Consider the following 57,671-nt stretch of genomic DNA (forward strand, 5'->3'; position numbering starts at 1 on the left):
CTTCCCTTCGTTCTTGCGTTTCCGACTCTATCAGACTCTTTCGTGTCCGATTCCCGGTCGAAGCGGGTTACTGCTTGTTTCGCTTTCCAGTTCTTCGCTTTCGCGTTTCCCTTTCCGGCGAGTCCGACTCTATCAGATCCTTTCGGGCCTGATTCCCAGTCAGCGGGGTTCGTCTTCCCGGCCCTTGGGCCGTTCCGACGAGTGAGACTTTAGCGGAATCCCCGGCCCCGACGCTAATCGGGCCACCTTCGAACGCTGATTCCTCATTTCGCACGTGCGCACACAGAAACGGCACGACAGATGTCGTTCGTTTTTCGTGGTTACTGCGGAATGGCTGTCCGGGGACCGACCGGGGTCGGCGCTCACGTCGGACAACTCGGAGCACACTACGGATCCGTATCGGGCGTGTCAACCCCCGCCCGACGTGTCCCTGTCGTGGAACGCCAGCCTGTAGTCGCGTGGGCTCGTGGACAGGTGTGCCGCGAAGTGCTGACGCATCGTGACCTCACTGCCGAAGCCCGCGCGGCGGGCCACCTCCGGGACGGCCAGGTCGGTCCTCTCCAGCAGCTTCTGGGCTGCGGCGATGCGCTGGGTGATCAGCCAGCGCATCGGGGTCGTACCGGTGGTGGCCTGGAAGCGGCGGGCGAAGGTGCGGGCGGACATGCCGGCCAGGGCGGCGAGGCTCGCCACCGTGTGGGGTTCGGCCAGACGGGTCAGCGCATGAGTCCGCGCCTCGGCCAGCGCATCCGCGTCGCGGTCGGCGCGTGGTGTGGGGTGCTCGATGAACTGGGCCTGTGTGCCGGTGCGGAACGGGGCCGTGACCATCGAACGCGCGATCGTCGCCGCCGCCTCCGCCCCATGGGTCGTCCGCACCAGATGCAGGCAGAGGTCGATGCCGGCAGCGGTGCCCGCGGAGGTCCAGATGTTGTCCTCGTGGAGGAAGAGGGCGTCCCGCATCACGGTGACACGTGGATGCCTCGCCTTGAGCAGCTCCGTGAGGTTCCAGTGGGTGACGGCCCTGCGGCCGTCCAGGAGTCCGGCCTGGGCCAGGGTGAAGGCCCCACCGCAGAGTGCGGCGAGGGGCGTGCCCCGGTCGTGGGCGCGGCGCAGGGCGTCGAGCACCGGCTCGGGCGCGGGCGTCTCGTGGTCGTCGAGTCCGGGAACCACGACGAGGTCCGCACGGGCGAGCCAGGCGAGTGTCCGGTCGGGTGTGAGGGAGAGACCGCCCCGGAGCTGGACCGGATCCGGGGCGGTCGCCACCCGTCGCAGCTCGAAGGCGGGTACGCCCCGGTCGGTGCGGTCCACTCCCCATACCTCCGTGATGACGGAGACGTCGAAGGCGCGGACCCCGGGGAAGGCGACCAGGGCCACGCGGCCGGGACGGGGCTTCGGTGGCACGGTCATGGTGGCAGTAAAACATCGGTCGATGACTTTCACGCCTCTGGGGACGGGCCGGCGTCCGGGGGAGGGTGGGGCCATGGAAATCGCGGAGAACGCTGCACTGGTGGTCGTCGACGTGCAACAGGGGTTCGAGGAGGAGGCGTACTGGGGACCGCGTGACAATCCGGAGGCGGACCGGAACATCGCACGGCTGATCGACGTCTGGCAGGCGAGCGGCCGGCCCGTCGTGTTCGTGCGGCACGACTCACCCAAGCCGGACTCGCCGCTGCGGGAGGGGTACGCGGGCAACGCGTTCAAGGAGTACGTCGAGGAGCGGCGGGGAAAGGGTTCGGGGCCGGAGCTCTTCCTGACGAAGTCGGTGAACTCCGCCTTCTACGGCACGCCCGACCTGGACGCCTGGCTGCGGGCGGCCGGGGTGGGGCAGATCGTGGTGGCGGGGATCCAGACCAACATGTGCGCGGAGACGACGGCCCGCATGGGCGGCAATCTCGGCTACGAGGTGTTCTTCGCGCTCGACGCGACGTACACCTTCGACGCGGTCGGCCCCTGGGGCTGGACGCTGAGCGCGCGGGAGCTGTCGCGGGCCACCGCCGTGACCCTGCACGGCGGTGGGTTCGCGCGTGTCGTGCGCAGCGAGGAGCTGGTCGCCGCCGCGGAGTAGCGGGTCAGCCGTTGCCGGTGGCCAGCTCGCGGCTGCGGTCACGGGCGGCTTCGAGGGCCGCGATGAGGGCGGCCCTCACCCCGTGGTTCTCCAGCTCACGGATGGCGCTGATGGTCGTGCCGGCGGGGCTGGTGACGGCCTCGCGGAGCTTGACCGGGTGTTCGCCGCTGTCCCGCAGCATCACGGCGGCCCCGATCGCGGCCTGGACGATCAGCTCGTGGGCCTGGGCGCGGGGCAGGCCGAGCAGGATGCCGGCGTCGGTCATCGCCTCGACGAGGAAGTAGAAGTACGCGGGGCCCGAGCCGGAGAGCGCGGTGGCCGCGTCCTGCTGGGACTCGGGGACCCTGAGCGTCTTGCCCACTCCGCCGAAGATCGACTCGGCGTGGTCGAGGTGTTCGGCGGTCGCGTGGCTGCCCGCAGAGATCACGGACATGCCCTCGTCCACCAGGACGGGGGTGTTCGGCATGACGCGCACGACCGGGATCCCCGCGGTCAGGTTGTCCTCGATGAAGGCGGTGGTGATGCCGGCGGCAGCGCTGATGACGAGGCGGTCGGTGGTGACGTGGGGGGCGAGCTCGTCGAGCAGCTTGCCCATGTCCTGGGGCTTGACCGCGAGGATGAGGATGTCGGCGCTCTTGGCGGCCTCCGCGTTGGTGACGGCCTCGACGCCGTAGCGGGTGCGGAGCTTCTCGGCGCGCTCGGGGCGCCGGGTGGTCACCAGCAGGTCGCCCGCCCGCCAGCCGGCCCTGATCATGCCGCTGAGCAGGGCCTCGCCGATCTTTCCTGTACCGAGGACTGCGACGGTCTGGGTCATGCGGTTCATCCTCCGGGGGCGGTGCGGTCGGTGGTTCGCCATCCTCGCACCGTGCTGTCAGGTGGTGCGGCGGCGGAGGGTGGCGGCGCCCAGGCAGAGGACGAGCAGCGCGCAGCCCGCGACGACCAGGACGTCGCGGTGGAAGTCGGCGGTGACGTCGGTGTGCGCGAGGACCTGGTTCATCCCGTCGACGGCGTACGACATCGGCAGGACGTCGGAGAGGGTCTCGAGGACGGGGTGCATCCGGTCGCGCGGTGTGAACAGTCCGCACAGCAGCAGCTGCGGGAAGATCACGGCCGGCATGAACTGGACCGCCTGGAACTCCGAGGCGGCGAAGGCCGAGACGAACAGGCCGAGCGCCGTGCCGAGGAGTGCGTCGAGCAGGGCGACCAGGAGCAGCAGCCAGGGGGATCCGACGACGTCGAGCCCGAGGACCCAGACGGACATCGCGGTGGCCAGGAGGGACTGGGCGACGGCGACGGCGCCGAAGGCCAGCGCGTATCCCGCGATCAGGTCTCCCTTGCCGAGGGGCAGGGCGAGGAGGCGTTCCAGCGTTCCGGAGGTGCGCTCGCGGAGCGTGGCGATCGAGGTCACCAGGAACATCGTGATCAGCGGGAAGATGCCGAGCAGCGAGGCGCCGATCGCGTCGAAGGTGGCCGGATCGGAGTCGAAGACGTAGCGCAGCAGCGTGATCATCAGGACCGGGACGATCAGCAGCAGCGCGACGGTGCGGGGGTCGTGGCGGAGCTGGCGCAGGACGCGTCCGGCGGTGGCGAGGGCCCGGGCGGGGGAGAGTACGGGGGTGTCGGTGCTCATCGGGGTGTCTCCTGGCCGGCGGGGGTGGCTTCGTCCGTGGTGGCTCGGGGTGCGGTCGCCCCGGCCGTGGCGGCTTCGTCGACGAGGCGCAGGAAGGCTTCCTCCACGGTGGCGGAGCCGGTGCGGGTGCGGAGGGCGTCGGGCGTGTCGTCGGCGAGGATCTCTCCCTCGCGCATGAGCAGCAGCCGGTGGCAGCGTTCGGCCTCGTCCATGACGTGCGAGGAGACGAGGATCGTGGTGCCTCGGTCGGCGGCGAGGGAGTGGAAGAGGTTCCAGAGGTCGCGGCGCAGCACGGGGTCGAGGCCGACGGTCGGCTCGTCGAGTACCAGGAGTTCGGGGGTGCCGAGCAGGGCCACGGCGAGGGAGACGCGGCTGAGCTGTCCTCCGGAGAGAGTGCCGGCGAGGGCGTCGGCGCGGCGGGTCAGGTCGACGTCGCCGATGGCCCGGGTGACGGCCTCCTCGCGGGCCGCGCGGTGGTTGCGCCCCGGCCGGAGGACCGCCGCGAAGTAGTCGAGGTTCTGCCGCACGGTGAGGTCCGTGTAGACCGACGGTGCCTGGGTGACGTAGCCGACGCGCGCCCTCAGGGAGGGGTGGCCGGCGGGGCGTCCGAGGACGTCGAGCGTTCCCGAGACATTGGCCTGGGTGCCGACGACGGCACGCATCAGCGTGGACTTCCCGCAGCCGGACGGTCCGAGGAGGCCGGTGATCCTGCCCGGCTCGACGGTGAAGCCGAGGTCGTGCAGGACGGTGCGGTCTCCTCGTACGACGGTGAGGGCGCGCGCTTCGACGGCCCCCGCGTTCGCAGCACGCAGAGAATTCATCATGTGATGAATATGAGCGCGCCGGAGGACCGCGTCAAGGGATGCGGTGTGCCCGGCGCGGGCGGTCAGCTCGTCAGCAGGGCGAGTTCGACGACGTAACGCTCCTCGACCATGTCGTCGGGGAACACGGCGGCCAGATGTCCTCGCTCCTCGTCCAGGAACCGGCGGGTGGGTTCCGCGTCCGGCCCGCCGCGCACCAGGAAGGCGGAGTGGCTGGAGAGGTTGGCGAGGTGGGTGGCGACCGGCACGGTCCGGGACCAGGGCAGCAGCCGCTGCGCGAACGCGCCGCCGGACAGCTGCCGAAGGTTGCGCGAGCCCGTGGCGCCCGGGGTGCCGTGCGCGCTCTCCTCCGCGCCGAAGTGGCGTCGCAGCCGGGCGTCCTGGTCGGCGATCCACGGCACGGAGTGGTCGGCGACGTTCCACCAGAGCGCCAGGGCACCGCCCGGACGCAGCACACGGAGCGCCTCGGGGAGCGCAAGCGCGGGGTCGGTCCAGTGCCAGGACTGGGCGTAGGTGATCAGGTCGGCGGAGCCGTCGGCCAGGGGGAGGCGGTTGCCGTCACCCCGGACGACCGGCACGGACGGCAGCGTCCGGTGCAGCTCGGCCGCCATGCCGGGTCCGGGTTCCACGGCGGTGACACGACAGCCGCGTCGGTGCAGCAGCCGGGTGGCGATGCCGGTGCCGGCTCCGACGTCGACGGCACGGGCACCGTCGAGGGGGCGGGCGGCCAGTTCCTCGACGGTGTCGAGGAGTACGGGCGGGTATCCGGGACGGGCCGCCGCGTACAGGGCGGCGGAGTCGTCGAAGGAGAGGGCGCGGGGCGTGGATGCGGACATGGGGTCATCGTGCCCTCGGCCCGAGGTCCGCGAGCCGCGCTTGCGCCCGTTCTACCTCCGGCCCGGGCGCTTCCCCTTGGTGCCCTTGCGGGCCGCCGGGTTGCCGGTCCGGGACGAGCGGCGCTTCTGGTAGCGGGCCAGCGCCGTCTCGTACTCCGTGCGCCGCAGTGTCTCGCCGGGTGCCTCGCGGAAGGAGCGGACGAAGTAGGCGAGGAGCGAGCCGATGAAGCCGATCGACTTGAGACCGCGCAGCCTGTCCTCCTGGGACGGGTCGGCGGGACGGCGGGTGAAGCCCTCCCAGGTCTTGCGGAAGGCGATGGCGCTGCACACCGCGAACATCAGCACGACGAGCATGCCGACCAGGCCGCCGACCTCGGCGATCTCCAGTCCCTGATAGGCGAAGCGCAGGACGAAGCAGGCGGCGACGGCCGCGACGAGCGAGCCGACGGTGACCCCCACGCGCCGCAGCCCGTACCCCCCGTCGTGGTCGACCCAGGTCGTACCGAAGAAACGGAGGGGTTCGGGCCGCGGCCCCGGCGTGGTGCCGCCCGCAGGCAGGTCCGAGGGCGTTCCGGGGGCTTCGCTGTTCTCGCTCACGGAATCGATTATCCCCGGACGCGCGACGGTCCGGTCAGTCGCAGCGCGTGGCGATGTAGCCGTCACTGCCCGTCTTGACGTAGGCGTCCGACACGAACTGCCCGTTGGCGATGTTGTCCCACAGGTTCGACGTGCCGTACGGGCCGGTCACCCGCTCCCCCGGCTTCTGGCAGTACACGGGGACGCTCATCCCGTACGGCAGCGTCCGGACGATCCCGTACTGGGTGCCGGGACCTCTGCGGACGTTGACGCGGTAGCCGGGCGCGATCGGGTAGACGACCGTGTCCGCGGCGAGCGTCGCCACCCCCTCGGCCGTGGCCTCCGCGGTGTCCGTGCCGGCCGGGCCGACGGTGTTCTCCTCAACGCCCATGAGGGCCTCCCCCGTTGAAAGTGACGCGTGTGACGCGCAGGCTAACAAGCCCCCCGGTCCTCGCACGCACCATCGACTAGGCTCCGTGCGTCGCGCTTGCGCACGGACACACGGGGGTGGGCGATGCCGCCGCTGCAGGGGACCGGATCACATCCGGAAGCGGAGCATCCTGAGTACGCGGGGAAGTACCGGCTGGAGGCATGCCTCGGAGCGGGCGGCATGGGTGTCGTACACCTCGCACGCTCCCCCTCCGGGCTGCAGCTCGCGGTGAAGGTGGTGCACCGCCAGCACGCGGCGGACCCCGAGTTCAGGGCACGTTTCCGGCAGGAGGTGGCTGCCGCCCGACGGGTCAGCGGGGCGTTCACCGCGCCCGTCGTGGATGCCGATCCGGCGGCGGAACTGCCCTGGATGGCCACCCTGTACGTCCCCGGCCCGACGCTCTCCGCGCAGGTGAAGCGGAACGGGCCGATGAGCCCCGCCGAGCTGCGCAGACTCACGGCGGGACTGGCCGAGGCGCTGCGCGACATCCACCGGGCCGGTGTCATCCACCGCGATCTCAAGCCGAGCAACGTGCTGCTCCCCGACTCCGGGCCCAAGGTCATCGACTTCGGGATCTCCCGGCCGTACGACAGCGATGTCCGCACGGAGACGGGCAAGCTGATCGGCTCGCCGCCGTACATGGCGCCCGAGCAGTTCCAGCGGCCCCGCGAGGTGGGTCCGGCCGCCGACGTGTTCGCGCTCGGGGCGGTGCTGGTCCACGCGGCGACGGGCCGGGGCCCGTTCGACTCCGACAGCCCCTACCTGGTGGCCTACCAGGTGGTGCACGACGAGGCCGATCTGACCGGAGTGCCCACGGATCTCGCGCCCCTGATCGGGCGCTGCCTGGCCAAGGACCCCGCGGAGCGTCCCACCCCGGACGAGATCATGACCGCGCTGCACCCGCCGTCGTACGAGGCCGCCGCCTTCATACCCGTCCAGCGCAGGCCGCTCGCCGCCGAGACGGGTGAGGCGTCCGAGGGGACGACGCACGTCCGGGCCCCCGACGGGCTGCCGTCGGGGGCGGTGAAGGGCCGCCGCACCCGGCGCCGGCTCGCGGTCGTCGTCACCACGGCGGTGCTGCTGGTGGCAGGAGGGCTCTGGGCGGCCGCCGGCCGGGACGGCTCCGGGGCGCCACGGCCGGAGCCCGGCACGGAGGCGGCACCCACGGCCGCCTTCACACCGTGGCGGACACCGCTGCGCTCCCCGGACGGGGCCGCCCCCTCGTGTGCGGCGGGCACGGACGGCACCGGCGCCGCGCTGTACTGCGTCACCCCCGGTCTCGGCACGTCCCGGCTGGACCCGTCCGACGGCACGGTGCTCTGGTCGCACCGGAGCGCGTCGCCGGGGGCCTCCGGGGGAGCGGTGTCCGGGAGCGTGCCCCACACCGTCGGCGAGGGCGGGGAACTCAGGGCGTACTCCCCCGACGGAGGGGCGGAGCTCTGGCACACGGACCTCTCCGCGTACCTCGACACCCCCGTCCCGGCCGGCGACCTCCTGCTGACGGTCCGCCAGGACGGTTCGCTCCAGGCGCTCGACGCGCGGACCGGCAGATCCCTGTGGCGGCACACCGTCCCGGGCCACGCACAGCCGGGCTTCGCGCTGTACGAGGCCGGGACCGGTCTGGCGTACGCCTACGAGAGCTCGGCCCGGGGGACCTCCACCCTGGTCACGGCCGTCGAGGCGAGGACCGGCGACACGGCCTGGCAGCGCAGGCTGGACGGGCTGCTCACCCCGGCGGGGGCGTCCGACGGCACGCTCCTGCTGACCTCGATGAACGAGAAGGCCCAGACCACCGGACTCGTCCGCCACGACCCCGCCGCACATGCCACGAGCCGCATCGCGCTGCCCTTCCGGATGAACGGACCGGAGACCGTGGTGGACGGGGACATCGCGCTGCTGCTGGAGCGTGGCGGGACGCTGCTGGCCCTCGACATCCGGCCGGGCGCCGCACGGGTGGAGCGCTGGCGGCTGGAGACGGCCGTCGGGACGACCTCGGCACCGGTCCTCGGAACGGGCGGCCGGCTGTACTTCTCGGCTGCCGACGGGCGGCTGCTCGCCGTCGACACCGAGCGCGGGAAGCTGCTGGGCCAGACGCGCCCACGGCTGAGGGAGGGCAGGCTCAGCCATGCCTCCTCCCTGCCGGCCCCCGTCGTCCTGGGCCGCGGCGTCGTCGGCACCGCCCCGGACGGGACCGTCTTCGCCGTGGACGCGGACGACCCCGCCGCCTGGTGAGACCAGGGGCGGGGCCGGACGGGACGGAGGGCGGTCAGCCCAGCTTGGAGATGTCGCGGACGGCGCCGCGGTCGGCGCTCGTGGCCATCGCGGCGTAGGCGCGCAGGGCCGCGGAGACCTTGCGGTCACGGTTCTTCGGCGCGTACACGCCGTTCAGCGCCTCGCGTCGGGCGGCGAGCTCCTCGTCGGAGACGAGCAACTCGATCGAACGGTTCGGGATGTCGATCCGGATCCGGTCGCCGTCCTCGACCAGCGCGATCGTGCCGCCGGACGCCGCCTCGGGCGAGGCGTGCCCGATGGAGAGGCCGGAGGTGCCGCCGGAGAACCGGCCGTCCGTGACGAGCGCGCAGGTCTTGCCGAGACCGCGGCCCTTCAGGAAGGACGTCGGGTAGAGCATCTCCTGCATGCCGGGGCCGCCGCGCGGGCCCTCGTAGCGGATGACGACGACGTCGCCGTGCTCGATCTCCTTGCGGAGGATCTTGTCGACGGCGTCCTCCTGCGACTCGCAGACGACGGCCGGTCCCTCGAAGGTCCAGATCGACTCGTCGACGCCCGCCGTCTTCACGACGCAGCCGTCCACGGCGAGGTTCCCCTTGAGGACCGCCAGACCGCCGTCCTTGGAGTACGCGTGCGCCACGTCGCGGATGCAGCCGCCGGCCGCGTCCAGGTCGAGGGTGTCCCAGCGCTCGGACTGCGAGAAGGCGGTCGCGCTGCGGACGCAGCCGGGGGCCGCGTGCCAGAGCTCGACGGCCTCGGGGGACGCGGTGCCACCGCGGACGTCCCAGGCCTTGAGCCACTCGGCGAGGGTGTCGGAGTGGACCGAGTGCACGTCCTCGTTGAGCAGCCCGCCGCGGTGCAGCTCCCCCAGGAGGGCGGGGATGCCGCCCGCCCGGTGGACGTCCTCCATGTAGTACGTGCCCCCGGGTGCCACGTTGGGGGCGACCTTCGACAGGCACGGCACGCGGCGCGAGACCTCGTTGATGTCGTCGAGGTCGTAGGCGAGCTCGGCCTCCTCGGCCGCCGCCAGCAGGTGCAGGATCGTGTTGGTCGAGCCGCCCATGGCGATGTCGAGCGCCATGGCGTTGTCGAACGCGGCGCGGGTGCCGATGGAGCGCGGCAGGACGGTCTCGTCGTCCTGCTCGTAGTAGCGCTTGGTGATCTCGACGACCGTCCGGCCCGCGTTCTCGTACAGCGCCTTGCGGGCGGTGTGCGTGGCGAGGACGGAGCCGTTGCCCGGGAGGGAGAGGCCGAGGACCTCGGTCAGGCAGTTCATCGAGTTGGCGGTGAACATGCCGGAACAGCTGCCGCACGTGGGACAGGCGTTCTCCTCGATGCGGAGGATGTCCTCGTCGGAGATGCTCTCGTCGACCGCGTCGCTGATCGCGTTGACCAGGTCGAGCTTGCGGACCGTGCCGTCGACGAGGGTGGCCTTGCCGGCCTCCATCGGACCGCCGGAGACGAACACCGTGGGGATGTTGAGGCGCATCGCGGCCATCAGCATGCCGGGGGTGATCTTGTCGCAGTTGGAGATGCAGATCAGGGCGTCGGCGCAGTGCGCCTCGACCATGTACTCGACGCTGTCCGCGATGAGGTCGCGGGAGGGCAGGCTGTAGAGCATGCCGCCGTGGCCCATGGCGATGCCGTCGTCCACCGCGATCGTGTTGAACTCGCGGGGCACCGCGCCCGCCGCCTTGATCGCCTCGGAGACGATCCGGCCGACGGGGGCGAGGTGGGTGTGGCCCGGCACGAACTCGGTGAAGGAGTTGGCCACCGCGATGATCGGCTTGCCGATGTCCTCGCTCGCTACCCCGGACGCACGCATAAGGGCGCGCGCGCCCGCCATGTTGCGGCCGTGTGTGACAGTGCGGGACCTCAGCTGGGGCATCGTCTCTCGCTCCTTCGACAGAAAAGACTGCCTTTGAGCGTACGCCTCCTGTGCCAAGATCTGGACATCCTGTCCGGAATGCGGGATGCCGTGCTCACTGGGCGGGCAGGGAGGGAGGCCCCTCCCCCTCCCCGCGGGCCGGTCACACGGCCGGGAGCGCCATCAGACGGCGGCCGTGGAGTGCGACCAGCCGCTTGCCACCGGAGACGACGTACCACGGGTCGATCGCCCCCGTGCCGTCGTTGTAGGTCCAGCGCAGCTTCCCGTCCCGGGCGTCGTACGCCTGGACGCCGCCGTTCTCGTCGAACTCCGTCGCCCCGTAGAGGGTGTCCCCCACCTTGGTGAACTGCCGCGGGACCGAGACGTCACGGAGCTCGGGGTTGTGCCAGCGCCGCTTGCCGGTGGCCGGATCGACGGCCCACAGCGCGTGGGCGCTGTCCGAGGCGTAGAGCACCCCTTCGAGGACGGCCGGCCCGTTGAAGGTGTCGAACTCCTCGGTCTCCAGCGCCCAGCGCTCGGCACCGTCGTCCAGGGCGAACGCGCGCAGGTGCCGGCCGTCGGCGACGAAGACCGCCCCGTCGTGGACCGCGATCCTCTCGAAGTTGGACCGGCTGATCTTCTTCGACCACAGCTGCCGTCCGGTCGTGGTGTCACGGACGGTCAGGTTCTCGCGGTGGTCGGTGTAGACGAGGCGCTCGCCGGACACCGCGGAGGTCAGGCCGGACTCCTCGGTCCCGGTGTCCCGCTTCTCGTTCCAGACGGCCTTGCCGGTACGGATGTCGACGGCGGCGATCACATTGGTCCGGGAGCTGAGGTCCTTCTCCAGGATGCCCGCGATCACGTACACGCGTTCGGCGTCGGCGCCGATGGGCCGGGGCTGGGCGTAGCCCCCGCCCAGGCGGCTGCGCCAGGTCTCCTTGCCGGTGGCCGGGTCGAGCCCCACGAGATCGCCGTCGTACTCGCCGCTGGCCAGGTAGAGCGTGTCGCCGCCCATGATCAGCCGTGCGCCCGGCTGGGCGGCGCCCGGCAGGGACCACAGCTTCTTGCCGGTGGCGAGGTCCCGTGCCGTCAGGGGGTCGTCGGCGATGAGGACCACGTTCCCCACGACGCCGAGCACCTCGTCGCTGCCGAGGGAGCCCACCCCGGTCGGCTCCTGCCACAGGGCGCGCGGGGCGCTGCCGGCCGGCGGGGTCGTGAACGCGTCCCCGCCGGCCGTCCCGCCGCCGGGCTTCGGCTCGCCGGTACCGCCGGAGGCGCCGTCCTCCTCGGGGCCGCACGCCGTCGTCACCGCACCGGCGACGACGAGGCCCAGCCCCACGCCGGCCATCCGCAGCAGCCGGCGGCGGGACAGGACTCCGTCCGCCGCGCTCGCGTCCGGTACGCGCACATTCCGAGTCGCCACGGTCCGTCTCCCCCATCTGTCGTCCGCCACGTACGTCCGGCACGTGATCACGGACAGCCAACCATCGGAATTCGGCCATGCCGTCGGCTGATACCGATTCGGGACACCGTTGTGCAGTCATCGGCACAGCGGTCACACAGGCAGGACGCCCCGGTCACCCGTCGGCGAGGTACCGCTGGAGCGTGGGAGCCACCATCGCGATGATCCGCTCCGGGTCGGCCGACGCCAGCGGCTCCGCCTGGATGACGTAGCGCAGGATCGCGATGCCGATCATGTGGGAGGCGGCGAGTTCCGCGCGGAAGGCCGGCTCCGGCACGTCGAGGTCCGCCGCGATCCGCTCCAGCAGCCGCCGCAGCACGAACTCGCGCAACACCTTGGCGGCCGCCTCGTGCGTGAGCGCGGAACGGAGCATGGCCAGCAGCGGTGCCCGTGACGCCGGGTTCTCCCAGACGCCGATGAAGAACCGGGCCAGCCGCTCACCGACGTCCGCGGAGGGCCCGCCCAGGATCGAGGGGATGACCAGCGCGGGCTCGAAGGAGACCTCGACGGCCGCCGCGAAGACCTCGTCCTTCGTACCGAAGTAGTGGTGGACCAGGGCCGCGTCCACACCCGCCGCCTTCGCGATGCCGCGCATCGACGTCTTGTCGTAGCCGCGCACGGCGAACTCCGCGCGGGCCGCCTCCAGGATCCGGGTCCGGGCGTCGGGGCCCTCGGCGTGGGCGGCGCGGGAGGGGCGGCCCCTGCGCCGTGGGGCCGGGCCGTCGGCGCCCGGGGTCACGGCCGGGGTGCCTGGGCCGACGACGCCAGGTGCAGCCGGGTGAAGGCGAGCGCCTCCGCGAGATCGGCCTCGCGCTCGGCCGACGACATGGCGCGGCGGGTGTTGACCTCGATGACCACATGGCCGTCGAAGCCCGTGCGGGCCAGCCGCTCCAGGAGTTCCGCGCACGGCTGGTCCCCCCGGCCGGGCACCAGGTGCTCGTCCTTGCCGGATCCCTTGCCGTCGGCGAGGTGCACATGGGCGAGCCGGTCAGCCATCCGGTCCACCATGGCCATGCCGTCGGTGCGCGCGGTCGCCGTGTGCGAGAGGTCCACGGTGAAGTGCCGGTAGTCGTCGTTGCTGACGTCCCAGGCGGGGGCGTACGCGAGCATCTCGCGGTCGCGGTAGCGCCACGGGTACATGTTCTCCACCGCGAAACGCACATCGGTCTCGTCCGCCATGCGCCAGATTCCGTTCACGAAGTCACGGGCGTAGGTGCGCTGCCACCGGAAGGGCGGATGAACGACCACCGTCGAGGCACCGAGCGTCTCCGCCGCGGCCCTGGCCCGCTGGAGCTTGACCCACGGGTCCGTGGACCAGACCCGCTGCGTGATCAGCAGACAGGGCGCGTGCACGGCCAGGATCGGCACCTGGTGGTAGTCGGAGAGGCGTTTCAGCGCCTCGACGTCCTGGCTGACGGGGTCGGTCCAGACCATGACCTCGACACCGTCGTAGCCCAGGCGCGCAGCGATCTCGAAGGCCGTCGCCGTCGACTCCGGATAGACGGAGGCCGTAGACAGGGCGACCTTCGCATCCGGGATGCGCACCACTGGTTCTGCCACGTTGACAGGGTACGGGCAGCGGTGTGCGAGGCCGAGGGAGCCCGGCTGAAAGTGAGAAGGACCATGACGGGCCGTGAGGTCAGGCCAGGGCGACCGCCCGCTGCGCCGGCAGGTGGTCGAGACGGCGCAGGATGACTCCCTCCCGCAGCGCCCAGGGACAGATCTCCAGCTCCTCGACTCCGAACAGGTCCATCGCCCCCTCGGCCACGAGCGCCCCCGCCAGCAGCTGGCCGGCGCGCCCCTCGGTGACCCCGGGCAGACTCCCCCGCCGCTCCACGGTCATCGCCGACAGCTTCGGGACCCACTCCTCCAGGGCCTTGCGGCTGAGGACGCGCTGCACGTAGAGCCCCTCGGCGGAGCGGGCGGCCCCCGTGATCCTGGCGAGCTGCCGGAACGTCTTGGAGGTCCCGACGACGTGGTCGGGCGGCCCGAGCCTGGTGAACTCGCCGACCGTGCGGGCGATGCCCGCGCGGACGTGGCGGCGCAGCGCGCGCACGTCCGTCGGGTCCGGCGGATCGCCCGGGAGCCAGGCGGCGGTGAGGCGGCCCGCGCCGAAGGGCAGCGACACGGCGGCGTCGGGCTCCTCGTCCATGCCGTAGCCGACCTCCAGCGAACCGCCGCCGATGTCCAGGACCAGCAGCTTGCCCGCGGACCAGCCGAACCAGCGGCGGGCGGCCAGGAAGGTCAGCCGCGCCTCCTCCTCGCCGCTGAGGACGGCGAGGGCGACTCCGGTCTCGTCCCGCACCCGCGCCAGCACCTCGTCCGCGTTGCCCGCGTCGCGGACGGCGGAGGTGGCGAACGCCAGCACGTCCTCGCAGCCCTTGTCCTCGGCCGCCTGGAGCGCGTCACCGACCGTGGCGACGAGCCGGTCCACGCCCTCGGGACCGATCGACCCCTCCGGGTCGAGGAGTTCGGCGAGCCGCAATTCCGCCTTGTGCGAGTGCGCGGGCTGCGGGCGGGCACCGGGATGCGCGTCGACCACCAGCAGATGCACCGTGTTCGACCCCACGTCGAGGACTCCGAGTCTCATACGGGAACGCTACTGCGGCTTACTCTGGGCAGGTGCCAAAGACGAAAAAGGCGAAGCCGGACAAAGCCACGAAGAAGCAGCCGGGAGTGAAGCAGGAGATCCAGCAGCCGGAAGCATCGGGGCCGGACGGGCCCGACGAGAAGGGGCTCGACTTCGCGCGGGCCTGGGTGGAGTTCGCCGACCCCGCCGACGACGAGCAGGTCTTCCGCTGCGATCTGACCTGGCTGACGTCCCGCTGGAACTGCATCTTCGGCAGCGGCTGCCAGGGCATCCAGGCGGGCCGCGCGGACGACGGCTGCTGCACGCTGGGCGCGCACTTCTCCGACAAGGACGACGAGAAGCGGGTGGCCGGGCACGTCGCACGGCTCACCCCCGAGATCTGGCAGTTCCACGACGTCGGCACGAAGACCGGCTGGGTCGGCGTCGACGAGGACGGCGAGCGTCAGACGCGGCGCTGGGAGGGCTCCTGCATCTTCCAGAACCGCCCCGGCTTCGCGGGCGGCATGGGCTGCTCGCTGCACATCCTGGCCCTCAAGGAGGGCAAGGAGCCGCTGGAGACCAAGCCCGACGTGTGCTGGCAGCTGCCGGTCCGCCGTACGTACGACTGGATCGAACGGCCCGACGACACGCGCGTGCTCCAGATCTCGATCGGGGAGTACGACCGCCGCGGCTGGGGTCCCGGCGGCCACGACCTGCACTGGTGGTGCACCTCGGCGACGTCCGCGCACGGGGCCGGTGACCCGGTCTACGTGTCCTACCGTCCCGAGCTCACCGAGATGATGGGCGAGGAGGCCTACGACCGGCTGGCCGAGCTGTGCGAGCAGCGGCTGGCCTCGCTGCTGCCGATGGCCCCGCATCCGGCCGACCCGGCCTGAGAGGAGACCGGCCTCGCCCCGACGGCGGCCCGGTGCGCGGCGCACGGACGCTCCGCCGCACGCCGGGCCGCCGTTTCCGTCACCCCGCCGGCCCGGACGGTTCGTCCGGGTCCGTCGTCGGGCCGGACGACGGGCCGGGCTCGGTGGATCCGTCCGACGGTGACGGGGTGGGGCCGGGCGGGTCCGTCGGGTCCGTGGGCGTCGGCGTCGGGTCCGGCGGACCGGTGGGGTCCGTCGGGGTCGGGGTGGGGTCCGGCGAGTGAGGCGGGGAGGACGGCGCGGGGCTCGGGGGCCCGGTCGGCGGGTCCGGGGACGGCTCCGGGCTCCCCGGGCGCGGTGCGCCGTGGCCGGTGATCGCGACGGCGGACCCCGACGGGGCGAGCAGGACACGGGCGCTCCAGGGGCCCTGCGGCTCGGCCGAGCGGTCCACGAACACGTAGAAGGTGGTGCTCCTGCCGGGGGCGACCGTGCCCGACGTACGGGTGAGGCGCAGCCAGGGGGCGGCCGTCCGGGCCGACCAGGCGACGGCTTCGTCCCCCGTCACGGTCAGGGTGATCGCCGTACGGCCTCCGGACGAGCGGGCCGAGACGCCGATCGAGGCCGCCGCTCCCTCCGGGCCGCCGCCGACGCTGACGACCTCGGCCGAGACGTCCGGGCTCCGGACGCCGTCCGTGAAGCCGCCGTCCCCGTCGGGGCGGGCGTTGCCCGCGTTCTCGTACTGGCCGTGCGGGTCGCCCTCGGAGCCGGGCTCCCCGTCCACGTCGGAGGCGGTGACCGAGGTGTCGCGCCCCTCTCCGGTCAGCGGCGCGCCCCGGTACGCGGCCCACAGGGCGATCACCGGGGCGGCGACGACCGTCGCCACCACCGTCGTCGTCACCACCCGGGCCCGCAACCGGTCCCGCCGCGCGGCGTGGTCCTTGGGGTCCAGCGGGAAACCGGTCCGGGCGAAGCGCGGCGCTCCGGAGCGGTTCCGCCGGGCGTGCGCCAGGGCGACGTGCACCGAGGGTCGAGGCGCCTCGAGGACCGGCAGCGGGGAGGCGGGGGTGACGGCGGCCCCGGGCCAGGGGCCGGAGGCGCCCGCGCGCTCGGCGGCACGGCGGCAGCGTGGGCAGTCGTCGACGTGCCGGACGAGCTCCCGGCGCAGGGCCGCCGAGAGCAGCACCTGGTGGGTGCCGGTGAGCCGGGCGACCGCGGGACAGTTCCCGCTCTCCACGACGGCGAGAGCGGCGCGGGTGCGCTCCACCTCGCAGGCGGCACCGGCCAGGAGCTCCCGGGCGCTGCCGGGATCGAGGCCGAGGACGGCCGCCACGGCGCGCGGGGCCAGACCGTGACGCACGGCGAGCTCCAGCGCCTCGCGCTGCTCGGGAGTGGTGCCCGCCGCCTCGGGCCAGGCCAGCTTCGCGAGCTCGCGCCGGCGCGCCTCGGCCGCCGGGGACTCGGTGGCGGTGCCGGGGGCGGTCTGCGCGACACCGCGGGCGGCCGGATCGCCGGTGCCCCCGTGCGGCGCGGCGCCCCGGCGGACCGGCCGTCGCCGGTGCGCCCGGCGGCCGCTTCGCTGCTCGGTGAGCACCCGCAGGCAGGTCCACCTGGCCAGGGCGTACAGCCAGGATTTACGTTCCTCCTCGGCCGCGGGGCACCGGCCGTCCTGCCGCTCGGCGATCGCCAGGACCGAGCCGAGCGCGTCGGTGGCGGCCTCGTGGTCGCAGAGCACGGAGAGGCAGTAGGTGAACAGGCCGTCGAGGTACGGCTCGTCATGTGCGGGCGACCGCCGCACCGCGGGGGCCTCGCGACGGTGCGCCCGGTGTGCGCCGGTGGTGTGCGTGGGGGGCTCCAGCCTGCTGCTCGTCACCTTGCGACCGTAGGCAGATACCGGAGGAACCCTGACAGCATTTTCCGACATTTAATCCTTACGGGTGACAGTCTCCCTCGAAAGGGGACAGGAATCCCGGATTCCTACTGAAATACCTCATAGGGCACATGTTCGCCTCTCGCGACTGTGGTCGACTGATCGGCACTGTCGGACCGCCCCTATACGGTGGCGCCATGGCTGCCCGTACGAAATCCGCGAAGGACCGGCCGTCCTACCGCTGCACCGAATGCGGCTGGACGACCGCCAAATGGCTCGGCCGCTGCCCCGAATGCCAGGCCTGGGGGACGGTCGAGGAGTTCGGCGGCGCCCCCGCCGTCCGCACGACCGCCGCGGGCCGGGTGTCCTCCGCCGCCCTGCCGATCGGCCAGGTCGACAGCCGGCAGGCGACCGCGCGCTCGACCGGGGTCGGCGAGCTGGACCGCGTGCTCGGCGGAGGCCTCGTGCCCGGTGCGGTCGTGCTGCTCGCGGGCGAGCCGGGCGTCGGCAAGTCGACGCTGCTGCTGGACGTGGCCGCCAAGGCGGCGAGCGACGACCACCGCACGCTCTACGTCACGGCCGAGGAGTCCGCCAGCCAGGTGCGGATGCGGGCCGACCGGATCCGGGCCATCAACGACCACCTGTACCTCGCCGCCGAGACCGACCTCTCGGCGGTCCTGGGACATCTGGACGCGGTCAAGCCGTCCCTGCTCGTCCTCGACTCGGTGCAGACGGTGGCCTCCCCCGAGATCGACGGCGCGCCCGGCGGCATGGCGCAGGTCCGCGAGGTGGCGGGCGCGCTCATCCGGGCCTCGAAGGAGCGCGGCATGTCGACGCTCCTGGTCGGCCATGTGACCAAGGACGGCGCCATCGCGGGACCACGGCTCCTGGAGCACCTCGTCGACGTGGTGCTGTCCTTCGAGGGCGACCGGCACGCACGCCTGCGGCTGGTGCGCGGCGTCAAGAACAGGTACGGGGCCACCGACGAGGTCGGCTGCTTCGAGCTGCACGACGAGGGCATCACCGGCCTGGCGGATCCGTCGGGGCTCTTCCTCACCCGCCGCGACGAGCCGGTCCCCGGCACCTGCCTGACGGTCACCCTCGAGGGCAAGCGCCCACTCGTCGCCGAGGTGCAGGCCCTGACGGTCGACTCGCAGATCCCCTCGCCCCGGCGCACCACCTCGGGCCTGGAGACCTCCCGCGTCTCGATGATGCTGGCCGTCCTCGAGCAGCGGGGCCGGATCAGCGCGCTCGGCAAGCGGGACATCTACAGTGCGACGGTGGGCGGCGTGAAGCTCACGGAACCGGCCGCGGACCTCGCGATCGCCCTGGCACTGGCCAGTGCGGCCAGCGACACACCGCTCCCGAAGAACCTGGTCGCGATCGGTGAGGTGGGTCTCGCCGGGGAGGTCAGGAGGGTCACCGGGGTCCAGCGCAGGCTGGCGGAGGCGTACCGTCTCGGGTTCAAGCACGCCCTGGTCCCGAGGGACCCCGGGCAGGTCCCGGCCGGCATGAAGGTCACGGAAGTGGCCGACATGGGCGACGCCCTGAGAGTCCTCCCCCGCCGGTCTCGGCCGGACGGACCACAGGAGGACGGCGCACGCCGGTAGACTTTGCCCTGGTCTCGCCCGCCCGTACGACGGTATGAGGGACGAAAGGGCACCGCAAACCTGTGACCGGAGGAGTGCAGTGGCAGCCAACGACCGGGCCGCATCGCCCGGAAAGTCCGGCCAAGGCACGGGAAACGAGGCGCTGATGCGCGCCTCGTTGAGCGCGGTGGCGCCCGGGACGGCCCTCCGCGACGGCCTGGAGCGCATTCTCCGCGGCAACACCGGCGGTCTGATCGTCCTCGGCATGGACAGGACCGTCGAATCCATGTGTACCGGCGGTTTCGTCCTGGACGTGGAGTTCACCGCGACACGCCTGCGCGAGCTGTGCAAGCTGGACGGCGCGATGATCCTCGACAAGGACATGACGAAGATCCTCCGGGCCGGCGTCCAGCTGGTCCCGGACGCCTCGATCCCCACGGAGGAGACGGGCACCCGTCACCGTACGGCCGACCGGGTCTCCAAGGCCTGCGGCTTCCCGGTGGTCTCGGTCTCGCAGTCGATGCGCCTGATTGCGGTGTACGTCGACGGGGAGCGGCGGGTCCTGGAGGAGTCGTCCGCGATCCTGTCCCGCGCCAACCAGGCGCTCGCCACCCTGGAGCGGTACAAGCTCCGGCTCGACGAGGTCGCCGGGACGCTCTCCGCGCTGGAGATCGAGGACCTGGTGACGGTCCGGGACGTGACGGCGGTCTCGCAGCGGCTGGAGATGGTGCGCCGGATCGCGACCGAGATCGCGGAGTACGTCGTGGAGCTGGGCACCGACGGCCGCCTCCTGGCCCTCCAGCTGGACGAGTTGATCGCCGGGGTGGAACCGGAGCGTGAGCTGGTCGTACGCGACTACGTCCCCGAGCCGACCGCGAAGCGGTCCCGCACGGTCGCGGAGGCGCTGGCCGAGCTGGACACGCTCACCCACACCGAACTGCTCGAACTTCCCGTGGTGGCACGGGCGCTGGGATACAGCGGCTCCCCGGAGACGCTGGACTCGGCGGTCTCCCCGCGGGGCTACCGGCTGCTGGCGAAGGTGCCGCGGCTGCCCGGAGCGATCATCGAGCGTCTGGTGGAGCACTTCGGCGGCCTGCAGAAGCTCCTCGCCGCGAGCGTGGACGACCTCCAGGCCGTGGACGGGGTCGGCGAGGCACGGGCCCGGAGCGTGCGGGAGGGGCTCTCGCGACTGGCCGAGTCCTCGATCCTGGAGCGGTACGTCTAGAACGCGCCTCGTGCGGACGTGCCCGAGCCCCGCCGGTCCCTGACCGGCGGGGCTCGGGTGTGTCCGGGAGGCCCCGGCTCAGTTCGTGGTGTCGAGCTTCGTGCGCTGCTCGGGGGTCAGTTCGAGGTCCACCGCGGCCAGGCTCTCGTCGAGCTGGGCGACCGACGACGCGCCGACCAGGGGGAGGATCGGGATGTCTCCGCCCAGGAGCCACGACAGGACGACCTGGTTGGCGGTCGCCCCGGTCTCCTTCACCACCTCGGCCAGGGCCGCGAGGCGGGGCTCGGTTCCGGCGTGCTCGAAGCCCGGTCCCAGGGGCTTGTCCTCACGGACGTACGCGCCGGAGAGCAGCGGCGTGTAGGCGACCTGGGTGAGCGAGGGAGTGGCCCGCACGTAGCTGAGCAGGTCGCCGCTGACGAGGCCCTGGTTGCCGTCGGGGGAGCGCAGGCTCGGGGTGTCCATGCGCTGGCGCAGGTAGCTGTGGTGGTGCTGGAGCACCTCGTAGCCGGGCAGTCCGGCGGCCGCGGCCAGCGCCCGGGCCCGCTCCACCCGCCAGGCCCAGTGGTTGCTGGCGCCGAGCAGTCCGGCGATGCCGTCCTCGACGACCCCGCCGAAGGCCTCGACGGTCTCCTCCAGGGGAGTGTGCTCGTCCATGACGTGCGCGTAGAGCAGGTGGATCCGCTCGATGCCGAGCCGGTCGCGGCTGCGCTCGGCGGACTCACGGATCACCTTGGCCGAAAGTCCCTCGATGTCGAGGCTGAACCCGCTGGTGGGAGCGTTCGGGCGGGCGCCCAGCTTGGTGGCGAAGGTGATCTCGTCACCGATTCCACGGCTGCGGATCCAGCGCCCGAGCAGTTCCTCGCTCTCACCGCCCTGCGTCCCGTTGACCCAGAACGAGTAGTTGTTGGACGTGTCGATGAAGGTTCCGCCCGCCTCCACGAAGCGGTCGAGAAGGGCGAAGGAGGTCGCCTCGTCGGTCACCGTTCCGAAAAGCATCGAACCGAGGCTCACCACACTGACCTCGCGGCGGGTCTTCGGGTCGCTGCCAATGACGCGGTATTTCATGTGCATCCAATCCGGAAGGGGATCCGTGCTCAGAAGACGGAATTGTTAATTCTGTGTCGACAATGTTTGAACGGTGGAAACGGACTGCGCCATCGTCTCCGCCACGGCTTCGAGATGGGGGACCAGAAAGAAGTGCCCCCCGGTGTAGACGTGGAGCCGGAAGCCGTCCGTCGTGTGGTCGGCCCACGCCTCGGCCATCGGAATGTCCACCCGCGGGTCGGTGTCCCCGATGAACGCGGTCACGGGACAGTCGAGCCGGGGAGCACCTCGGTACCGGTACGTCTCCGTGGCGACGTAGTCGCTCCGTACGGCCGGAAGGATAGCGTCCAGCAGGTCGGGGTTCCTCAGCATCCGGGCGTTCGTACCGCCCAGGTACTCCATGTCGGCGATGAGTTCCTCGTCGGTCGCGAGGTGTACCGAGCCCGGTGCCGGGATGGACGGGGCGCGTCGCCCCGACACGAACAGCGCGGTCGGCTCGGCCCCGTGCGCGCGCAGCCGGCAGGCGACCTCGAAAGCCAGGGTGGCGCCCATGCTGTGGCCGAAGAGGGCGAAGGGCTGTCCGACCCGGTCGGCCAGCTCGGCGGCCACGGCGTCGGCCAGGTCCGTCAGACTCTCGATGCAGGGCTCGTTGAACCGCTCCTGGCGGCCCGGGTACTGCACGGTGAGCATCTCGATGCCGGGCGCGAGGAGTGCCGAGAGCGGGTGGAAGTAGGAGGCGTTGCCGCCGGCGTGCGGGAAGCAGAAGAGCCGCAGCGCACCGGGTTCGGCGGCGTGGAAGCGGCGCAGCCACGGCGTGTCGGGCAGGTCCGCGCTCATCGGGCCCGGGCCGTGATCGGCACCCGCTTGTAGCCGGAGACGAAGTTCGAGGCCAGGCGCTCGGGCTTGCCGGCGGGCCGGAAGTCCTCGAAGCGCGTGAGGAGTTCCTCGAAGAGGATGCGCAGCGTGATCCGGGCGACGCTGTGGCCGATGCAGTAGTGCGGGCCGATGCCGAAGGCGATGTGCTTGTTGGGCTTGCGGCGGATGTCGAAGGTGGTGGCGTCGGGGAAGACCGCCTCGTCCCGGTTGGCGGCGCCGAGCCAGACCACCACGGCGTCCCCCGCGGCGATCCGGGTGTTGCGGACCTCCGTGTCCTGGGTGGCGTAGCGCAGGAAGTGGTTGACCGGGGAGGCCCAGCGCAACGCCTCCTCGACAGCTGTGTTGTTGACCTCCGGGTGGGCGGCCCAGTCCTCCAGCACGCCGCTGTCGATGAACTGCGCCATGACGTAGTTCGGCGAGTGCGGGGTGGTGACGTTGGCGCCCAGGAGCAGGCTGTAGCAGTTCGCCACGATCTCGCCGGAGTCCATGTGACGGCCCTCGAACTCGGTGGAGATCAGCACACTGAGCAGGTCGTCGCCGAGGTTGTCGCGGCGGAAGCGGACGAGGTCCTGGAAGTACGCGAACAGCTCCCGGTGCGCGGTCTCCAGGGTCGCCGCCTTGCCGCCCGGGTCCTGGAAGTCCGGGTCGTCCGCGGCTATGCAGACCGTGGTGAGGCGGCTGAGCCAGGGCCAGTCGGTGCTGGGCAGGCCCATCATCGTGCCGGTCACGGACATCGGCATGGCCAGCATCGCCTCGGCGAAGTCGAAGGTGCCACCGTCCCCGAGCGGACTGATCAGATCGATGATCAGCGGGCGGATCATGTCCTTCTGGCGCTCCACGGCCTTGACCGCCAGCGCCTTCTTCAACCGGGTCTGCATCTCGGTGTGCCGCGGCGGGTCGGTGACGGCAAGCTGCTTCCCGCCGGCCGGGTCGTCCGTGCCCAGGAGGTCGAGCATGGTGCCGCGTTCGGAGGTGAAGACCGCGGTGTCACGCAGCACCCGCTCGGCGTCGTCGAACCCGACGATGTTCCAGAATCCCCGCTTGTCGTCGACCTCCTGCCGGGTCAGCGTGTCGAGGCTGCGCATCCGCTGCCAGACGGCGTGCGCGTCGCCGTCGGTGTAGAGCAGCGGGTCGACGAGGTCGGTGGCTCCCTGATGTACGGGGCATCTGGAAATCGGGGCGTCGTGGACTTTCAACTGCTGTTGTCCTTCCGTCCGGTTCGGGGCCGACCTCCCGGAATTCGCGTGGGAAGAGTGGCGCGGGACAACATACAGGCGAACCGCAGAAATAGGCATCGCTTTCCAGCCACATGACACGGGTCAAGCCACTTTGTCGAAACTTTGAATTCGGCGCGTTAAGGACTACGACGGACCCGGCAAGATCACCCTTGACGCGTCATATTCAGGTGACGTAGCGTCCCCCCGGCTACGAACGGGCCCCTTTCCCACTCACTTCCGAGTCGGGAAGACAGGGGCATGGGCGGCCGTACACGGGGGGAATTATCAGTGTTACCCGAATCCGAATTGGCTGGTGGTGCCTGGTACCCGGCCACCCCGATGCAACAGGGCCTGTGGGTACTGGACCGCGACGAACTGCTGCGGCCGACGCAGCTGGTCCCTTCGGTCGTCGAGTTCACCGGGACGGTGGATCACCCGCTGCTGGTGTCGGCGGTCCGCCTGGCCCTGGGCAGGCATCCGTCGCTACGGGCCCGCTTCCGGCTTGATCTGAAGCATCGCCGGGTCGAGTACAGCACCCACGAGGAGCCGGCGGACGCCGGGTTCCTCGACGCGGCCGCCGAGGGCTGGACCGAGGACGAGATCGACCGGTTGGTGCAGGCACTGTGCGGCACCCCCTTCGACCTGGCCGCCGAGGCTCCCGCACGGGCGGAGGTCATCCGGACCGGCGCCGATCGCACCCTGCTGGTGCTCACCTCGCATCACATCGTGTTCGACGGCCTGTCACGCACGATGCTGCTGGAGGAGATCTTCAGCATCTACCGCGCCGGACTGGCCGACGTGGAGCCGGAGTTGAGCAACCCCCCGCATCCCGCCTCGGTGGTCGCCACACCGTCCGCGCAGGACGTGGCCGCTCAGGTCGAAGAGGTGGTCGAGCGGCTGCGTGGTGCCCCCACCGAGGTGCCGCTCCCCTTCGAGCGCTCCGGCGCCGCCAAAGAGGAAACGTCACTTCTCGGTACCACCATCACCACCGGCCTCGACCCGGAACGGACCGCCGGGGCCCTGGCGGTGGCGTCCGAGGAGGGCTGCACCACCTTCATGCTGGGCGTCGCGCTGCTGGCCGGGACCCTGGCCCGCCGCAGCACCCAGCGGGACTTCCTCATCGCCTTCGCCTGGCCGGGCCGCGACCACCCCGACGCCGCCGACGTCATCGGCATGTTCATCACCACCGTGGTGCTACGCGTGTCACTCGAGCCCGACACCACGTGGCGCGAGCTGCTCGGGAACGCGCGCATCAGCAGCATGGAGGCGTTCATGGACAGCGACGTGCCGCTGGACGCGATATCGGCCCGGCTCAATCCCGACCGCAACGCCCTCTGGCCGCCCCTGACCCCGGTGCTCCTCAACCTGGACGACGCCCCGCACGCCCCCGTGCTCGCGCCGGGCGTCACGGGCCGGCTGCGTCCGCTCGACCCGCTCTACATCAAGTACGACCTCGCCCTGTTCGTCCGCGTCGAGGACGGAGCCGACGGACGGCGTCTCGAGCTGTCCCTGGACTACCCCGCGGACGTCGACGACCACTCCACCGTCTCCGCCTTCCTGTCGGATCTGCGGCGCAGCGCCGCGGACCTAGCCACTTCTCCGGAGGAAACCGTGCTCGAACAGTCAATGGACGCGATCGATCTCGACGACCCCGCACAGCGGCTCGACCTCGTACGGTCCATCTGGCAGGAGGTCCTGCAGAGCGACGACATCGAGGACGACGTCAGCTTCTTCGAGTCGGGCGGCGACTCCCTCCTCCTCGTGGTGCTCGTCGAGCGACTGAGCCAGGCGTCCGGCCGCATGCTGCGCACGGTGGACCTCTTCAGATCCGCCACGGTGAGTGGTCAGGCGGACCTGCTCGCGGCCCCCTCCACGGAGCCGCGGAAGGCCCCCTCACCCGCCGACGGCCGCCTCGGCATGCTGGACGCCGCCCGCAACCGGCGCGCGACCGAAGAGGCCGTCTGATGACCTGCGCAGACCTGGCCGTCTCCGTCCTCGGTGAGGGGACGGACCCCGCGGACTTCACCACGGACAGCTTCATCGCACTCGGCGGCGACTCGCTGCGCGCCATGCGCCTGGCCGCGCTGGCCGAGGAACAGCTGGGTCTGCGCATCGCGGCGGCGGCCCTGCTGAGCGAGACCCCGCTCGCCACCGTGCTCTCCGGCGCCGAGCCCGTCACCGGGACCGGCACGGAGCCCGCGACCGCCGACGCCCCCGACGACGGCTCCCTCTCACCGGCGCAGCGCGGGATGTGGCTCATCGAGAGCCTGGCCGGCGGCTCACCGTACAACCTGGTGTTCACCTGCTTCGTCGAGGACGGCACGCTGGACCGGGACTGCCTGGCGAAGGCGCTGGCCGAGACCACCGGCCGCCACGAGGGGCTGCGCACCGTCTTCCGCGAGACGGACGACGACGTCGTGCGCGAGGTCCTGTCGGCCCACGTACCGGAACTGACGACGTACGTGTACGACGGCCCGGCGGCGGGATTCGAGGAGTACGTCCGCGACGAGGGCGCCCGGCAGGGACGCAGGCCCTTCGACCTGTCCGCGGCTCCCGCCTACCGGTGGCTGCACTTCTCGCAGCCGGGAGGCGGCGAGGCGGTCGTCCTGGCCGCGCATCACATGGTGCTGGACGGCTGGGCGGTGGGACTGCTCCTCACGGAGGTCTTCGCCCGCCACGGCGCACTCGCCGACGGAGCGGCCGAGCCGGACCTCGGCCCCGACGTACCGGTGGGCGTGCTCTCCCGCCGCCATGACTCCCTGTGCGCCGCGGGCGTGTGGGACAGCCAGGCCGAGCTGTGGAAGCGCCACCTCGACGGAGTGCCCAGGGTCCTGGAGCTGCCCGCCGACCGGCAGCGCCCGGCCGTCCAGGACGCCACGGGCAGTCGCAGCGCCCTCGACCTGGGCCCCGAGGCGACCACGGCGGTGGCGGGCAGGGCCCGGGAGCTCGGCATCACCCCGTACGCCTTCCTCCTCGGCGCCTTCGGCCTGACCCTGAGCCGGCTGACGGGCAGCCGCAGCCTGCTCGTCGGTGTGCCGCTGCTCGGCCGTGGGTTCTCCGAGCTGGAACACCTCGTGGCGGTGACGGGCAACCTGGTCCCGGTACGCGTGGACGTCGACGACGAGGCCACCGTCGCCGGGTATCTCCGCTCGGTGCACGCCTCCCTGGGACGCAGCATCGACGCCGGGGACCTGCCCTTCGAGGAACTGGTCGCCCGCGTGGGCGTCGAGCGCGGTCTCGGCTGCCACCCCCTCGTACAGGTCTGCTTCGGCATGCACGACCAGCTCGTGCCCCAGGGGCTGGACGCGGGTTCCGCCCGGCTGCGGGTCGAGGAGGGGCACGGCGGCGGTTCGCAGTTCGACCTCACGATGCTGATCGGTCACGCCGATCCGTCGTACTCCGGTCATGTGGAGTACGCCACGGGGGTCTGGACCGAGGACGAGACCCGTGCGTTCGTCGCCGACTTCCGCGCGGCGGCCGAGCAGCTGGCCGCGGACCCGGACGCCCGGCTGGAGGACGTCCGCTGCGTCTCCGCCGCGAGCCGCGCCCGGCTGGACGGGATCAACACGTCGGCCGACGACTTCCCCGACAGCTCCCTCGACGCGCTCTTCCGGGAGGTGGCCGCGCGCACACCGGACGCCGTCGCCGTACGCGACGAGGCGTCCGCCCTCACCTACGCCCAGCTGGCGGACGCCGCCGCCGAGCAGGCGCGCCTGCTGCGGGAGGCCGGCGTCGCGCCGGGCGACCGGGTGCTGGTCGGCGTGGACCGGTCGGTCGCCGAGGCCGTCGCCGTGCTCGGTGTGCAGTGGGCGGGCGCCGCGTACGTCGGTGTGGAACAGGGCGTCACGGACGCCCACCTGGCCCGGATCGTGGAGCGCGCCGCACCGGCCGCGGTGCTGGCGGGGCCGGTGTCCGGGCCCGCCGCGACGCGGGCCGCCGCGCTCGGCGTCCGTCCGGTCGCCACCTGGGATCCGTCCTGGCCCGCCGCCTCCGGCGACGGCGCCGCGCCGTACGCGCCGGAGGACCCCGGGCGGCTCGCCTACGTGGCCTTCACCTCGGGGTCGACCGGTGAGCCCAAGGGCGTCTCCGTACCGCACCGCGCCGTGATCCGGCTGGTCCACGAGGCCGGCTTCGTGCGGCTGGGCCCCGGCGAACGGATGCTGCGCCTGTCGCCGCTCGCCTTCGACGCCTCGACGCTGGAGCTGTGGGGTGCGCTGCTGACCGGCGCGACCCTGGAGGTCCACCCGCCCGGCCTGGCCTCGCCCACCGAGCTCGGCGCCTTCCTGCGGGAACGCGGGATCACCGTCGCCTGGCTCACCGCGGGTCTGTTCCGTCTGGTCGAGGAGTTCGCCCCCGACTCGTTCGCCGGGGTGCGCCAGTTGCTGACGGGGGGCGACGTCGTACCGCACGACCACGTGGCACGCGCGCTCACCCGCCACCCCGGCCTGGTCGTCACCAACGGCTACGGGCCGACGGAGAACACCACCTTCACCACCACGCACTCGGTGGAGCGGCCCGAGGACGTGGACGGCCCGCTGCCGATCGGCGTCCCGGTGCCGGGTACCCGCGTGTACGTGCTCGACGAGCGCCGGCGGGTCGTGCCGGCGGGAGCGGTCGGCGAACTCTACGCGGGCGGCACCGGCCTGGCCGACGGCTACCTCGGCGACGAGGCGGGGACGGCGCGCTCGTTCGGGACGTTCTCACCGGACGTCGACGAACGCCTCTACCGCACGGGCGACGTCGTACGGATGGACGGCCTGGGGCGGCTGCGCTTCCTCGGCCGGGCGGACGACCAGGTCAAGCTGCGCGGCTACCGGGTCGAACTGGGCGCGATCAGCGACGTCCTGACAGCTCAGCCCGGAGTGCTGGACGCCGTCGTGCACGTCACGGACGGCGACAGCGCGGAGAAGCGTCTCGTGGCCTCGGTGGTCCTGGCCCCCGGAGGCGGGACCGACGCGGTCGCCCTGCGCACCGTGCTCAAGGAGCGGCTCCCCGCCTACATGGTGCCGAGCCTCTGGGCCGTCGTGGACCGCCTCCCCCTGACCGCCAACGGCAAGGTCGACCGGCGTGCCCTCGCGGCACGCGCCGTCCCGGCGGCACGGGCCGGACTGCCCTCGTCCACGGACGGGGCGGGCAGGGCGGCCGCACCGGCGGGACCGGAGAGGACCGCCCCCGCCCCGCCGCAGGAGAGCGCGCGTTCCCTGACGGAGCGGATCGCGGAGCTGTTCACCACGGTCATCGAGGACCCCGACGCGGCCGTCGCCGTGACGGGCGACACCGACTTCTTCATGGTGGGCGGCAACTCCCTCGGCGCGGTCCGGCTCATGCGCAGGCTCAAGGCGGACCTGGGAGTGAGCGTGCGTCTGCGCGACTTCCTGCTCGCCCCGACGCCCGACGGTCTGCGGGCACTCGTGGAGAAGGCCGGCGCCGAGTGAACCGCACGCGGACGAAGGCCCCGCCGCTGTCCCTGCCGGACGGCGCCGGGGCCCCGGAGTGGGACGAAGGGCTGGAGTGCTGGGTCGTCGCCGACCCCCGGCTGGCCCGGCAGGTCCTCAACCACACCGGCTTCGCCTCCGGAACCTTCGAGCGTTCCTTCCAGCTGTACATGACGGAGGCGTCGCGCGAGGAGTACCGCGAACTCACGGAGTTCCTGCGGCTCTGGTTCGTCCAGACCGACGCCCCGGAGCACGCGGCGCTGCGTCGCCCCGTGCAGCGGATCATGTCCGCGTCGTACGTGCGCTCACTCGCTCCGCGGGTCGAGGAGATCACCGAGGAGTGCCTCGACGACCTCGCCGCGGCCCGCCCGCACGACGTGATGCCGACGGTCGCCGACGGCATCTCCGGCAAGGTCATGGCGCACGTGGTCGGCGTCGGCGAGCAGCCGGCGGTGCTGCACCGCTGGTCGCGGGCGCTGTCCCTGTTCATCGGCGCCATGTACCGGCGCGACCACGCGGAGGGGGCGCGCACCGCCATGCGGGAGATGACGGAGGCGCTGTCCCGCGCCACCGCCCCCGCGGCCTTCCCGCGTGACACCGAGCTCGACCGTGCCCGTACGACCGCGACCTGGGCGATGAACCTCTTCGGCGGTCTGGAGACGACAGCGTCGCTCCTCGGCTCGGTCATCCTGACCGCGCTCGGCGACAAGGCGGTCTGGGACGCGATCCGCGAGGAGCGGGAGGGCGCCGTCGAGGCGCTCGTGGAGTCCGTGCTCGTGGCGAGGCCGCCGCTGCGGCACCTGGGACGCGTCGTCGCCTACGACCAGGAGATCGGCGGGAGCCGGCTCGAGGAGGGCGACCTGGTGCTCGTCAGCCTCACCGGCGACGGGCTGCTCGCGGAGGGGGAGCCGGACACCCCGGCCTCCGGCTGCCCGGTCACCGGAGCCGGGGCCCCGGCCGTGAGCGGGGCGGACGAGGGGGACGGACGACCGGAGCAGCACCTCGTCTTCGGCCACGGACCGCACTACTGCGTCGGCGCGCCGCTCGCCCGCCTGGAAGCGGCCGTCCTGCTGCGCCGGTTCGCGAAGCGGTTCCCCGACGCCCGGCTCTCCGGCGAGGCCGCCGTCTGGGGTCCCAACCTGTCGTACGTGGGCCTGGACCACCTCTACGTCGACCTGGGGGTGTGAGCGTGCCGACGGAGAACGCCGTGGCCGTGGTCGGCATGGCCTGCCGGCTGCCGGGCGCCGACGACACGGCCGGGTACTGGGCGGCCCTGACCGGTGGCGTGGACGGGATCAGCCGGTTCACCCCCGAGTGGCTGCTGGACCAGGGGGCGGACCCGGAATACGTCGGCAGGGAGAACTTCGTCCCGGCCATGGGGGTCGTCACCGGCTCCCGCCGCTTCGACTGGCCGTACTTCCGCTACAGCCGGGCCGAGGCCGCTGCCATGGACCCGCAGCAGCGTGTCTTCCTGGAGTGCGCGACCACCGCCGTCGACGACGCGGGCATCGACCCCACCCGGTTCCCGGGCAGGATCGGGGTCTACGCCGGGGCCGACCGGGTCGGCCCCGGGGCCGACGACCCGCTGAGCGAACTCGCCCTCTACATCGGCCGGGAGAAGGACTTCCTCGCCACGCGCGTGGCCTACAAGCTGGGGCTGCGCGGCCCCGCGCTCACCGTCCAGACGGCCTGCTCGACGTCGCTGACCGCGGTACACCTCGCCGCGCGTGCCCTGGTCGGCGGCGAGTGCGACGCGGCTCTCGCCGGTGGCGTCACCGTGATGCCCAGGGGCGAGTGGGGCTACCTCTTCGAGCAGGGCGGCATCCTGTCGCCCGACGGGCGCTGCCGGCCGTTCGACGAGCGGGCCGGGGGCACCGTGCCGGCCGAGGGCGTCGCGGTGGTCGTGCTCAAACGGCTCGCGGACGCGCTGCGTGACGGCGACCGGATAGCCGGGGTGATCGCGGGCACCGCGATCAACAACGACGGCTCGGACAAGATGGCCTACACCGCGCCGTCCGTCCCCGGTCAGAGCGAGGTGATCCGCGCCGCCCAGCGGATCGCCGGCATCGATCCGGCGGACATCGACTACGTGGAGGCGCACGGTACGGCGACCCGGCTCGGCGACCCGGTCGAGGTGGAGGCGCTGACCGATGTCTTCCGGGACTCCACCGACACCACCGGAGCGTGCCTGCTCGGCGCGGTCAAGGGGAACATCGGGCACACCGGGGCGGTGTCCGGCGTCGCGGGGCTGATCAAGACCGTGCTGATGCTGGAGCACGGGCAGATCGTGCCCACCGTCCACTTCACCAGCCCCAACCCGCTGCTGGAGCTGGAGGCTTCGCCCTTCCGGGTCGCCGCGGCCAACGAGCCGTGGCCCGACCGCGGGACGCGGCTCGCGGCAGTCAGCTCCTTCGGTGTGGGCGGCACCAACGCCCACGTCCTCCTCCGGGGGGCGCCGAGCCGCGCCCCCCGCAAGGGACGTCCCGGCTTCCACCCGCTCACCCTGTCCGCGGCCTCTCCGGACGCGCTCGGACGGCTGGCCGGAGCACTCGCCGACCGGCTCGAACCGGCCACCGCCGGTGAGGCGGCCCCCACCCTCGCCGAGGTGTCCCGCACCCTCGCGGAGCGGCGCGTGCACCGGCACCGCAAGGCACTGGTCGCCGCGGAGCCCGCGGTGGCGGCACGACTGCTGCGAGGCGCGGCGGAACCCGGCCCGCCCCGGCGGAAGCTGGGCAAGGTCGCCTTCCTCTTCCCCGGCCAGGGCACCCTGCGGCACGGCGCGGGCACCGCCGCGTACCAGCTGCTGCCCGGTTTCCGGGCGGAGTTCGACGAGATACGCAAGGGCGTGCGCGACGCGCACGACATCGACCTGACCCCGGTCGTCACCGATCCGGCGGACCAGGACTGGTTCACCGACACCGTCCACCAGCAACTGGGGCTGTTCGCACTCGGCTACGCCTTCGGGCGCCAGCTGCAGGCGTGGAACATCCGCCCCGCCGCGATGCTGGGCAACAGCATCGGCGAGTACGTGGCCGCCGCGCTCGCCGGGGTCTGGTCCCCGCAGGACGCCGCGGACCTGGTGCACCGCCGTGCCCGGGCGATGTGGGACACCGAGCCCGGCCTCATGGTGAGCGTCGCCGCCCGTGCCGACGAGGTCGTGCCCCGGCTGCCCGGGGACGGCGAGGTCACCGTCGCCGTCGAGGCCCCCGGCTCCGTCGTCCTGTCCGGACCCGAGGCGGCGATGACGGAGCTGCTCGCGGGCGACCGCCTGGCCGGGCTCGGGACCACCCTGATCCACACCCGGCGCGCCTTCCACTCGAAGGCCATGGACGGGGCTGCCGAGGAGGTGCGGGCCGCCATTTCGTCGATGCCCGTCCGTCCTCCGCGGCAGCCCCTCATATCCGGCACGACCGGACGACAGGCCGCTCCGCAGGAGGTGACGGACCCCGCCTACTGGGCCGCCCAACTGCGCCGTCCCGTCCTCCTCGGGGAGGCGATGCGCACGCTGCTCGGCTCGGGCTGCACGACGTACGTCGAACTGGGCCCCGGCAGCTCGATGATCGGCGGCCTGCGCCGCACCCCCGGCTGGGACAGCTCCTTCGCCGCGGTGCCGCTGACCGCCCGGCGCGAGGACCCGGCCGAGGCCGGGCTGCTGAACGCGCTGGCCACCCTCTGGGAACTCGGCGCCGACCGGGCGCTGGAGGACGTTCTCGGCACGGCCCCCGGCGCCGGCGAGGAGAGGCCGTCACGCTGCTCCCTGCCGGGATACCAGTTCCGCGGCGAGGACCCGGAGCAGACGGACGCGGCCGCCCCGCCCGCACCTGCCGCGCGGCGCGCCCCGGCAGCGGCACCGGTCCGAACGGCCGACACGCGGGCCGTGCTGGCGGAGTTGTGGTGCCGCACCCTCGGCGTCCCGGTGGCACTCGACGACGACAGCTTCTTCGCCCTGGGCGGGGAGTCGCTCATGGCCGTCAGCCTGACGGCCCAGGTCAGGGAACTGACGGGCTGCGTGCTGTCCGTGACCGACTTCTCCCGTGCGCCGTCGTTCGGCCGGCTGGTCGAGACCGTCGAACGGCAGTCGCCCGCACGGCCCGCTCCGGCGGCGACGGGCACGCTCCCGGTCCCGGGGGTCGCCACCCTCACCGAGGGCGGTACGGGCCGGCCGGTCTTCCTCGTCGCGGACGCCACCGGCACCGCACTCCCCTACCGGCACCTGGCCGCCCTGCTGGCGCCCCTCGCCGCGAACCGGCCGGTCCTCGGCCTGGAGGACCCCGGAGGCCCGCGCACCCGCACGATCCCGGCCATCGCGGCCGACCACGTCACCGCACTGCTCCGCACCCAGCCCGAGGGCCCCTACACGCTCGGCGGATGGTCGTTCGGCGCGGTCGTCGCCCATGAGATGGCGTACCGGCTGACACGGCTCGGCAAACGCGTCGACCTCCTCGTGTGCCTGGACGGCTTCGTCCCGGACACCGGGGGCCGGCCCGTGTCCTTCGCCCCCGAGTTCCTGCGCGCCGGGCTGCGGTCCCAGGCCGAGGCGCTGCTCGGCATCGGCCCGGTGGCACGACGCCTGGGGCGCGGGACGGCCCTGCGCAGGCAGTTCGTCGCCAACCAGGCGACGCTGCTGCGCTACCGGCCACGCCCCGTCGCGTGCCCGGTCGTGCTCTTCAAGGCATCGAGCGGGCCGGCGGAGGCGGACCGGCTGCGCGGCCGGCTGACGGGGCTCTACGGGGACGGGGTCCGGGTCGAGCCGGTCGGCGGCGACCACTGGTCGATGCTCACCGGCCCGTACGCGGACGAACTGGCGCTGAAGCTGGCGCATGCACTTCCGGCCGAGGACTCGGCCGAGCAGGGAGAGAGATGACGATGTCGGACAAACCACCGGGCGGGGTCGACACCCCTGACCCCTCAGCCGTGACGACGGCGGGCCCGGACGCGGCGACCGCGGAGACCCCGCTGCTGCGCAACGGCAACTTCCAGGCGCTGTGGACCTCCGAGGCGTTCGCCGCCCTGGCCAAGGAGGCCGCGGAGGTCGCCTATCCGCTGCTGATCCTCACCACCACCGGCTCCGCCTTCTACGCCGGTGCCGTGGGTTCGGCCCAGCTGCTCACCGCGAGCGTCATGTCGATCCCCGGCGGAACCCTGGCCGACCGGGTCGACCGGCGGATGATCCTCATCGTCTGCAACCTGGTCCGCGTCGTCCTGCTCGGGCTCTTCGCGCTGCTCATCTGGACCGAGGACACCAACCCCTTCATCATCTTCGGCATCGCCGTCGGATCGGCGGTCTGCCTGGGTGTCTCGAACCCCACCGGACTCGCGGTCATCAAGCAGCTGGTGCCTCCGTCACAGCTCACCCAGGCGACGGCGCAGAACCAGGTCCGGTACTTCGCGGCGACGATGGGCGGCCCCCCGCTGGGCGGCTCGCTCTTCGCGGTCGGCCGGGCGTTCCCGTTCCTGAGCTCGGCCGTGGCCTTCCTGGTCTCCACGGTGCTGCTGCTGTTCATCCGCAAGCCCCTGAAGGTGGAGAACGCGGCACCGGGAGAGAAGCGCCACGCGGTCGAGGGCTTCAAGTTCCTGGCCCGGCAGCCGGTCCTGCGCCTCCTGATCATCTGGATCATGGGTTCGAACATGGCGTTCACCCACACCGGGGTCTTCCTCGCGCTGATCGCCACCGCCGAGAGCCGGGGCGCGTCCCCGGCCTTCACAGGCATGCTGCTGTCGATCGCCGGCGTCGGCGGGCTGGTCGGATCCCTGCTGGCGGGTCCGATCATCAAGCGGGTGAGCCCGCCGGTGCTCTTCCTCACCGCCGCCTGGATCGGACCGGTCGCCGCCGTCCTGCTGGCGAACGTCTCCGGGCTGATCCCGCTCGGCATCATCGTGGCCTGCGTGTTCCTGCGGGGGCCGGTCACCAGCGCGCTGTTCCTCGCCTACCTGGCGGCCATGGCACCCGACAAGGTGCAGGGCCGCGTACTCGGCGCGGTGATGTTCATGTCCATGATCGCGGCGCCGATCGGTGTGTTCGCCGTCGGGACCATCTTCGACCTGGCGGGCGCCACCTGGGTGTTCACCACCATGGCCATCGTCTCCGCCCTCGCGGCACTGCCCACGCTCAGCCCTGTCATCCGCAAGCTCGCGCCGCCCGAGCACTACGCAGACGCCGGCGCGGCCCCCGACGCACACCCCACTCCCAAGGAGACGTGATGGCCGACACCGACCAGCTGCCGCCGGAGTTCTTCACGGCACCCGAACCCGGCGACACCCACGCGGCCAACAAGCGGCTGCGCGCGGCCGGCTGCCCCGTACGCGCCATCAACTACCCGCCGGGCGGCGACGCGTACGTCGTCGCCGACTACGAGACCGCGCTCAAGGGGTTCAGCGACCCCCGCCTGTCCAAGCAGGTCGAGAACTCCCCGGCCTGGTTCCGCGATCTCCTCGAGGACAGCAGCCCGGTCCTCATACGCAACATGATCACCGCGGACGCGCCGGAGCACACCCGGCTGCGAAGGCTGGTCAGCAGGGCCTTCGTGCCCCGTCGGATGGCGCTGCTGCAGCCCCGCATCCAGGAGATCACCGACGAGCTCATCGACGCCTTCCCCGAGTCGGGCGAGGTCGACCTGATGGAGTTCGCGTTCACCCTGCCGATGCGCGTCATCTGCGAGTTCCTCGGTGTACCGATCGAGGACCGCCCGGAACTGCACGCCTGGGGCTACTGGCTGAGCGGAGCCCCGTTCGCGGACGAGGAGTCGAACCGGCAGCTGAAGCTGGCGAGCGACGGGATCGAGCGCTATCTCGTCGACCTGCTCGACCGGAGACGGAGCTCCGGCCTGGGGGAGGACCTGGTCAGCATCCTGCTGCGGGCCGCCGACGAGGACGTCTTCACCAACGACGAGCTCGTCTCGACGCTCGTCCTGCTGATCATCGCGGGCCACAAGACCACGGCCAACCTGATCGGGAACGGGATGCAGGCGCTGTTCAGCCACCCGGACCAGCTCGAACTGCTGCGCTCGAAGCCGGAGCTGGCCGAGACGGCCGTCGAGGAGTTCCTGCGTTTCGAACCCCCGGTCTACCGCGGGACGCTGCGGGTGGCCACCGAGGACATGGAGCTGGCGGGCTGCCCCATTCCCAAGGAGGGCTTCGTGCACATCCTGATGGACTCCGCCAACCGTGACCCGGAGGCGTTCGAGGACCCCGACCGGCTCGACATCACGCGCACCTCCAACCGCCATCTGGCCTTCGGCCAGGGAGCGCACTTCTGCGTGGGCGCGCCGCTCTCCCGCGTCGAGGGGCTGGTGGCCTTCCCCACCCTGCTGCGCAGGCTGCGCGGTCTGGAGCTGGCGGTCCCGCACGACCAGTTGGACTGGGTGTTCGACAACTCCACCAGCCGCGGCCTGAAGTCGCTGCCGGTGCGGTACGACGCCCGGCTGGCCTCCGACACCCTGGAGGACTGAGATGTCCGTCCGCACCACTCTCGTCTGCCTGCCCTTCGCCGGCGCCGGCGCCTCCTTCTACCGCCCGTGGCAGCGGCTCGCCGGTGAGACGCTGACCATCCTCCCGCTCCAGCTGCCGGGCCGGGAGCGGCGGATCGACGAGGAACCGTACACGGACGCCGGCACCGCCGCCGACGGCCTGCTGGCCGACCTGCGCCAGGCGCTGGACGACGCGGCACGGCCGCACCGCATCGCGCTGTTCGGGCACAGCCTCGGTGCCGTACTCGCCTACGAGCTGGCGCACCGGCTGGTCTCCGAGCCGGGCGTCGAGACGGCCCGGCTGTTCGTCAGCGGATCCCCGCAGCCCGCCGAGCAGCGGTCCCGGCGCGCCACCGGTCTGCCCGACGACGCCTTCCTGGCTCGCGTCAACGAGTTCGCCGGCTACACGCACGAGGCGCTGGAGGACCCCGAGATGAGGGAGATGATCCTCCCGACGCTGCGGGCGGACGTCGAGATGCACGAGAACTACGTGCCGGGCAACGATCTCCCGCTGCCCGTCCCCGTCACCTCCCTGCGCGGCGCCGACGACGAGCTGGTCAGCCGCGACGAGGCGGCCGGCTGGTCGAAGGTCGCCGCGGCGGACTTCCGTTACGTGGAGCAGGCGGGCGGCCACATGTACCTCACCGAGTCGCCCGGGGCGCTGCTGGAGGTCATCTCAGGCGATCTCGGCGCAGGGGCGGGCGAGCCGTGCGCCTGAAGGGGAAGACCGTCGTCGTCACCGGGGCGGCCCGCGGCCTCGGCCGTGCGACCGCGGTGGCGTGCGCGGCCGAGGGCGCCGACCTGATGCTGCTCGATCTCTGCGCCGACCTGCCGGAGGTGCCCTACCCGCTCGGCACGGCGGGCCAGCTCGCGCACACCGCGGCCCTCTGCCGCAAGGAGGGCTCCGCGGTGGCCACGGCGGAGTGCGACGTACGCGACCTGCGGTCGGTGGAGGCGGCGATCAGCCGGGCCGAGGACCGCTTCGGCCGGATCGACGCCGTGGTCAACAACGCGGGGATCGCGGCCCCTTCGGGCAAGCCGGCGCACGAGATCGGCGAGGACGAGTGGGCGCTGATGATCGACGTCGACCTCTCCGGCGCCTGGCGGGTGATCCGCACGGTCGGCAAGGCCATGAGCGCCCGCCGTTCGGGCAGCATCGTCAACATCGCCTCCACCGCGGGCCTGGTCGGTTACCGGCACTTCGCCGGGTACGTGGCGGCCAAGCACGGCCTGATCGGACTGACGAAGGCCGCCGCCCTCGACTACGCCCCCACGAAGGTGCGGGTCAACGCCGTCTGTCCGGGCTCGGTACGCGACGGCACGGAGGTGGAGGGCCGGATGCTGGCCGAGATCGCGCGGGCGCTCGACGTGCCGGTGAGCGAGCACGAGCAGGCGTTCGTCGAGGCGCAGCCGATGAACGCCCTGATCGAGCCGGAGGACGTCGCCGCGGCCGTCGTCTTCCTCGTCTCGGACGACTCCCGGCAGGTGACGGGGTCGGTCATGACCGTCGACGGCGGCTTCACCGCCCGCTGAAAGAGCGCCGAAGAGCCGGCTGGACAGACAGCCGGACAGACAGGGGAGGACACCCGTGCTGGGTGCACAGTGCCATGCGGTCCGCGTCCGGCTGACCGGCCCTCCGGTGCCGGACAGGACACTCGCCGAACGGCTGTCCGCCGCCGGGCCCTGGCGGCTGTGGGTGGACGACGTGCCGGCGGGGGCGGCCGAGCCGCTCGCCGAGCGCCGTCTCGACGCCGAGATGCGGCGGCCGGCGGCCGGCGTGCGGTGTGTCCTCCTGCGGTACGCCGACGGGGAGGCCGACCTGGTGGTCGTGGCGGACCGGGACCGGCTGGACCGGGGCGGTCTGGGCGCACTGACCGCGATGCTGGCGGGGACCCGGCCCGCCGGGCCGTGTCCCGCACCCGAGGCGGATCGTGTCGCCCGGCCGGCCGAGGGTCCGGCGCCGGACTGGGGCCGGGGCGAGCCCGGTTCGTCCCGCCACGGCACGTACCACCTGGACCTGCCCCAGGAGCCGGGCGGCGGCCCCGGGCTGCTGACGGCCGCTCTCGCCCTGACCCTGAGCCGCTACGACGGGCACGGCGCGACGGAGGGGGTGACCGTCGCCGGTCCTGGTGGCATCGCGCGGGAGATCACGGTGGATCCGGCGGCGACCCTCGCGGACCTGAGGGCTCGGTGCGAGTCCGCCCCCGTCCGGGTGGACCGGCCCGTCACCGCCGGGCTGCTCGACGGATCCGGCCCCGACGGGCCGGCCGGTGACGACTACCTGCCGCTCCTCGCTCCGGCGTTCCCGCTGACGACCGTGCTCGTCCCTCTGCCGGACGGGGGTTCACGCCTGTGGTTCTCCTACCTCCGCAGCCACTTCTCCCCCGAGGCCGTCGAGCAGTTCGCCAGGCACCTGGCCCGGGTGTACGCGCTGTCGGCGCGCGCACCGCAGTCCCTCGTCGGCGACGCGGACCTGCTGGACCCCGCCGAGCGGGACCGGATCGCACGGCTCGGCCGCCCCCACGGGGACGTCGCCGCCGCGGGGATCTCGCTGCTGGACGCGTTCCGGCGGGCCGTGTCAGCCACCCCCGACGCCGTCGCGGTGAGCGACGGTGACGTGAGCCTCACCTACCGGGAGCTGGACGACAGGGGCACTCTCCTCGCCGCCGGCCTCCGGGCGCACGGGGTCCGGCACGGCGACCGGGTCGGTGTCTGCCTGGAACGGACCGTCGAACTGGTCGTCACCATGCTCGGCGTGCTCAAGGCGGGAGCCGCGTACGTACCGACCGACCCGGCCTATCCCGTTGACCGCCTGGCCTGGACGGCGTCCGACGCCGGCCTGCGCGTGGTGGTCACGCGGCTGCCCGAGTTCCCGCGCGGCGACGGCACCACCGCGCTGACACCCGGTGGACTCCTGGAGGCGGCGCCCGACCGGCCGTCGGCACCGGAGGTGGCGCCGGGCCCGGACGATCCCGCGTACGTCATCTACACCTCGGGCTCCACCGGGCGCCCCAAGGGTGTCGTCGTCCCGCACGGCAACGTCGTCTCGCTCATCGCGGCCACCCGTGACCCGTACCGGCTCGGCCCCGGCGACGTGTGGACGCTGTTCCACTCCGGCGCCTTCGACTTCTCCGTGTGGGAGATCTGGGGCTGCCTGCTGACGGGCGGACGGCTCGTCGTCGTGCCCTACTTCGTCTCGCGCGACCCCGAGGAGTTCCGCGACCTGCTGGTCGCCGAACAGGTCACCGTCCTGAGCCAGACACCGTCCGCCTTCTCGCAGTTGCTCCGGGTCGACCACGCCGGTCTCCCGGTCCGGCTCGTGGTGTTCGGAGGCGAGCCGCTCGACAGCCGGATGCTGCTGCCCTGGTTCGACCGGCATCCGGAGGACACCTGCCGCATGGTCAACATGTTCGGCATCACGGAGACGACCGTGCACGTCACCGCCCAGACCGTCACGCGCGAACTCGCCCTGGCCGGCTCACGCTCCGTGGGGCCGGCCCTCCCCGGCTGGCACCTGTACGTCACCGACACGCACGGCAGGCCGGTACCGCCGGGGGTGACCGGCGAGATCTGCGTGGGCGGGGCCGGCGTCGCCGGCGGCTACCTCGGCCGGCCCGACCTGACCGCGCAGCGTTTCGTGACCGATCCCGTCACCGGCGGACGGATGTACCGGAGCGGGGACCTAGGGCGGCTGCTGCCGGACGGCAGGCTGGAACACCTCGGACGGATCGACAGCCAGGTCAAGATCCGCGGCTTCCGCATCGAGCTCGACGAGATCCGCTCCGTACTGCTGGAGGACCCCGGCGTCCGCGCGGCCGCGGTGGTCGTGCGCCGCGACGATCCCGACGACCCGGCCGCCGCCCGGCTGGACGCCTACGTCGTACCCGCGGAGGGCCTGGCCGACCTCCCCGGCATCCGCAAACGCAGCGCGGGGCTGCTGCCCGGCCACATGGTCCCCTCCACGGTCACCGCCGTGGACGCGCTCCCCCTCACGACGAACGGCAAACTCGACACCGCCCGTCTCCCCGCCCCGTCCCGGTCCTCCGCCGCCCCCCGGCAGCCGGCCGCGGGCTCCGGGGCGGCCGCCGGCCTGCCCGAGGCTCTTCTGGAGATCTGGGCGACCGTGCTCGGCACGCCCGTGGGCCTGGACGACGACTTCTTCGAACTGGGCGGCAACTCGCTCTTCGCCGTTCGCGTCAGCGCCGCGCTTCGCGCCCGCGACCTGCCGTCCCTGCCCTTGCGCGACCTCTACCGCACACCGACGATCCGTGCCCTGACCGAAGGGGTGTGACGGTGTGCGCCTCCGGCAGGCGATCGTGAACGACCCGTTCCGGACGCCGGCCGCCACCGGGGCGCCCGCCTCGCCGCCCCACCGGACTCTCCCGTCCGGTGGGGCGGCGGGCGTCAGTCCTTGGCGAGGACGAAGGACGCGGGCTGCACGGTCGCGCCCGGGACCTCCGCCTCCAGCAGATACGTCCCCGGGCCCGGGGACTTGACCGGTGGCGTGGCGCACCGGGGCGCGCTCCCCTTCCGGTCCCACTTCACGGTGTGGACGACCGTCGCGCCCGCCGGGATCCTCAGGAACACGGCGCCGCCTTCGGGGCAGTCCGCGGAGGACCACACCTGCGCGTCGTCCTCGCCGGCCTCGGTGATCGTCAGCACCGCGCTCTTCGGGCCGAGGTCCGCCTTGCAGTCGGCGGCCGAGGTGTTCCTGACGCCGAGCCGGAACTCGGGCTTGTCGTCCGGTGCGTAGCTGATCTCCGTCCTCAGGCTCAGCCGCAGGGCGGAGGGTGCGCAGTCGGGGAGCGACGACCCCGCCGGAACCTGCTGGCCGGCCGTGCCGCCGGTGCCACCCGTGCCGCCGGTGCCGCCGGTGCCCGCACTCGTACCCGCCGATGCGGACGAACCTGCTCCACCGGTGTCCGAACCTGCCGTGCCGCCTGCCCCGGAGGCTCCGCCGTCCCCACCGGATCCCGCGTCGCCGCCGGCTCCGGAGTCGCCGGACTCGTCGCGCCCGCCGGGGGGTTGGCCGACGACGGGACCGGAACCCGAAGGTCCCGGAGTGATGGAGGGGGCGGGGTCCGAGCCTCCCGGCTTTCCGTCGTCCTTGGCGCCACCGCCGCCGCCACCCGAGGTGACGGCCCACGCGACCAGCGCCGCGAGCAGCGCGATCACCAGCACCGCCACTGCTCTCCTACGCCAGTAGATGCTGGAGGGAAGCGGCCCGACCGGATTGCGCATAGAACCCACGGACCGAACTGTACGAGAGATCACGCCCAACTCCGGCCCCCAACCGCCGCTCTGATCGACAATTCTCCGGATCATCATCACGGAACGGCCGTTCCCGGGTGCTTCCAGCCGCTTTGCACCGGATCGAAGATCGTCCGGCGGTCGGCGAACATCGTCCGTCCCGTACGAAGGGACAGAACGGGTGGCGATATCACCCCGTGAGCCCTCCGGTGGGTGCGACACCCCCCGGGGCCGTGCACATCGTGTGCTCATCCGTGCCAGGATCGAGAGTGCGATGACTGCCACGACTGCGACACAGACGACGCCCGCCTCCCTCCATGCACCCGTCATCGGATGGTTCGAGCAGCACGCCCGCGATCTGCCCTGGCGCCGCCCCGAAGCGGGCGCCTGGGGCGTGATGGTGAGCGAGTTCATGCTGCAGCAGACCCCGGTGAACCGAGTCCTCCCGGTCTACGAACAGTGGATGGCCCGCTGGCCGCGTCCCGCGGACCTCGCCGCCGACGCACCGGGCGAAGCCGTCCGCGCCTGGGGCCGCCTCGGCTACCCCCGACGCGCGCTCAGGCTCCACGGAGCGGCACAGGCAATAACGGAACGGCACGGCGGGGACGTCCCGAGCGAGCACGGCCAGTTGCTCGCGCTGCCCGGAATCGGGGAGTACACGGCGGCGGCCGTGGCCTCGTTCGCCTACGGACAGCGCCACGCGGTGCTGGACACGAACGTCCGCAGGGTGTTCGCGAGGGCCGCCACCGGTATCCAGTACCCGCCGAACGCGACCACCGCGGCCGAGCGCAAGCTCGCGCGCGCCCTGCTCCCCGAGGATGACGGGCGCGCGGCCGGCTGGGCGGCGGCCACGATGGAACTCGGCGCCCTCGTGTGCACGGCGAAGAACGAGGACTGCACGCGCTGCCCGATCGCCGACCAGTGCGCCTGGCGACTGGCCGGAAAACCCGCCCACCAGGGCCCGCCCCGACGCGGCCAGACCTACGCCGGGACGGACCGGCAGGTGCGGGGGCGGCTGCTCGCGGTGCTGCGCGACGCCGTCACCCCGGTGCCGCAGTCCGCGCTGGACGCGGTGTGGGAGGAGCCCGTGCAGCGGGCCCGCGCCCTGGACGGGCTCGTCGCCGACGGTCTGGTCGAGCCCCTCGCGAACGGCCGGTACCGGCTTCCCCTGACCTGACCTGCACCGTCCCGCGCCCGGACGCACGGCTGTCCATCGGCTGTTACACAACCGATGGACAGCCGTGCGTCCGTGTACGGCTGCTCCGAACAGCCTCGTGACAACGCCTCCGTAACGTCACCGGACGTCGGCAACGGGACCATCCGGCCGACGGCGGTACACGGGGATCCACGGGGACGGAGGCGGTTGTCATGGCGCAGAGCGAGGTGCTCGGCTTCGAGGAGTACGTACGGACCCGGCAGGACGCGCTGCTGCGCAGCGCACGCCGGCTGGTCCCCGACCCCGTCGACGCGCAGGACCTGTTGCAGACCGCGCTGGTCCGCACCCTCGGCCGCTGGGACGGCATCGCCGACAAGTCCCTCGCCGACGCCTACCTGCGTCGCGTCATGATCAACACGCGTACGGAGTGGTGGCGGGCCCGCAAGCTCGACGAGGTCCCCACCGAGCAGCTGCCCGACGCGAGCGTCGACGACGGCACCGAGCAGCGTGCGGACCGCGCCCTGCTCATGGACGTCCTCGGAGTACTGGCTCCCAAGCAGCGCAGCGTCGTCGTGCTGCGACACTGGGAGCAGATGAGCACGGAGGAGACGGCCGCGGCGCTCGGGATGTCCGCCGGCACGGTGAAGAGCACGCTGCACCGCGCCCTGGCACGTCTACGCCAGGAGCTGGAGGACCGTGCCGCCCGGAGCCGTGAGGCCGAGGAGACACCGGCGCGGATCCCCGCGCAGCGGAACAGGCGTCATGACGAGCGGGGGCGGGAGCGGTGCGCGGCCTGAGGGGCAGCACGGGGGACACGGCAAGGGGTTCCGGTCGCGGAGGACTCGGGGCCGGCCTCGCGGCGGGGAGTTCGGCGGTGGCCGGGCTCGCCGCCTTCGGGCTGTTGTGCTCCGGCTGTTCCACCGGAGGCACGGGCACGCGTGACGAGGGCCCCGCGAGCACCCAGCAGGTCGCCCGGGCGACGCCGTCGAGCACGGTTCCCACGGGCACCGCGGCGCCCACCCCGCGGGTCAACGCCGTGAAGCTCGTCATGGGCGACCCGAAGGTCGGCCGGCAGTTCAAGGACGACCTGAAGCCCTGCACCGGTGACGAGTACCCGGTCGACACCTCGTACGGCACGCTCACCGGCGGCCCGGCCGCCGATGTCGTGGTCAACGTGATGACCTGCGGCGATTCGGTGGGGGTCGGCACCTACGTCTACCAGCGGCAGGCCGACGGCTCGTACGGGAACGTCTTCGCCGCCGAGATGCCCGCGGTCTACGGCACCATCGACCGGGGGGATCTGGTGGTGACGACCCAGGTGTACGGGTCGAAGGACTCCGTGGCGTACCCCTCCGGCGAGGACGTCGTCACCTACCGCTGGACCGCCGGCCGCTTCGCCGAGACCGACCGGGTGCACAACGACTTCAACCGGGCCGTCGGAAGCGGGGAGGGCGCCCTTCCCGCACCGCAGACGGCGCAGAACTGAGAGCCGCCCGCATGGCCGAGACCCATGTCCTCTTCGTCGAGGACGACGACGTCATCCGCGAGGCCACCCAGCTCGCACTGGAGCGGGTCGGCTTCACCGTCACCGCGGTACCCGACGGCCTGGAGGGCCTGGAGGCCTTCCGGGCGGACCGTCCGGACATCGCGCTGCTGGACGTGATGGTTCCGGGGCTGGACGGGGTCAGCCTGTGCCGGCGCATCCGCGACGAGTCGACGGTGCCCGTGATCATGCTGTCCGCCCGGGCCGACGCGATCGACGTGGTGCTCGGCCTGGAGGCCGGGGCCGACGACTACGTCACCAAGCCGTTCGACGGGGCGGTGCTCGTCGCCCGCATCCGCGCCGTCCTCCGGCGTTTCGGCCACGCCACGGGCACGGGCCCCGGCGCGCCCGCGGCGACGGGCGGGCCACAGGACGGGGCGGGGGGTGTGCTGGTCTTCGGCGACGTGGAGATCGACACCGAGGGTATGGAGGTCCGCCGCCAGGGCGCGCACGTGGGTCTCACGCCCACGGAGATGCGGCTGCTGCTGGAGTTCTCCACGGCGCCCGGCACGGTGCTCTCCCGGGACAAGCTCCTGGAGCGGGTCTGGGACTACGGCTGGGGAGGGGACACCCGCGTCGTGGACGTCCATGTGCAGCGGCTGCGGACCAAGATCGGGCAGGACCGGATCGAGACGGTCCGCGGTTTCGGCTACAAGCTGCGCGCATGAGGCGGCTGGCCCTGCGGACCGGCGTCCGCTGGAAGATCAGCATCGCGATCGCCGCCGTCGGCGCTCTGATCGCGCTGACCCTGAGCCTCGTCGTCCACAACGCGGCCCGCGTCTCGATGCTGGAGAACGCCCGAGAGGTGCAGCTGGAGCGGCTGCTGTTCGCGCAGCGGCTGTACGAGGCGGGGAGCACGCAGAAGCCGTCGCCGAAGTTCGGCGCCAAGATCAACGACCCCTCGCTCCCGGCCGGCCTGCGCGAACAGATGCGGGAGAACCGGCGCGCCACCCATGTCGACGAGTACGCGGACGGGGTTCCCGACGTCTGGGCGGCCGTGCCGCTCGCCAACGGCGACGTCCTGTCGCTGCACACCCGGTTCGCCGACCGCAGCTCCATGATCATGGGCGACCTCGACCGGGCCCTGGTCATCGGCTCGGTCTCGGTCGTCTTCGGCGGTTGCGCGCTGGGCGTCCTGATCGGCGGCCAGCTGTCCCGGAGACTGCGCAAGGCGGCGGCAGCCGCGGGCAAGGTCGCCCAGGGCAACACGGAGGTACGGGTGCGGGAGGCCGTCGGCGGGGTCGTACGGGACGAGACCGACGAGCTGGCACGGGCCGTGGACGCGCTCACGGACGCGCTGAACGAGCGGATCGAGGCGGAGCGCCGGGTGACCGCCGACATCGCCCATGAGCTGCGCACCCCGGTGACCGGGCTGCTCACGGCGGCCGAGCTGCTGCCCCCGGGCCGCCCGACGGAACTCGTACGGGACCGGGCCCAGGCGATGCGGACCCTGGTCGAGGACGTCCTGGAGGTGGCCAGGCTGGACAGCGCCTCGGAGCGTGCGGAGCTGCAGGAGCTGCCGCTCGGCGAGTTCGTCGGCCGGCGGGTCCGGCTGCTGGACCCGGAGATCACGGTGTGCGTGCTGCACGAGTCCTGGGTGTCCACCGATCCCCGGCGGCTGGAACGCATCCTGGGCAACCTGTTGGGGAACGCCGCCAAGCACGGGGCAGGCCCGGTCGAGGTCACGGTCGAGGGCCGGGTGGTCCGGGTCCGCGACCACGGGCCCGGTTTCCCCGAGGCCCTGCTCCAGGAGGGGCCGAGCCGCTTCCGTACCGGCAGCACTGACCGGGCGGGACGCGGCCACGGTCTCGGCCTGACCATCGCCGCGGGGCAGGCGCGGGTCCTGGGGGCCAGGCTGACCTTCCGCAACGCGGGGCCCGCCGGGGGCGCCGACGGCACGGGCGGGGCGGTCGCCGTGCTGTGGCTGCCCGAGCACGCGCCGACGAACACCGGGAGTTTCCCCGTCCTGCCGCCGGGCCCGGGCTGAGAAGCCGAACCGGGACCGAGGGCTCGGAGCGGCCGGCACCGGTACCGAGGGCTTGGAGCGGCGCCGAGGGCATGGAGCGGCCGGGAACGACGACCGGCCCCGGAGCATCTCGCCCCGGGGCCGGTCGTCGTGTCCGGACCGTACCGCGCCCCTGGTCCGCTCAGACGGCCTGCGACTCCATGGCCGACGGCCGGCCCGCCGGCGCCGTTCCGTCGCCGTCCTCGGACGCTCCGGGCTTCGCCGTGCCGCGCAGCGGGACCTCCTTGACGAACAGCGCGGCCACCAGGGCCACCACCGCGACAGAGCCGCCCACCAGGAACGCGATGTGCGTCCCCGAGGCCACGGCGTACTCGTACGCCCCACGCACGGCGTCGGGCAGCTTCGCCAGGCTGGAGGCGTCGAGCTGCGCGGACTTCTCCGTGGCCCCGCCGCCACCGCGCGCCGCCATCTCGTCCTGCACCCGCCCGGTGAACAGCGCGCCCATGATCGCGACACCGAAGGAGCTGCCGAGCGTGCGGAAGAGGGTGGTCGCGGACGAGGCGACGCCCATGTCCTTGAGCTCGACGCTGTTCTGCGCGACGAGCATCGTGATCTGCATCAGGAAACCCATGCCCGCGCCGAGCACCGCCATGTAGACGCCTGAGGTGAAGCGTGTGGTGCCGGTGTCCATGGTGGCGAGGAGGAACAGGCCCGCGACCATGAGGATGCTGCCCAGGATCGGGAAGATCTTGTACTTTCCGGTACTCGTCGTGACCCGGCCCGCGACGAGCGAGACGATCATCATCGCGAGCAGCATCGGCAGGAGCAGCAGCCCGGAGTTGGTGGCGGACGCTCCCTGGACCGTCTGCTGGTAGAGCGGGAGGAAGAGCACCGCTCCGAACATCACGAAGCCGGCCATGAAGCCGACCACCGACATCAGGCTGAAGTTGCGGTTGCGGAAGATGTGCAGCGGCATGATCGGTTCGGCGGCCTTGGTCTCGACGAAGACGAAGCCGACGAGGGAGGCCACGCCGAGCGCGATGAGCTCCATGATCACGGCCGAGTCCCAGGCGTACTCCGAACCGCCCCAGGTGGTGACCAGCACGATCGCGGTGATGCCCACGGTGAGAAGCGCGGCACCCAGGTAGTCGATCTTCGCCTCGGACCGCTCCTTGCGGGGCAGGTGCAGCACCGTGGTGACCATGGCCAGCGCGATCGCGCCCAGCGGGAGGTTGATGTAGAAGCTCCAGCGCCAGCCCAGGTGGTCGGTGATCGCGCCGCCGACCAGCGGTCCGCCGATCATGGCGAACGCCATCACGCCGGCCATCATGCCCTGGTACTTGCCGCGCTCACGGGGAGGCACGAGGTCGCCGAGGATGGCCATGACGCCGACCATCAGACCGCCGGCCCCGAGGCCCTGGACCGCGCGGAATCCGATCAGCTGACCCATGTCCTGGGCCATTCCGCTGAGGACCGAGCCGACCAGGAAGACCACGATGGACGTGAGGAAGATGCCCTTGCGTCCGTACAGGTCGCCGAGCTTTCCCCAGATGGGGGTGGAGGCGGCGGTGGCCAGGGTGTAGGACGTGACCACCCAGGACAGGTGCTCCAGGCCACCGAGGTCGCCGACGATCGTCGGCATCGCGGTGCCCACGATGAGGTTGTCCAGCATGGCCAGCAGCATCGTGATCATCAGCGCGAGAACCACCACCCTGACGCTGCGTGTGCGCGGCTCGGCCGGGCCGGCCGCCGCCTTCTTCGGTTCTGCCATGTCGTCTACCCCTGATCCCCTGGTGTCCGGTCCACCGACCCGACGCTTACTTGTCGCCCGGCTAGTTAGCTATGCTGAGGAAAGTAGACCCGTAACTAGCCGGGCGTCAAGTAAGTTCTTGGGAGAGTCGCATGGGCAGCACGCCGCAACCGCGCCGGGGCAACACCCGCCAGCGCATTCAGGACGTCGCCCTGGAACTCTTCGCGGAACAGGGGTACGAGAAGACGTCCCTCCGCGAGATCGCCGAGCGGCTGCAGGTCACCAAGGCGGCGCTCTACTACCACTTCAAGACCAAGGACGACATCCTCAGCGGGATCTTCGAGGACCTGAACCGGCCGGTCGAGGAGCTTCTGGAGTGGGGCAGGGAGCAGCCCCGCACGCTGGAGACCAAGAAGGAGATCCTTGTCCGCTACAGCGAGGCGCTCAAGGCGGCCGCGCCGCTCTTCGTCTTCATGCAGGAGAACCAGGCGGCGGTACGCGATCTGAGCGTCGGCCCCACCATGAAGCAGCGGGTCGTCGCCCTGGTGGACCTGATCAAGGAACCGGACGCCCCGCTGACGGACCAGGTGCGGTGCTTCACCGCGCTCTTCGCGATGCACGCCGGAATGATGGCCCTCAGGGACGCCGAAGGCGACCCCGAGGAGAAGCGCGAGGCTGCTCTCGAGGTCGCCATCGAACTGGTGACCAAGGCCCATGACCCGGGGCCCACCGCCTAGCGGCTACGGGGTGCGCGTCAGATGTGGACGTGCACGGAGTTCAGGTAGGAGACCGGGTTGATCGCCGAGCCGTAGTTGGCGGTGGTCCGGATCTCGAAGTGCAGGTGCGGGCCGCTGGAGTTTCCGGTGTTGCCGGACAGGCCGATCTTCTCACCGGTCTTCACGCGGTCGCCGATCTTGACGTCGATCTTCGACAGGTGCGCGTACTGCGAGTACTTGCCGTTGGCGTGCTTGATCACGATGGCGTTGCCGTACGCGGGACCGTCGCCGCCGCCGTTCGGGCCGGCCTTGACGACGCGGCCGGTGTGCGCGGCCTCGACCTTGGTACCGATCGGCACCGCGAAGTCCTGACCGGAGTGCTTGCTGGCCCAGCGGTCGCCGCCGGTGCCGTAGGTGGCGCTCAGCACGTACTTGTTGACCGGGGCCTCCCAGGAGGCGGCCTTCTTCTTCGCAGCCGCCTTCTTCTTGGCGGCGGCCTTCTTCTCGGCCTCGGCCTTCTCGGCCTTGCTCATCTTCGCCTTCTCGGCGGCCTTGCTCTGGGCGGTCGCCTGCTGGGCGACGGAGTTGGCGGTGGCCGCGCCGGCGAGGGCCGCGGTGTCCGCGGTGCCCGTCGTGCCGGACGCGAACGCCGCGCCCGCGCCGAACACCATCGACGCACCCAGGCCGGCGGCCACGACGGCGCCACTGACGCGGGACATGGACGGGCGGCGGGAGTGCTGGAACGTAACGCGCTTCGACATGCGGGGAGAACCTCCGGGGTGACTGGACCCGGTGCTCGACCGGGCTTGCTCCACCTTGGTAACCCGCACCCCCCAGAACACTCAAACACCCCATCTACGAACAAAAGCCGTAGTCGAGGTGCCGGGAATTGTCCGCAGCGGGCGGGCTCGGAGGCCACGGAAGATCTTGGCGAGGATTTACACGAAGCGGGTTTAACCGCAGCTCGAAACGCATCGTTCCTGGATACAGCGCCTCAAAAGACTCATATCGCCCCAAACAGCAAAAGTCTCACCGTGAGGGGGCCGAAGGTCCCTCGACCGGCCACGGCGACTTCTCCTAAGGCTGCTAGTAGGCCTCTCAGGGCCTGTGCGCCTTGTCACCGCCGGTGGGTCCGAAGCCTGCCCGTTTCGGGACCTTCGGCCCTGCGGTCCGATCTCCCCGACCCGCGTGTTGCCCGGCCCACCGGGGCGGAGGACACACGGCGTCATCCCGGCAGGGCGCCCGGCCGGCTCGGACAGGGAAGCCCCGGCGGGAGTCCCCGCGGTGCGGCTGCGGGCGCCCTGGGCGGCGCCTGTCCCGGCCCACGGTCGGCAGGAGCGGCTGGGCCTCGGCCCACGGCCCCGAAACCCGGTCGGCCGGACCGGTCCCGCCGGCTCGCCACCGCACGAGCCCCCGTCGGCCGACGGAACAGGCAGCGAAGCCGGGTCGGGCGCTCCGGGGGGCTGCGTCGCTGGACGCGGGGCCTGCGGACGGGACGCACGCTCCGGACGCCGGCCACCTCCCGCGCCGTCGAGGCCGGGGCCGTCGGGTGATGCCGTGCGGCGCGCCCGTAGGAAGCTCCTGGCACCCGTACAGGCGTCCCCGGAGCCCTCACCGGACCCCGGGGCACCGGCTCCACCCACCTCGCCGACGGGAACCGGCACGGGAAAAGGGGCTGCCCCGGACCGAAACCGGTCCGGGGCAGCCCCTTGAACGCTCAGGCGTCAGGCGCCCTACGCTTCCTTCGTCAGGTTCGGGCCGCCGCCCGCTGCCTGCTCGATCGGCGGGACGTCCGGCAGAGCGGACTTCTCCTCGCCGCGGAACGAGAACTTCTTCTCGTCCCCTTCGCCCTCGGTGCCGACGACCACGATGTGACCGGGACGCAGCTCACCGAAGAGGATCTTCTCGGAGAGGATGTCCTCGATCTCGCGCTGGATCGTCCGGCGCAGCGGCCGGGCGCCCATCACGGGGTCGTAGCCCTTCTTCGCCAGGAGCGACTTGGCCTCGGCACTGAGCTCGATGCCCATGTCGCGGTCCTTGAGGCGCTCGTCCACCTTGGCGACCATGAGGTCGACGATCTGGATGATGTCTTCCTCGGTGAGCTGGTGGAAGACGACCGTGTCGTCGACACGGTTGAGGAACTCGGGCCGGAAGTGCTGCTTGAGCTCTTCGTTGACCTTGACCTTCATCCGCTCGTAGTTCGTCTTGACGTCGCCCTGGGCGGCGAAGCCCAGGTTGAAGCCCTTCGAGATGTCCCTGGTCCCGAGGTTGGTCGTCATGATGATGACCGTGTTCTTGAAGTCCACGACCCGACCCTGGGAGTCGGTCAGACGACCGTCCTCCAGAATCTGGAGCAGGGAGTTGAAGATATCGGGGTGGGCCTTCTCGACCTCGTCGAAGAGGACGACGGAGAACGGCTTACGGCGCACCTTCTCGGTGAGCTGACCGCCCTCTTCGTAACCCACGTAACCGGGGGGCGAACCGAAGAGACGGGAAACCGTGTGCTTCTCGCTGAACTCCGACATGTCGAGGGAGATCAGCGCGTCCTCGTCACCGAAGAGGAATTCGGCGAGCGTCTTGGAGAGCTCCGTCTTACCGACACCGGACGGGCCGGCGAAGATGAACGAGCCACCGGGGCGCTTCGGGTCCTTCAGGCCGGCTCGCGTACGACGGATCGCCTGCGAGAGGGCCTTGATGGCGTCCTTCTGCCCGATGACGCGCTTGTGGAGCTCGTCCTCCATGCGCAGCAGACGCGAGGACTCCTCCTCGGTCAGCTTGAAGACCGGGATGCCGGTCGCGGTGGCGAGGACCTCGGCGATGAGCTCGCCGTCGACCTCGGCCACGACGTCCATGTCGCCGGCCTTCCACTCCTTCTCGCGCTTGGCCTTCGCCGCCAGCAGCTGCTTCTCCTTGTCGCGGAGCGAAGCTGCCTTCTCGAAGTCCTGGGAGTCGATCGCCGACTCCTTGTCGCGGCGGACGCCCGCGATCTTCTCGTCGAACTCGCGGAGGTCCGGCGGCGCGGTCATCCGGCGGATGCGCATCCGGGAGCCGGCCTCGTCGATCAGGTCGATCGCCTTGTCCGGCAGGAAGCGGTCCGAGATGTACCGGTCGGCCAGGGTGGCGGCCTGGACCAGCGCCTCGTCCGTGATGGAGACCCTGTGGTGGGCCTCGTAACGGTCGCGGAGCCCCTTGAGGATCTCGATGGTGTGCGGCAGCGACGGCTCCGCGACCTGGATGGGCTGGAAGCGGCGCTCGAGCGCGGCGTCCTTCTCCAGGTGCTTGCGGTACTCGTCGAGCGTCGTGGCACCGATGGTCTGCAGCTCGCCCCGCGCCAGCATCGGCTTGAGGATGCTCGCGGCGTCGATCGCGCCCTCGGCGGCACCCGCACCCACGAGGGTGTGGAGCTCGTCGATGAACAGGATGATGTCGCCGCGGGTGCGGATCTCCTTGAGGACCTTCTTCAGGCGCTCCTCGAAGTCACCGCGGTAGCGGGAGCCGGCGACCAGGGCACCGAGGTCGAGGGTGTAGAGGTGCTTGTCCTTGAGGGTCTCGGGCACCTCGCCCTTGACGATGGCCTGGGCCAGGCCCTCGACGACAGCCGTCTTGCCGACGCCGGGCTCACCGATGAGCACCGGGTTGTTCTTGGTACGGCGGGACAGCACCTGCATGACCCGCTCGATCTCCTTCTCGCGCCCGATGACCGGGTCGAGCTTGGACTCACGAGCGGCCTGGGTGAGATTCCGGCCGAACTGGTCGAGCACCAGGGACGTGGAGGGCGTGCCCTCCGCGGGGCCGCCGGCGGTGGCAGCCTCCTTGCCTCCCGAGTACCCGGAGAGCAGCTGGATGACCTGCTGCCGCACCCGGTTCAGGTCGGCGCCCAGCTTCACGAGGACCTGGGCGGCGACGCCCTCGCCCTCGCGGATCAGGCCGAGCAGGATGTGCTCCGTGCCGATGTAGTTGTGGCCGAGCTGAAGGGCCTCACGGAGCGACAGCTCCAGGACCTTCTTGGCCCGGGGGGTGAAGGGGATGTGCCCGGACGGGGCCTGCTGCCCCTGACCGATGATCTCCTCCACCTGCTGGCGGACCGCCTCGAGCGAAATCCCGAGGCTCTCCAGGGCCTTAGCGGCGACACCCTCACCCTCGTGGATCAGGCCCAGGAGGATGTGCTCGGTGCCGATGTAGTTGTGGTTGAGCATCCGGGCTTCTTCCTGAGCCAGGACGACAACCCGCCGCGCGCGGTCGGTGAACCTCTCGAACATCGTTAATCGCTCCTCAGAGCGGTCAGGCAGTAAGGGGTCGGTCCCCTCCCTGTCCTTCCGCAGCTTAGTCCCGCAAGCGGGGACCGCTCATTTCAACTGCCGACACCCGGCCCTGCTTCCCGGGGGTTCTCCCGCCCCGAACGCCGACAACTGCTCCAACCCGATGGTGCGAGACGATGTTCCCGCAGGCCAGGCAGATAGCCCTTTCGCCAGTACGCCGATGGCGAACGTGAGACGTTTTTGCCCGCGTGTCGCCCCTTCCCACTAGGGATGTCTTACCCGCACCCACCGACAGTCCATGCGGCGCACCCCCGTTTCCTCCGCTACGGGCGAACAACTTCGTGCCGGCGGATGCTTCCGTACGCCCCCGCGGCGAGCACGCAGAGCGGCGAACGGGAGACGTTGCGTAACCCAGGGCCCGGTTCGGCGGTTCATCGGACATGGCTACCCTCGTCCCGCCTCCCCGCTCGTCGCCGGAACACGACGACTGCGCGCAGTGGTACGCCCGCGAACTCGGCTGGGCCACGACGGGCACGTCGCCGGTGCGCCTGCTGACGGGGCTGCGCTTCGACGTGCTGGAACTGCCGGCCGCAGCTGGTCACGCGGCGCTGAGCCGGGTCGGCCGGACCGGTCCGGTGGCGGTGGCAGGGCAGCGGATGCGGCTACTGGTGGCCGCGGGCAGCGCCGACGAGGTGCCCGGTCTGCTCGACTGGCTGGAGTGGGGCGGAATCGATCTCGACCTGTCCGCCGTCGGTACCGGCGGGCACATCGACGCCCCGGTGCCGCCGGGCTGGACGGCGAGCTCGCCGGGGGCCGCGGTCTGGCTGCGGCCCCCCGGACCGTGCCGGGAGGCGGAACGATCCCTCCCGGCCCTCGGCGGCTTCGGGAGCAGCGGTGGGGATGCTCCCGATCTCGTACGACTCGTGGACGCGGCGGCCACCGAATGCCACCGGGTCAGGCTCGCACATGCCCGGAATCACCTGTGGGCGCATCAGCCGACAGGTCAGCCGTTGGCCTTCTCGTAAGCCTCGCGGATCTCGGCGGGAACGCGGCCACGGTCATTCACGTTGTGGCCGTTCTCGCGCGCCCACCGGCGGATCTCGGCCGTGTCCTTGTTGCCACCGGAAACGGCGCGGCCCTTGCCGCGGCCGGTCGCGGCACGGCCACCGGTACGACGCCCGCTCTTGGTGTAGGGCTCAAGAAGACCACGGAGCTTGTCCGCGTTGGTCGTGGTGAGGTCGATCTCGTACGTCTTGCCATCCAGAGCGAACGTCACGGTCTCGTCCGCCTCGCCACCGTCGAGGTCATCAACAAGAAGGACCTGAACCTTCTGTGCCACCGGATTTCCTTTCATCGAAAATGCAGTACGCGGAAAGGAAACCGCTTTTCCCCGGAAAACACAAACCCCTGGGAGAGGTTCAGGAGCGCAAGAACACGGGAAACATGCGCGATTCGGACATAGGGTTCCGGCGCCTTCCGCCGTTCACAGGTGCAGAAGCATCCGGCTGTTGCCCAAGGTGTTCGGCTTCACTCGTTCGAGACCCAGGAACTCGGCGACACCCTCGTCATAGGAACGCAGCAGCTCGCTGTAGACATCTCCGTCGACCGGCGTCTCTCCGATCTCGGTGAAGCCGTGCGCGGCGAAGAAGTCGACTTCGAACGTGAGACAGAAAACCCGGCGGACGCCGAGCCAGCGCGCGGTCTGCAAGAGCTTGTCCAGGACCTGGTGTCCTACTCCTGATCCCTTGATGCCGTTGTCGACGGCGAGCGTACGGACCTCGGCCAGGTCTTCCCACATCACGTGGAGTGCGCCGCAGCCGATGACACGGGCGTCCTCGTCACGTTCGGCGACCCAGAACTCCTGGATGTCCTCGTAAAGAGTCACCGTCGCTTTGTCGAGCAGGATGCCCTGGGAGACGTAGCCGTCGAGGAGTCCGCGGACGGACGCCACATCACTCGTCCTGGCACGGCGGACGGTGATGGCCGGCCTATTTGCCGACGGGCCGGTATGAACATCTGCGCGAGATCGGGTTTCCGGCTCGCTATGCGCTCCTGTTTGCGACTCGGCACGGGGCTCGGTTTGCGACTGCTCTGAGGACATCCCCCGACGCTATCGCCCGCTCTCCGACGGCGCTTCATCGGCTGCGGTCGTCCCGTCGGACCCGTTACCGGCCGGTTCCGGGAAGGTGGGCGCCACGACACGCATCGCATCCCGAAGGGCTTCACGCTGCTCGGCGGACATCATGCCGAAGAAGGCGACCAGTGCGGCAGCCGGGTTGTCGCTCTGCGCCCAGGCTTCGTTCATCAGTGCGGCCGCGTATGCGGCGCGGGTGGAGACCGCCGTATATCGATATGCCCGGCCGTCGACTTCCCGGCGGACCCAGCCCTTCTGATGGAGATTGTCCATAACCGTCATCACGGTCGTGTATGCGATGGACCGCTCCTGTTGAAGGTCCTCGAGAACTTCCCGCACGGTGACCGGGCGGTTCCATTGCCAGACCCGTGTCATCACGGTGTCTTCCAGCTCTCCCAATTGGCGGGGCACACCGCCACCTTAGTGCCAGATGTCTGGAATGGGATGATTCCGGGACGACAGAAGGGCGCACGGCTCCGGTGGAGCCGTGCGCCCTTCGTACGCGGTCCGGGTCAGACGCCCTCGGGCCGCGGGGCCTGCTTGGCCAGCTCTGCACGGGCGAGCGCCGCGTCCACCGCGGCGTCCTCCTTGGCCTTGTTCGGGCCGCCCTGGCTCTTGATGATCGTCCTGACGAGGCCGATGAAGAAGACGGCCATCACCACGGGGGGAACGAGCGCGGATACGTAGTCCATGCCGTCCAGGGTAGCGAGCCCGGCATTCCGGCCACTCCCGGGCACCCCTCGGGCGCGTCGGCCCCTCAGGAGACGGCGCGCTCCTCCGGAGGAGGCGTCGGCGCGGGACGCCGGCGGGGCGGGAAGACCTCGGACGGCTTGGGCATGGGCCGCTCACCCGGGGCCGCGGGACGGGCGGGCACGGGGGGCCTCGACGGGGTCCGGGGCCGCTCCGGCTCCTTGGCCGCCGTCAGCCCGCCGGGCAGGGCCAGCAGCCTGCTGCGCGGCCCGGGCGCCGTCAACGGGACCGTGCGCCCGGCGAGACGCGCCCGCACCGAACGCTCGGCGAGCACCTGGCAGCGCTCCAGCAGAGCCGCCGCGACCGGCCCGGCACGCAGGGCGCGCAGGGCCGCGAGGTCGTCGGGGCGGGGATCGTAACCCGCCGCGAGGGCGTCCTGGAGGAGTTCCAGATAGCCGGTGAGGGAGCCGGGGAGCGCGTCGCGGTAGCGGGCGAGATCGGCGAGGAGGAAGGCGCGCAGCCGTCCCGCCTCGCTCACCACCTCGTCCACCGCGCCTGCCAGGCGCAGACAGTCCTGGACATCCTCTTCCGGCAGGGGCGTGGGGTGGAGGGCGTTGGCGAGAGCACGTCGGAGCACCCGGAGCTCGTCCGCGCTGAACGCCATGCCGCCGCGTGATCCGTAGGGCGTGGGCATAACGCGACAATACGTGCTAAATGGACAAAATCCTCTTAACCAACCGCTCGGCGGCGCGCCGTCGAACGCCGCGCCGCCGGGTCGTTCCCGCAGGTGACCGCGGGCGCGCCCTACATCCGGCCGATGTTGCGCTCGTACACGAGGCGCAGCCCGATGAGGGTCAGCCAGGGCTCGTGCTCGTCGATGACGGAGGACTCGCCCAACACCATCGGAGCAAGGCCCCCGGTCGCGATGACGGTGACGTCGTCGGGGTCGGCCGCCAGCTCCTTCTTCATGCGCTGGACCACCCCGTCGATCTGGCCGGCGAAGCCGTACACGATGCCGGACTGCATCGCCTCGACGGTGTTCTTGCCGATCACGCTGCGGGGGCGCGCCAGCTCGATCTTGCGGAGCTGGGCGCCCTTCACCCCGAGGGCCTCCACGGAGATCTCGATGCCGGGTGCGATCACCCCGCCCGTGTACTCCCCGCGCGCGGAGACCGCGTCGAAGGTCGTGGCCGTGCCGAGGTCGACGACGATCGCCGGGCCGCCGTACAGCTCGACGGCGGCCACCGCGTTGATGATGCGGTCCGCGCCGACCTCCTTCGGGTTGTCCGTCAGGACCGGCACACCGGTCTTGACACCCGGCTCCACCAGGACCGCCGGGACGTCGCCGTAGTAGCGGCGGGTGACCTCACGGAGTTCGTGGAGCACGGCGGGGACCGTCGAGCAGATCGCGATGCCCTCGATGCCGTCGCCGAGTTCGACACCGAGCAGCGGGTGCATGCCCATCAGGCCCTGGAGCAGGACGGCGAGCTCGTCGGCGGTGCGGCGGGCGTCGGTGGAGATGCGCCAGTGCTCGACGATCTCCTCGCCGTCGAACAGACCGAGGACGGTGTGGGAGTTGCCGACGTCGATGGTGAGCAGCATCAGGCGTCGGCTCCGTGGGTCGCCGCCGCGGCGTCGCGGAAGTCCAGACCGATGTCGAGGATCGGCGAGGAGTGCGTGAGCGCGCCGACGGCCAGGTAGTCGACGCCCGCGTCGGCGTAGGCGCGTGCGGAGCCGAGGGTGAGCCGGCCGGAGGACTCCAGCGCCGCGCGGCCGCCGACGAGGGCGACCGCCTCGGCGGTCGCGGACGGGGTGAAGTTGTCCAGCAGGATCAGGTCGGCACCCGCGTCGAGCACCTCGCGGACCTGCTCCAGGGTGTCCACCTCGACCTCGATCGCGAGCTCCGGGAAGGCCTTCCTGACCCGCCGGAAGGCCTCCGCGACGCCGCCGGCGGCGATCACGTGGTTGTCCTTGACCAGCGCGGCGTCCACGAGGGACATGCGGTGGTTGACCCCGCCGCCGCACCGCACGGCGTACTTCTCCAGCGCGCGCAGCCCGGGAGTGGTCTTACGGGTGTCGCGGACCTTCGCCTTCGTGCCTTCGAGCACGTCGGCCCAGGCGCGGGTCGCGG

At 71.8% G+C, this 57,671-nt stretch carries 48 protein-coding genes (1 of these 48 running past the window's edge); 21 read left to right on the plus strand and 27 right to left on the minus strand.

The window, feature by feature from the left end:
• Positions 1-408: 408 nt before the first annotated feature.
• On the minus strand, positions 409-1,404 hold the full coding sequence (locus IA22_RS0105510; RefSeq protein ID WP_014155574.1) for a GlxA family transcriptional regulator: 996 nt from the start codon (positions 1,402-1,404) through the stop codon (positions 409-411).
• 73 nt (positions 1,405-1,477) lie between these two features.
• Here IA22_RS0105510 and IA22_RS0105515 point away from each other — a divergent pair, with 73 nt between their 5' ends.
• On the plus strand, positions 1,478-2,062 hold the full coding sequence (locus IA22_RS0105515; protein ID WP_030122891.1) for a cysteine hydrolase family protein: 585 nt from the start codon (positions 1,478-1,480) through the stop codon (positions 2,060-2,062).
• Between the two features lie 4 nt (positions 2,063-2,066).
• Here IA22_RS0105515 and proC read toward each other — a convergent pair whose 3' ends face one another.
• The 6 genes from proC to IA22_RS0105545 all read right to left on the minus strand — a co-directional run bounded on the left by proC (position 2,067) and on the right by IA22_RS0105545 (position 6,316).
• A complete protein-coding gene (gene proC / locus IA22_RS0105520) occupies positions 2,067-2,876 on the minus strand; it encodes a pyrroline-5-carboxylate reductase (protein ID WP_014155572.1) in 810 nt (269 codons plus the stop codon).
• 57 nt (positions 2,877-2,933) lie between these two features.
• Positions 2,934-3,692, minus strand: a complete 759-nt coding sequence (locus IA22_RS0105525; protein ID WP_014155571.1) for an ABC transporter permease — start codon at positions 3,690-3,692, stop codon at positions 2,934-2,936.
• Positions 3,689-4,516 (minus strand): ABC transporter ATP-binding protein, encoded by an 828-nt coding sequence (locus IA22_RS0105530; RefSeq protein WP_030122892.1) that lies wholly within the window; start codon positions 4,514-4,516, stop codon positions 3,689-3,691. The genes IA22_RS0105525 and IA22_RS0105530 overlap by 4 nt, the downstream gene beginning before the upstream one ends.
• 62 nt (positions 4,517-4,578) lie before the next feature.
• Positions 4,579-5,349 (minus strand): class I SAM-dependent methyltransferase, encoded by a 771-nt coding sequence (locus tag IA22_RS0105535; RefSeq protein ID WP_015577661.1) that lies wholly within the window; start codon positions 5,347-5,349, stop codon positions 4,579-4,581.
• Positions 5,350-5,400: 51 nt separating this feature from the next.
• Positions 5,401-5,946: a hypothetical protein gene (locus IA22_RS0105540; protein WP_030122893.1), complete on the minus strand. Its 546-nt coding sequence runs from the start codon at positions 5,944-5,946 to the stop codon at positions 5,401-5,403.
• A gap of 34 nt (positions 5,947-5,980) precedes the next feature.
• Positions 5,981-6,316: an SH3 domain-containing protein gene (locus tag IA22_RS0105545; protein WP_014155567.1), complete on the minus strand. Its 336-nt coding sequence runs from the start codon at positions 6,314-6,316 to the stop codon at positions 5,981-5,983.
• Positions 6,317-6,439: 123 nt separating this feature from the next.
• Here IA22_RS0105545 and IA22_RS0105550 point away from each other — a divergent pair, with 123 nt between their 5' ends.
• Positions 6,440-8,587 carry a protein kinase domain-containing protein gene (locus tag IA22_RS0105550; RefSeq protein ID WP_030122894.1) on the plus strand — a complete coding sequence of 716 codons (2,148 nt, stop codon included), beginning with the start codon at positions 6,440-6,442 and terminating at the stop codon, positions 8,585-8,587.
• Between the two features lie 34 nt (positions 8,588-8,621).
• Here the strand turns inward: IA22_RS0105550 and ilvD are convergent, their stop codons facing one another.
• From ilvD to IA22_RS0105575, 5 genes are all read right to left on the minus strand, one after another.
• Positions 8,622-10,472, minus strand: a complete 1,851-nt coding sequence (ilvD, locus tag IA22_RS0105555; protein WP_030122895.1) for a dihydroxy-acid dehydratase — start codon at positions 10,470-10,472, stop codon at positions 8,622-8,624.
• Between the two features lie 142 nt (positions 10,473-10,614).
• Positions 10,615-11,874 (minus strand): PQQ-binding-like beta-propeller repeat protein, encoded by a 1,260-nt coding sequence (locus IA22_RS0105560; protein WP_014155564.1) that lies wholly within the window; start codon positions 11,872-11,874, stop codon positions 10,615-10,617.
• A 154-nt stretch (positions 11,875-12,028) separates the two neighbouring features.
• Entirely contained in the window at positions 12,029-12,652 is a 624-nt protein-coding gene (locus IA22_RS0105565; RefSeq protein WP_030122896.1) for a TetR/AcrR family transcriptional regulator, read from the minus strand.
• Entirely contained in the window at positions 12,649-13,461 is an 813-nt protein-coding gene (locus IA22_RS0105570; RefSeq protein WP_030122897.1) for a sugar phosphate isomerase/epimerase family protein, read from the minus strand. The genes IA22_RS0105565 and IA22_RS0105570 overlap by 4 nt, the downstream gene beginning before the upstream one ends.
• Before the next feature lie 91 nt (positions 13,462-13,552).
• A complete protein-coding gene (locus tag IA22_RS0105575; protein ID WP_030122898.1) occupies positions 13,553-14,503 on the minus strand; it encodes a Ppx/GppA family phosphatase in 951 nt (316 codons plus the stop codon).
• A gap of 32 nt (positions 14,504-14,535) precedes the next feature.
• Here IA22_RS0105575 and IA22_RS0105580 point away from each other — a divergent pair, with 32 nt between their 5' ends.
• Positions 14,536-15,378, plus strand: a complete 843-nt coding sequence (locus IA22_RS0105580; protein WP_014155560.1) for a DUF3109 family protein — start codon at positions 14,536-14,538, stop codon at positions 15,376-15,378.
• 79 nt (positions 15,379-15,457) lie between these two features.
• Here the strand turns inward: IA22_RS0105580 and IA22_RS0105585 are convergent, their stop codons facing one another.
• Positions 15,458-17,227 carry a BACON domain-containing protein gene (locus IA22_RS0105585; RefSeq protein ID WP_030122899.1) on the minus strand — a complete coding sequence of 590 codons (1,770 nt, stop codon included), beginning with the start codon at positions 17,225-17,227 and terminating at the stop codon, positions 15,458-15,460.
• A gap of 194 nt (positions 17,228-17,421) precedes the next feature.
• On the opposite strand from IA22_RS0105585, the gene radA reads away from it, so the two are divergent.
• Both radA and disA read left to right on the plus strand, forming a co-directional pair.
• Positions 17,422-18,834 (plus strand): DNA repair protein RadA, encoded by a 1,413-nt coding sequence (radA, locus tag IA22_RS0105590; protein ID WP_014155558.1) that lies wholly within the window; start codon positions 17,422-17,424, stop codon positions 18,832-18,834.
• 79 nt (positions 18,835-18,913) lie between these two features.
• On the plus strand, positions 18,914-20,038 hold the full coding sequence (gene disA, locus IA22_RS0105595) for a DNA integrity scanning diadenylate cyclase DisA (protein WP_014155557.1): 1,125 nt from the start codon (positions 18,914-18,916) through the stop codon (positions 20,036-20,038).
• Positions 20,039-20,116: 78 nt separating this feature from the next.
• On the opposite strand, the gene IA22_RS0105600 is transcribed toward disA, so the two are convergent.
• Genes IA22_RS0105600 through IA22_RS0105610 form a run of 3 tightly spaced genes read right to left on the minus strand, consistent with a single transcriptional unit; the run spans position 20,117 to position 23,154 of the window.
• Positions 20,117-21,103, minus strand: a complete 987-nt coding sequence (locus IA22_RS0105600; RefSeq protein ID WP_014155556.1) for an aldo/keto reductase — start codon at positions 21,101-21,103, stop codon at positions 20,117-20,119.
• A gap of 45 nt (positions 21,104-21,148) precedes the next feature.
• The gene (locus tag IA22_RS0105605; RefSeq protein ID WP_030122900.1) at positions 21,149-21,919 is read right to left on the minus strand and encodes a thioesterase II family protein; all 771 of its coding nucleotides are present in this window, start codon (positions 21,917-21,919) and stop codon (positions 21,149-21,151) included.
• Entirely contained in the window at positions 21,916-23,154 is a 1,239-nt protein-coding gene (locus IA22_RS0105610; RefSeq protein ID WP_051694774.1) for a cytochrome P450, read from the minus strand. The genes IA22_RS0105605 and IA22_RS0105610 overlap by 4 nt, the downstream gene beginning before the upstream one ends.
• Positions 23,155-23,433: 279 nt before the next feature.
• Between IA22_RS0105610 and IA22_RS0105615 the strand changes: the two genes are divergently transcribed.
• Genes IA22_RS0105615 through IA22_RS0105655 form a run of 9 tightly spaced genes read left to right on the plus strand, consistent with a single transcriptional unit; the run spans position 23,434 to position 40,367 of the window.
• Positions 23,434-25,140, plus strand: coding sequence for a condensation domain-containing protein (locus tag IA22_RS0105615; RefSeq protein WP_030122902.1), 1,707 nt, complete (start codon positions 23,434-23,436; stop codon positions 25,138-25,140).
• The gene (locus tag IA22_RS0105620) at positions 25,140-28,610 is read left to right on the plus strand and encodes a non-ribosomal peptide synthetase (protein WP_030122903.1); all 3,471 of its coding nucleotides are present in this window, start codon (positions 25,140-25,142) and stop codon (positions 28,608-28,610) included. Before IA22_RS0105615 ends, IA22_RS0105620 begins: the two co-directional genes overlap by 1 nt.
• Positions 28,607-29,797, plus strand: coding sequence for a cytochrome P450 family protein (locus tag IA22_RS0105625; protein WP_030122904.1), 1,191 nt, complete (start codon positions 28,607-28,609; stop codon positions 29,795-29,797). The genes IA22_RS0105620 and IA22_RS0105625 overlap by 4 nt, the downstream gene beginning before the upstream one ends.
• Complete coding sequence (locus tag IA22_RS0105630) at positions 29,794-33,474, plus strand: type I polyketide synthase (protein WP_245229543.1); 3,681 nt, start codon at positions 29,794-29,796, stop codon at positions 33,472-33,474. The genes IA22_RS0105625 and IA22_RS0105630 overlap by 4 nt, the downstream gene beginning before the upstream one ends.
• A 2-nt stretch (positions 33,475-33,476) precedes the next feature.
• Positions 33,477-34,811, plus strand: coding sequence for an MFS transporter (locus tag IA22_RS0105635; protein WP_014155549.1), 1,335 nt, complete (start codon positions 33,477-33,479; stop codon positions 34,809-34,811).
• Entirely contained in the window at positions 34,811-36,058 is a 1,248-nt protein-coding gene (locus IA22_RS0105640) for a cytochrome P450 family protein (RefSeq protein ID WP_014155548.1), read from the plus strand. Before IA22_RS0105635 ends, IA22_RS0105640 begins: the two co-directional genes overlap by 1 nt.
• Before the next feature lies 1 nt (position 36,059).
• On the plus strand, positions 36,060-36,794 hold the full coding sequence (locus IA22_RS0105645) for a thioesterase II family protein (RefSeq protein WP_030122906.1): 735 nt from the start codon (positions 36,060-36,062) through the stop codon (positions 36,792-36,794).
• On the plus strand, positions 36,785-37,609 hold the full coding sequence (locus IA22_RS0105650; protein ID WP_015577680.1) for an SDR family oxidoreductase: 825 nt from the start codon (positions 36,785-36,787) through the stop codon (positions 37,607-37,609). Before IA22_RS0105645 ends, IA22_RS0105650 begins: the two co-directional genes overlap by 10 nt.
• Positions 37,610-37,664: 55 nt before the next feature.
• Positions 37,665-40,367: a non-ribosomal peptide synthetase gene (locus IA22_RS0105655; RefSeq protein WP_030122907.1), complete on the plus strand. Its 2,703-nt coding sequence runs from the start codon at positions 37,665-37,667 to the stop codon at positions 40,365-40,367.
• 113 nt (positions 40,368-40,480) lie between these two features.
• On the opposite strand, the gene IA22_RS0105660 is transcribed toward IA22_RS0105655, so the two are convergent.
• Positions 40,481-41,317, minus strand: a complete 837-nt coding sequence (locus IA22_RS0105660) for a hypothetical protein (RefSeq protein WP_179831171.1) — start codon at positions 41,315-41,317, stop codon at positions 40,481-40,483.
• 283 nt (positions 41,318-41,600) lie between these two features.
• On the opposite strand from IA22_RS0105660, the gene IA22_RS0105665 reads away from it, so the two are divergent.
• The 5 genes from IA22_RS0105665 to cseC all read left to right on the plus strand — a co-directional run bounded on the left by IA22_RS0105665 (position 41,601) and on the right by cseC (position 46,012).
• Entirely contained in the window at positions 41,601-42,503 is a 903-nt protein-coding gene (locus IA22_RS0105665) for an HhH-GPD family protein (RefSeq protein WP_014155543.1), read from the plus strand.
• A 191-nt stretch (positions 42,504-42,694) separates the two neighbouring features.
• Complete coding sequence (locus IA22_RS0105670) at positions 42,695-43,279, plus strand: SigE family RNA polymerase sigma factor (RefSeq protein ID WP_014155542.1); 585 nt, start codon at positions 42,695-42,697, stop codon at positions 43,277-43,279.
• A 77-nt stretch (positions 43,280-43,356) separates the two neighbouring features.
• Positions 43,357-43,968: a hypothetical protein gene (locus IA22_RS0105675; RefSeq protein ID WP_014155541.1), complete on the plus strand. Its 612-nt coding sequence runs from the start codon at positions 43,357-43,359 to the stop codon at positions 43,966-43,968.
• Positions 43,969-43,979: 11 nt separating this feature from the next.
• On the plus strand, positions 43,980-44,693 hold the full coding sequence (gene cseB / locus IA22_RS0105680) for a two-component system response regulator CseB (protein ID WP_014155540.1): 714 nt from the start codon (positions 43,980-43,982) through the stop codon (positions 44,691-44,693).
• Positions 44,690-46,012 (plus strand): two-component system sensor histidine kinase CseC, encoded by a 1,323-nt coding sequence (gene cseC / locus IA22_RS0105685; RefSeq protein WP_030122909.1) that lies wholly within the window; start codon positions 44,690-44,692, stop codon positions 46,010-46,012. The genes cseB and cseC overlap by 4 nt, the downstream gene beginning before the upstream one ends.
• A 160-nt stretch (positions 46,013-46,172) precedes the next feature.
• Here the strand turns inward: cseC and IA22_RS0105690 are convergent, their stop codons facing one another.
• The gene (locus IA22_RS0105690; protein WP_030122910.1) at positions 46,173-47,762 is read right to left on the minus strand and encodes an MDR family MFS transporter; all 1,590 of its coding nucleotides are present in this window, start codon (positions 47,760-47,762) and stop codon (positions 46,173-46,175) included.
• Between the two features lie 131 nt (positions 47,763-47,893).
• Between IA22_RS0105690 and IA22_RS0105695 the strand changes: the two genes are divergently transcribed.
• Positions 47,894-48,478 (plus strand): TetR/AcrR family transcriptional regulator, encoded by a 585-nt coding sequence (locus IA22_RS0105695; protein ID WP_030122911.1) that lies wholly within the window; start codon positions 47,894-47,896, stop codon positions 48,476-48,478.
• Positions 48,479-48,495: 17 nt separating this feature from the next.
• Here IA22_RS0105695 and IA22_RS0105700 read toward each other — a convergent pair whose 3' ends face one another.
• Positions 48,496-49,218 (minus strand): M23 family metallopeptidase, encoded by a 723-nt coding sequence (locus IA22_RS0105700; protein WP_014155536.1) that lies wholly within the window; start codon positions 49,216-49,218, stop codon positions 48,496-48,498.
• 972 nt (positions 49,219-50,190) lie between these two features.
• Entirely contained in the window at positions 50,191-52,716 is a 2,526-nt protein-coding gene (locus IA22_RS0105705; protein ID WP_014155535.1) for an ATP-dependent Clp protease ATP-binding subunit, read from the minus strand.
• 440 nt (positions 52,717-53,156) lie between these two features.
• Here IA22_RS0105705 and IA22_RS0105710 point away from each other — a divergent pair, with 440 nt between their 5' ends.
• Positions 53,157-53,741: an SCO3374 family protein gene (locus IA22_RS0105710; RefSeq protein WP_030122912.1), complete on the plus strand. Its 585-nt coding sequence runs from the start codon at positions 53,157-53,159 to the stop codon at positions 53,739-53,741.
• On the opposite strand, the gene IA22_RS0105715 is transcribed toward IA22_RS0105710, so the two are convergent.
• From IA22_RS0105715 to nadC, 7 genes are all read right to left on the minus strand, one after another.
• Positions 53,720-54,055 (minus strand): histone-like nucleoid-structuring protein Lsr2, encoded by a 336-nt coding sequence (locus tag IA22_RS0105715; protein WP_014155533.1) that lies wholly within the window; start codon positions 54,053-54,055, stop codon positions 53,720-53,722. The genes IA22_RS0105710 and IA22_RS0105715 overlap by 22 nt on opposite strands.
• A 144-nt stretch (positions 54,056-54,199) precedes the next feature.
• On the minus strand, positions 54,200-54,817 hold the full coding sequence (locus tag IA22_RS0105720; protein ID WP_014155532.1) for an amino-acid N-acetyltransferase: 618 nt from the start codon (positions 54,815-54,817) through the stop codon (positions 54,200-54,202).
• A 9-nt stretch (positions 54,818-54,826) separates the two neighbouring features.
• Complete coding sequence (locus IA22_RS0105725) at positions 54,827-55,261, minus strand: BlaI/MecI/CopY family transcriptional regulator (protein ID WP_014155531.1); 435 nt, start codon at positions 55,259-55,261, stop codon at positions 54,827-54,829.
• A gap of 101 nt (positions 55,262-55,362) precedes the next feature.
• Positions 55,363-55,542, minus strand: coding sequence for a hypothetical protein (locus IA22_RS0105730; protein ID WP_014155530.1), 180 nt, complete (start codon positions 55,540-55,542; stop codon positions 55,363-55,365).
• A 65-nt stretch (positions 55,543-55,607) separates the two neighbouring features.
• Positions 55,608-56,204 (minus strand): hypothetical protein, encoded by a 597-nt coding sequence (locus IA22_RS0105735; protein ID WP_014155529.1) that lies wholly within the window; start codon positions 56,202-56,204, stop codon positions 55,608-55,610.
• Between the two features lie 140 nt (positions 56,205-56,344).
• Positions 56,345-57,142 carry a type III pantothenate kinase gene (locus IA22_RS0105740; protein WP_014155528.1) on the minus strand — a complete coding sequence of 266 codons (798 nt, stop codon included), beginning with the start codon at positions 57,140-57,142 and terminating at the stop codon, positions 56,345-56,347.
• Positions 57,142-57,671: the 3' portion of a carboxylating nicotinate-nucleotide diphosphorylase gene (gene nadC / locus IA22_RS0105745; RefSeq protein ID WP_015577691.1), read on the minus strand. The gene runs 520 nt beyond the window's last position; only the last 530 of its 1,050 coding nucleotides appear in the window; its start codon lies off the right edge, out of view; its stop codon occupies positions 57,142-57,144. The genes IA22_RS0105740 and nadC overlap by 1 nt, the downstream gene beginning before the upstream one ends.

The organism is Kitasatospora papulosa (genome assembly GCF_000717245.1).
GTDB lineage: Bacteria > Actinomycetota > Actinomycetes > Streptomycetales > Streptomycetaceae > Streptomyces > Streptomyces papulosus.

What these genes read in the sequence shown, in the direction of transcription:
- IA22_RS0105510 (WP_014155574.1), bottom strand. Translation starts at nt 1,404, where the DNA reads ATGACCGTGCCACCGAAGCCCCGTCCCGGCCGCGTGGCCCTGGTCGCC.
- IA22_RS0105515 (WP_030122891.1), top strand. Translation starts at nt 1,478, where the DNA reads ATGGAAATCGCGGAGAACGCTGCACTGGTGGTCGTCGACGTGCAACAG.
- proC (WP_014155572.1), bottom strand. Translation starts at nt 2,876, where the DNA reads ATGACCCAGACCGTCGCAGTCCTCGGTACAGGAAAGATCGGCGAGGCC.
- IA22_RS0105525 (WP_014155571.1), bottom strand. Translation starts at nt 3,692, where the DNA reads ATGAGCACCGACACCCCCGTACTCTCCCCCGCCCGGGCCCTCGCCACC.
- IA22_RS0105530 (WP_030122892.1), bottom strand. Translation starts at nt 4,516, where the DNA reads ATGATGAATTCTCTGCGTGCTGCGAACGCGGGGGCCGTCGAAGCGCGC.
- IA22_RS0105535 (WP_015577661.1), bottom strand. Translation starts at nt 5,349, where the DNA reads ATGTCCGCATCCACGCCCCGCGCCCTCTCCTTCGACGACTCCGCCGCC.
- IA22_RS0105545 (WP_014155567.1), bottom strand. Translation starts at nt 6,316, where the DNA reads ATGGGCGTTGAGGAGAACACCGTCGGCCCGGCCGGCACGGACACCGCG.
- IA22_RS0105550 (WP_030122894.1), top strand. Translation starts at nt 6,440, where the DNA reads ATGCCGCCGCTGCAGGGGACCGGATCACATCCGGAAGCGGAGCATCCT.
- ilvD (WP_030122895.1), bottom strand. Translation starts at nt 10,472, where the DNA reads ATGCCCCAGCTGAGGTCCCGCACTGTCACACACGGCCGCAACATGGCG.
- IA22_RS0105575 (WP_030122898.1), bottom strand. Translation starts at nt 14,503, where the DNA reads ATGAGACTCGGAGTCCTCGACGTGGGGTCGAACACGGTGCATCTGCTG.
- radA (WP_014155558.1), top strand. Translation starts at nt 17,422, where the DNA reads ATGGCTGCCCGTACGAAATCCGCGAAGGACCGGCCGTCCTACCGCTGC.
- IA22_RS0105600 (WP_014155556.1), bottom strand. Translation starts at nt 21,103, where the DNA reads ATGAAATACCGCGTCATTGGCAGCGACCCGAAGACCCGCCGCGAGGTC.
- IA22_RS0105605 (WP_030122900.1), bottom strand. Translation starts at nt 21,919, where the DNA reads ATGAGCGCGGACCTGCCCGACACGCCGTGGCTGCGCCGCTTCCACGCC.
- IA22_RS0105615 (WP_030122902.1), top strand. Translation starts at nt 23,434, where the DNA reads ATGGGCGGCCGTACACGGGGGGAATTATCAGTGTTACCCGAATCCGAA.
- IA22_RS0105620 (WP_030122903.1), top strand. Translation starts at nt 25,140, where the DNA reads ATGACCTGCGCAGACCTGGCCGTCTCCGTCCTCGGTGAGGGGACGGAC.
- IA22_RS0105635 (WP_014155549.1), top strand. Translation starts at nt 33,477, where the DNA reads ATGTCGGACAAACCACCGGGCGGGGTCGACACCCCTGACCCCTCAGCC.
- IA22_RS0105640 (WP_014155548.1), top strand. Translation starts at nt 34,811, where the DNA reads ATGGCCGACACCGACCAGCTGCCGCCGGAGTTCTTCACGGCACCCGAA.
- IA22_RS0105645 (WP_030122906.1), top strand. Translation starts at nt 36,060, where the DNA reads ATGTCCGTCCGCACCACTCTCGTCTGCCTGCCCTTCGCCGGCGCCGGC.
- IA22_RS0105660 (WP_179831171.1), bottom strand. Translation starts at nt 41,317, where the DNA reads ATGCGCAATCCGGTCGGGCCGCTTCCCTCCAGCATCTACTGGCGTAGG.
- IA22_RS0105665 (WP_014155543.1), top strand. Translation starts at nt 41,601, where the DNA reads ATGACTGCCACGACTGCGACACAGACGACGCCCGCCTCCCTCCATGCA.
- IA22_RS0105670 (WP_014155542.1), top strand. Translation starts at nt 42,695, where the DNA reads ATGGCGCAGAGCGAGGTGCTCGGCTTCGAGGAGTACGTACGGACCCGG.
- cseB (WP_014155540.1), top strand. Translation starts at nt 43,980, where the DNA reads ATGGCCGAGACCCATGTCCTCTTCGTCGAGGACGACGACGTCATCCGC.
- cseC (WP_030122909.1), top strand. Translation starts at nt 44,690, where the DNA reads ATGAGGCGGCTGGCCCTGCGGACCGGCGTCCGCTGGAAGATCAGCATC.
- IA22_RS0105690 (WP_030122910.1), bottom strand. Translation starts at nt 47,762, where the DNA reads ATGGCAGAACCGAAGAAGGCGGCGGCCGGCCCGGCCGAGCCGCGCACA.
- IA22_RS0105695 (WP_030122911.1), top strand. Translation starts at nt 47,894, where the DNA reads ATGGGCAGCACGCCGCAACCGCGCCGGGGCAACACCCGCCAGCGCATT.
- IA22_RS0105700 (WP_014155536.1), bottom strand. Translation starts at nt 49,218, where the DNA reads ATGTCGAAGCGCGTTACGTTCCAGCACTCCCGCCGCCCGTCCATGTCC.
- IA22_RS0105705 (WP_014155535.1), bottom strand. Translation starts at nt 52,716, where the DNA reads ATGTTCGAGAGGTTCACCGACCGCGCGCGGCGGGTTGTCGTCCTGGCT.
- IA22_RS0105710 (WP_030122912.1), top strand. Translation starts at nt 53,157, where the DNA reads ATGGCTACCCTCGTCCCGCCTCCCCGCTCGTCGCCGGAACACGACGAC.
- IA22_RS0105720 (WP_014155532.1), bottom strand. Translation starts at nt 54,817, where the DNA reads ATGTCCTCAGAGCAGTCGCAAACCGAGCCCCGTGCCGAGTCGCAAACA.
- IA22_RS0105730 (WP_014155530.1), bottom strand. Translation starts at nt 55,542, where the DNA reads ATGGACTACGTATCCGCGCTCGTTCCCCCCGTGGTGATGGCCGTCTTC.
- IA22_RS0105735 (WP_014155529.1), bottom strand. Translation starts at nt 56,204, where the DNA reads ATGGCGTTCAGCGCGGACGAGCTCCGGGTGCTCCGACGTGCTCTCGCC.
- IA22_RS0105740 (WP_014155528.1), bottom strand. Translation starts at nt 57,142, where the DNA reads ATGCTGCTCACCATCGACGTCGGCAACTCCCACACCGTCCTCGGTCTG.